The sequence below is a fragment of the Halorientalis salina genome (assembly GCF_005049285.1).
In the GTDB taxonomy this organism is placed as follows: Archaea; Halobacteriota; Halobacteria; order Halobacteriales; family Haloarculaceae; genus Halorientalis; species Halorientalis salina.
The window spans coordinates 333594-390090 of sequence record NZ_SOSC01000003.1 but is presented as its reverse complement, the minus strand read 5'-3'; the positions used below and the strand labels follow the sequence as shown (position 1 = coordinate 390090).

59 protein-coding genes and 3 pseudogenes (2 of these 62 only partly in view) are annotated in these 56497 nt (G+C 63.6%); 41 read left to right on the top strand and 21 right to left on the bottom strand.

The genetic code is table 11. The features are described 5' to 3' along the window. From E2481_RS09110 to E2481_RS09080, 9 genes and pseudogenes are all read left to right on the top strand, one after another. A protein-coding gene (locus tag E2481_RS09110) for a DUF7282 domain-containing protein (RefSeq protein ID WP_136716820.1) crosses the window boundary here: on the top strand, positions 1-1235 show its 3' portion. It extends 694 nt beyond the left edge of the window; only the last 1235 of its 1929 coding nucleotides appear in the window; its start codon lies off the left edge, out of view; the stop codon is at positions 1233-1235. Positions 1236-1342: 107 nt separating this feature from the next. Continuing rightward, on the top strand, positions 1343-3145 hold the full coding sequence (locus tag E2481_RS09105) for a vWA domain-containing protein (RefSeq protein ID WP_136716819.1): 1803 nt from the start codon (positions 1343-1345) through the stop codon (positions 3143-3145). Beyond that, a complete protein-coding gene (locus E2481_RS09100) occupies positions 3145-5475 on the top strand; it encodes a vWA domain-containing protein (RefSeq protein ID WP_136716818.1) in 2331 nt (776 codons plus the stop codon). The genes E2481_RS09105 and E2481_RS09100 overlap by 1 nt, the downstream gene beginning before the upstream one ends. Continuing rightward, entirely contained in the window at positions 5472-6134 is a 663-nt protein-coding gene (locus E2481_RS09095) for a hypothetical protein (protein WP_136716817.1), read from the top strand. Before E2481_RS09100 ends, E2481_RS09095 begins: the two co-directional genes overlap by 4 nt. Continuing rightward, entirely contained in the window at positions 6131-6970 is an 840-nt protein-coding gene (locus tag E2481_RS09090; protein ID WP_136716816.1) for a DUF7502 family protein, read from the top strand. Before E2481_RS09095 ends, E2481_RS09090 begins: the two co-directional genes overlap by 4 nt. Beyond that, positions 6963-7460 (top strand): annotated as a pseudogene (locus tag E2481_RS19205) (AAA family ATPase); the annotation flags it as partial. The gene E2481_RS09090 and the pseudogene E2481_RS19205, both read left to right, overlap by 8 nt. Positions 7461-7478: 18 nt before the next feature. Continuing rightward, positions 7479-9221: pseudogene (locus E2481_RS09085) on the top strand (LAGLIDADG family homing endonuclease); the annotation flags it as partial. A gap of 12 nt (positions 9222-9233) precedes the next feature. After that, positions 9234-9689 (top strand): annotated as a pseudogene (locus tag E2481_RS19200) (AAA family ATPase); the annotation flags it as partial. After that, positions 9686-10558, top strand: coding sequence for a DUF58 domain-containing protein (locus tag E2481_RS09080; RefSeq protein WP_136716814.1), 873 nt, complete (start codon positions 9686-9688; stop codon positions 10556-10558). The pseudogene E2481_RS19200 and the gene E2481_RS09080, both read left to right, overlap by 4 nt. Before the next feature lie 6 nt (positions 10559-10564). Here the strand turns inward: E2481_RS09080 and E2481_RS09075 are convergent, their stop codons facing one another. The 5 genes from E2481_RS09075 to E2481_RS09055 form a co-directional block, all read right to left on the bottom strand. After that, positions 10565-10906 (bottom strand): hypothetical protein, encoded by a 342-nt coding sequence (locus tag E2481_RS09075; RefSeq protein ID WP_136716813.1) that lies wholly within the window; start codon positions 10904-10906, stop codon positions 10565-10567. Beyond that, on the bottom strand, positions 10896-11264 hold the full coding sequence (locus E2481_RS09070) for a MarR family transcriptional regulator (RefSeq protein ID WP_169302407.1): 369 nt from the start codon (positions 11262-11264) through the stop codon (positions 10896-10898). Before E2481_RS09070 ends, E2481_RS09075 begins: the two co-directional genes overlap by 11 nt. A gap of 40 nt (positions 11265-11304) precedes the next feature. Beyond that, complete coding sequence (locus E2481_RS09065; protein ID WP_136716811.1) at positions 11305-13113, bottom strand: ABC1 kinase family protein; 1809 nt, start codon at positions 13111-13113, stop codon at positions 11305-11307. Positions 13114-13164: 51 nt separating this feature from the next. Continuing rightward, a complete protein-coding gene (locus E2481_RS09060; RefSeq protein ID WP_136716810.1) occupies positions 13165-13446 on the bottom strand; it encodes a hypothetical protein in 282 nt (93 codons plus the stop codon). A 69-nt stretch (positions 13447-13515) separates the two neighbouring features. Further along, on the bottom strand, positions 13516-15309 hold the full coding sequence (locus tag E2481_RS09055) for an alpha/beta hydrolase family protein (RefSeq protein ID WP_136716809.1): 1794 nt from the start codon (positions 15307-15309) through the stop codon (positions 13516-13518). Between the two features lie 204 nt (positions 15310-15513). On the opposite strand from E2481_RS09055, the gene E2481_RS09050 reads away from it, so the two are divergent. Together E2481_RS09050 and E2481_RS09045 are read left to right on the top strand one after the other, a co-directional pair. Beyond that, the gene (locus tag E2481_RS09050) at positions 15514-15903 is read left to right on the top strand and encodes a 30S ribosomal protein S6e (protein WP_136716808.1); all 390 of its coding nucleotides are present in this window, start codon (positions 15514-15516) and stop codon (positions 15901-15903) included. Further along, a complete protein-coding gene (locus E2481_RS09045; protein ID WP_136716807.1) occupies positions 15903-16340 on the top strand; it encodes a DUF7112 family protein in 438 nt (145 codons plus the stop codon). Before E2481_RS09050 ends, E2481_RS09045 begins: the two co-directional genes overlap by 1 nt. A gap of 44 nt (positions 16341-16384) precedes the next feature. On the opposite strand, the gene E2481_RS09040 is transcribed toward E2481_RS09045, so the two are convergent. Then, a complete protein-coding gene (locus E2481_RS09040; protein WP_136716806.1) occupies positions 16385-17716 on the bottom strand; it encodes an RNA-guided endonuclease InsQ/TnpB family protein in 1332 nt (443 codons plus the stop codon). Positions 17717-17835: 119 nt separating this feature from the next. Here E2481_RS09040 and E2481_RS09035 point away from each other — a divergent pair, with 119 nt between their 5' ends. Together E2481_RS09035 and E2481_RS09030 are read left to right on the top strand one after the other, a co-directional pair. After that, positions 17836-19002 (top strand): transposase, encoded by a 1167-nt coding sequence (locus E2481_RS09035; RefSeq protein WP_250137769.1) that lies wholly within the window; start codon positions 17836-17838, stop codon positions 19000-19002. A gap of 372 nt (positions 19003-19374) precedes the next feature. Further along, positions 19375-20244, top strand: a complete 870-nt coding sequence (locus E2481_RS09030; RefSeq protein ID WP_136716805.1) for a CheF family chemotaxis protein — start codon at positions 19375-19377, stop codon at positions 20242-20244. On the opposite strand, the gene E2481_RS09025 is transcribed toward E2481_RS09030, so the two are convergent. From E2481_RS09025 to E2481_RS09005, 5 genes are all read right to left on the bottom strand, one after another. Continuing rightward, positions 20245-21111, bottom strand: a complete 867-nt coding sequence (locus tag E2481_RS09025) for a CheF family chemotaxis protein (RefSeq protein ID WP_136716804.1) — start codon at positions 21109-21111, stop codon at positions 20245-20247. A 97-nt stretch (positions 21112-21208) separates the two neighbouring features. Then, positions 21209-22456 carry a HEAT repeat domain-containing protein gene (locus E2481_RS09020; protein ID WP_136716803.1) on the bottom strand — a complete coding sequence of 416 codons (1248 nt, stop codon included), beginning with the start codon at positions 22454-22456 and terminating at the stop codon, positions 21209-21211. Beyond that, positions 22456-23274: a CheR family methyltransferase gene (locus E2481_RS09015; protein ID WP_136716802.1), complete on the bottom strand. Its 819-nt coding sequence runs from the start codon at positions 23272-23274 to the stop codon at positions 22456-22458. The genes E2481_RS09020 and E2481_RS09015 overlap by 1 nt, the downstream gene beginning before the upstream one ends. Positions 23275-23352: 78 nt before the next feature. Further along, positions 23353-25359: a chemotaxis protein CheA gene (gene cheA / locus E2481_RS09010; RefSeq protein ID WP_136716801.1), complete on the bottom strand. Its 2007-nt coding sequence runs from the start codon at positions 25357-25359 to the stop codon at positions 23353-23355. 2 nt (positions 25360-25361) lie between these two features. Next, complete coding sequence (locus tag E2481_RS09005; RefSeq protein ID WP_136716800.1) at positions 25362-26501, bottom strand: protein-glutamate methylesterase/protein-glutamine glutaminase; 1140 nt, start codon at positions 26499-26501, stop codon at positions 25362-25364. Between the two features lie 278 nt (positions 26502-26779). Between E2481_RS09005 and E2481_RS09000 the strand changes: the two genes are divergently transcribed. The 20 genes from E2481_RS09000 (at position 26780) to E2481_RS08905 (ending at position 44492) form a co-directional block, all read left to right on the top strand. Then, positions 26780-27244 (top strand): chemotaxis protein CheW, encoded by a 465-nt coding sequence (locus E2481_RS09000; protein ID WP_136716799.1) that lies wholly within the window; start codon positions 26780-26782, stop codon positions 27242-27244. A gap of 97 nt (positions 27245-27341) precedes the next feature. Beyond that, positions 27342-28067: an RAD55 family ATPase gene (locus E2481_RS08995; RefSeq protein WP_136716798.1), complete on the top strand. Its 726-nt coding sequence runs from the start codon at positions 27342-27344 to the stop codon at positions 28065-28067. 162 nt (positions 28068-28229) lie between these two features. Continuing rightward, a complete protein-coding gene (locus E2481_RS08990) occupies positions 28230-28565 on the top strand; it encodes an ArsR/SmtB family transcription factor (RefSeq protein ID WP_136716797.1) in 336 nt (111 codons plus the stop codon). 138 nt (positions 28566-28703) lie between these two features. Further along, the gene (locus E2481_RS08985) at positions 28704-28988 is read left to right on the top strand and encodes a DUF7521 family protein (RefSeq protein WP_136716796.1); all 285 of its coding nucleotides are present in this window, start codon (positions 28704-28706) and stop codon (positions 28986-28988) included. A gap of 283 nt (positions 28989-29271) precedes the next feature. Next, positions 29272-30021 (top strand): archaellin/type IV pilin N-terminal domain-containing protein, encoded by a 750-nt coding sequence (locus E2481_RS08980; RefSeq protein WP_256867891.1) that lies wholly within the window; start codon positions 29272-29274, stop codon positions 30019-30021. Positions 30022-30230: 209 nt separating this feature from the next. Next, positions 30231-30953, top strand: a complete 723-nt coding sequence (locus E2481_RS08975) for an archaellin/type IV pilin N-terminal domain-containing protein (RefSeq protein WP_136716794.1) — start codon at positions 30231-30233, stop codon at positions 30951-30953. Positions 30954-31214: 261 nt separating this feature from the next. Continuing rightward, positions 31215-31913: an archaellin/type IV pilin N-terminal domain-containing protein gene (locus E2481_RS08970; protein WP_136716793.1), complete on the top strand. Its 699-nt coding sequence runs from the start codon at positions 31215-31217 to the stop codon at positions 31911-31913. 92 nt (positions 31914-32005) lie between these two features. After that, positions 32006-32698 (top strand): DUF7500 family protein, encoded by a 693-nt coding sequence (locus E2481_RS08965; RefSeq protein WP_136716792.1) that lies wholly within the window; start codon positions 32006-32008, stop codon positions 32696-32698. Between the two features lie 701 nt (positions 32699-33399). Further along, positions 33400-33894: a hypothetical protein gene (locus tag E2481_RS08960; RefSeq protein ID WP_136716791.1), complete on the top strand. Its 495-nt coding sequence runs from the start codon at positions 33400-33402 to the stop codon at positions 33892-33894. A 165-nt stretch (positions 33895-34059) separates the two neighbouring features. After that, positions 34060-34419: a chemotaxis protein CheY gene (cheY, locus tag E2481_RS08955; RefSeq protein ID WP_136716790.1), complete on the top strand. Its 360-nt coding sequence runs from the start codon at positions 34060-34062 to the stop codon at positions 34417-34419. A gap of 8 nt (positions 34420-34427) precedes the next feature. Further along, positions 34428-35636, top strand: coding sequence for a chemotaxis protein CheC (locus E2481_RS08950; RefSeq protein ID WP_136716789.1), 1209 nt, complete (start codon positions 34428-34430; stop codon positions 35634-35636). Positions 35637-35641: 5 nt separating this feature from the next. Continuing rightward, positions 35642-36160: a chemotaxis protein CheD gene (locus E2481_RS08945; RefSeq protein ID WP_136716788.1), complete on the top strand. Its 519-nt coding sequence runs from the start codon at positions 35642-35644 to the stop codon at positions 36158-36160. Positions 36161-36398: 238 nt separating this feature from the next. Further along, entirely contained in the window at positions 36399-38078 is a 1680-nt protein-coding gene (locus tag E2481_RS08940) for a FlaD/FlaE family flagellar protein (protein WP_250137768.1), read from the top strand. Then, positions 38062-38511, top strand: a complete 450-nt coding sequence (locus tag E2481_RS08935; protein ID WP_136716787.1) for a flagellin — start codon at positions 38062-38064, stop codon at positions 38509-38511. The genes E2481_RS08940 and E2481_RS08935 overlap by 17 nt, the downstream gene beginning before the upstream one ends. 45 nt (positions 38512-38556) lie before the next feature. Then, complete coding sequence (locus E2481_RS08930) at positions 38557-39021, top strand: hypothetical protein (protein WP_136716786.1); 465 nt, start codon at positions 38557-38559, stop codon at positions 39019-39021. A 55-nt stretch (positions 39022-39076) separates the two neighbouring features. Beyond that, on the top strand, positions 39077-39535 hold the full coding sequence (locus E2481_RS08925; protein ID WP_136716785.1) for a CARDB domain-containing protein: 459 nt from the start codon (positions 39077-39079) through the stop codon (positions 39533-39535). After that, positions 39532-40293: an ATPase domain-containing protein gene (locus tag E2481_RS08920; RefSeq protein WP_136716784.1), complete on the top strand. Its 762-nt coding sequence runs from the start codon at positions 39532-39534 to the stop codon at positions 40291-40293. The genes E2481_RS08925 and E2481_RS08920 overlap by 4 nt, the downstream gene beginning before the upstream one ends. A 12-nt stretch (positions 40294-40305) precedes the next feature. Continuing rightward, positions 40306-41976: a type II/IV secretion system ATPase subunit gene (locus tag E2481_RS08915; RefSeq protein WP_136716783.1), complete on the top strand. Its 1671-nt coding sequence runs from the start codon at positions 40306-40308 to the stop codon at positions 41974-41976. A 5-nt stretch (positions 41977-41981) separates the two neighbouring features. Continuing rightward, positions 41982-43739: an archaellar assembly protein FlaJ gene (gene flaJ, locus E2481_RS08910; RefSeq protein ID WP_136716782.1), complete on the top strand. Its 1758-nt coding sequence runs from the start codon at positions 41982-41984 to the stop codon at positions 43737-43739. A gap of 261 nt (positions 43740-44000) precedes the next feature. Beyond that, positions 44001-44492 (top strand): DUF5807 family protein, encoded by a 492-nt coding sequence (locus E2481_RS08905; protein ID WP_136716781.1) that lies wholly within the window; start codon positions 44001-44003, stop codon positions 44490-44492. 1 nt (position 44493) lies between these two features. On the opposite strand, the gene E2481_RS08900 is transcribed toward E2481_RS08905, so the two are convergent. The 3 genes from E2481_RS08900 to E2481_RS08890 form a co-directional block, all read right to left on the bottom strand. After that, positions 44494-44709 (bottom strand): hypothetical protein, encoded by a 216-nt coding sequence (locus tag E2481_RS08900; protein ID WP_136716780.1) that lies wholly within the window; start codon positions 44707-44709, stop codon positions 44494-44496. A gap of 133 nt (positions 44710-44842) precedes the next feature. Continuing rightward, a complete protein-coding gene (locus E2481_RS08895; RefSeq protein ID WP_136716779.1) occupies positions 44843-45952 on the bottom strand; it encodes a DHH family phosphoesterase in 1110 nt (369 codons plus the stop codon). 54 nt (positions 45953-46006) lie between these two features. After that, positions 46007-46459: a universal stress protein gene (locus tag E2481_RS08890; protein WP_136716778.1), complete on the bottom strand. Its 453-nt coding sequence runs from the start codon at positions 46457-46459 to the stop codon at positions 46007-46009. A 95-nt stretch (positions 46460-46554) separates the two neighbouring features. On the opposite strand from E2481_RS08890, the gene E2481_RS08885 reads away from it, so the two are divergent. The 3 genes from E2481_RS08885 to E2481_RS08875 all read left to right on the top strand — a co-directional run bounded on the left by E2481_RS08885 (position 46555) and on the right by E2481_RS08875 (position 48073). Further along, positions 46555-47004 carry a universal stress protein gene (locus E2481_RS08885; protein WP_136716777.1) on the top strand — a complete coding sequence of 150 codons (450 nt, stop codon included), beginning with the start codon at positions 46555-46557 and terminating at the stop codon, positions 47002-47004. A gap of 228 nt (positions 47005-47232) precedes the next feature. Then, positions 47233-47886: a DUF4382 domain-containing protein gene (locus tag E2481_RS08880; protein WP_136716776.1), complete on the top strand. Its 654-nt coding sequence runs from the start codon at positions 47233-47235 to the stop codon at positions 47884-47886. Continuing rightward, a complete protein-coding gene (locus E2481_RS08875) occupies positions 47879-48073 on the top strand; it encodes a hypothetical protein (protein WP_136716775.1) in 195 nt (64 codons plus the stop codon). The genes E2481_RS08880 and E2481_RS08875 overlap by 8 nt, the downstream gene beginning before the upstream one ends. 7 nt (positions 48074-48080) lie before the next feature. On the opposite strand, the gene E2481_RS08870 is transcribed toward E2481_RS08875, so the two are convergent. Further along, positions 48081-48602, bottom strand: a complete 522-nt coding sequence (locus tag E2481_RS08870) for a GNAT family N-acetyltransferase (protein ID WP_136716774.1) — start codon at positions 48600-48602, stop codon at positions 48081-48083. Continuing rightward, complete coding sequence (locus tag E2481_RS08865; RefSeq protein ID WP_136716773.1) at positions 48599-48967, bottom strand: universal stress protein; 369 nt, start codon at positions 48965-48967, stop codon at positions 48599-48601. The genes E2481_RS08870 and E2481_RS08865 overlap by 4 nt, the downstream gene beginning before the upstream one ends. A 104-nt stretch (positions 48968-49071) precedes the next feature. Between E2481_RS08865 and E2481_RS08860 the strand changes: the two genes are divergently transcribed. Beyond that, a complete protein-coding gene (locus E2481_RS08860) occupies positions 49072-49749 on the top strand; it encodes a DUF5806 family protein (protein WP_250137767.1) in 678 nt (225 codons plus the stop codon). A gap of 66 nt (positions 49750-49815) precedes the next feature. Further along, complete coding sequence (locus E2481_RS08855) at positions 49816-50205, top strand: hypothetical protein (RefSeq protein ID WP_136716772.1); 390 nt, start codon at positions 49816-49818, stop codon at positions 50203-50205. 4 nt (positions 50206-50209) lie between these two features. On the opposite strand, the gene E2481_RS08850 is transcribed toward E2481_RS08855, so the two are convergent. The 3 genes from E2481_RS08850 to E2481_RS08840 form a co-directional block, all read right to left on the bottom strand. Then, positions 50210-51004: an AAC(3) family N-acetyltransferase gene (locus tag E2481_RS08850; protein ID WP_136716771.1), complete on the bottom strand. Its 795-nt coding sequence runs from the start codon at positions 51002-51004 to the stop codon at positions 50210-50212. Positions 51005-51093: 89 nt separating this feature from the next. After that, entirely contained in the window at positions 51094-52506 is a 1413-nt protein-coding gene (locus E2481_RS08845) for a dihydroorotase (RefSeq protein WP_136716770.1), read from the bottom strand. A 60-nt stretch (positions 52507-52566) separates the two neighbouring features. Next, positions 52567-53277, bottom strand: a complete 711-nt coding sequence (locus E2481_RS08840) for a lipoyl protein ligase domain-containing protein (protein ID WP_136716769.1) — start codon at positions 53275-53277, stop codon at positions 52567-52569. A 111-nt stretch (positions 53278-53388) separates the two neighbouring features. Between E2481_RS08840 and E2481_RS08835 the strand changes: the two genes are divergently transcribed. Further along, complete coding sequence (locus tag E2481_RS08835; protein WP_136716768.1) at positions 53389-54207, top strand: hypothetical protein; 819 nt, start codon at positions 53389-53391, stop codon at positions 54205-54207. A gap of 4 nt (positions 54208-54211) precedes the next feature. Here E2481_RS08835 and E2481_RS08830 read toward each other — a convergent pair whose 3' ends face one another. Continuing rightward, positions 54212-54748, bottom strand: coding sequence for a hypothetical protein (locus tag E2481_RS08830; RefSeq protein WP_136716767.1), 537 nt, complete (start codon positions 54746-54748; stop codon positions 54212-54214). A gap of 206 nt (positions 54749-54954) precedes the next feature. Here E2481_RS08830 and E2481_RS08825 point away from each other — a divergent pair, with 206 nt between their 5' ends. Further along, on the top strand, positions 54955-55401 hold the full coding sequence (locus tag E2481_RS08825; protein ID WP_136716766.1) for a PaaI family thioesterase: 447 nt from the start codon (positions 54955-54957) through the stop codon (positions 55399-55401). A gap of 6 nt (positions 55402-55407) precedes the next feature. Here the strand turns inward: E2481_RS08825 and E2481_RS08820 are convergent, their stop codons facing one another. Continuing rightward, a complete protein-coding gene (locus tag E2481_RS08820; RefSeq protein ID WP_136716765.1) occupies positions 55408-55980 on the bottom strand; it encodes a cysteine hydrolase family protein in 573 nt (190 codons plus the stop codon). Between the two features lie 107 nt (positions 55981-56087). Here E2481_RS08820 and E2481_RS08815 point away from each other — a divergent pair, with 107 nt between their 5' ends. Beyond that, positions 56088-56497, top strand: the start of a protein-coding gene (locus E2481_RS08815; RefSeq protein WP_136716764.1) for an Hvo_1808 family surface protein. The gene runs 991 nt beyond the window's last position; only the first 410 of its 1401 coding nucleotides appear in the window; the start codon lies at positions 56088-56090; the stop codon falls past the right edge of the window.

Genomic DNA, 56497 nt, shown 5'->3' with positions numbered 1-56497 from the left:
TGGACCAAACGCTCGACGAGAACACGACGCTGGTCGCAATGGCACACCAGGACACGGACGGCGACGAGACCTACGAGTTCCAGTTCGGTTCCTCGGTGGATGCTCCCTATTCGGAAGACGGCTCCGCCGTGACCGATTCCGCCGATATCACAGTGACCGGTCAGTCGGAGACGCCGACAGCGACGGTGGACACGGACGCGGACTTCGACGAAGACGGGGTCGAAGAGATAGAGGTGCAGAAAGCCGCCGAGCAGGAGATTTTGGGGACGACCACCGCAGAGAACGGCACCGAACTCGTCGTCCGGGTGACGGGGACAGACTCGGGGTCGCCGTTCGTCAAGGAACTCTCGGCGGTCGTCCAGTCCGACGGCACCTGGTCGGTGGACGCCGACTTCAGCGACAACGCACAGGGCGCGAACTTCACGGTCGACGTTCGCCTGAACGATACCTCGCTGCTGGAGGAGCCGGTGGACGGTCGCATTGCCGCAGCACCGAGTGCGGAGGTCTATTTCGCCGACCAGGAATCGGACGGGAGCGTCGTCACCGTCGAGTCGGTTACGATGTCCGACGGCGGGTTCGTCGTCATCCACGAAGATAGCGCCAGCGGTGACGTCATCGGTCACAGTTCGTATCTGGAGGCTGGCTCGCACTCCGACGTCGAGGTCGAGCTAGACGACACGCTCGACGAAGATACGACCCTGTACGCGATGCCACACCAGGACACGGACGGTGACCAGACCTACGAGTTCGAGTTCGGCTCCTCGGTGGACGCTCCGTATTCGGAAGACGGCTCTGCCGTGAGTGATCCTGCTACCGTCACCGTGACCGGTCAGTCGGAGACACCGACGCCGACTGCCACGCCCACGCCGACAGCGACCCCAACGCCGACAGCGACGCCCAGGCCGACTGCGACGCCAGCGCCGACACCGACCCCAACGCCGACGGCGACTGCCACACCGACACCGACGCCAGCGACGTCGACGGATACCGAGACGGTGACGCGGCGGACGGTGATGTCGCCGCCGGAATCGACGGCGTCGACGCCCCGGAACGACACGACCACGGATCCCTCGGCGCCGTCGCCCACGCAGGCGACGAATCGGTCCAACACGACGGCCAACGAGTCTGCTACGACCGACGAGCGTTCGACGACGGCCCAGGGTCCCGGTATGACTGCGCTCGGAGCACTCGTCGCCGTGGCGCTCGCGGCGCTGGGCCTGGCCCGGCGACGCTGACAGGTTGGCAGGAGTCCACAAACGCGACGGAGTGTTGCACCCTCCCCGGGGATTATGGTGTCGGCGGTCGAACAGCCGTGTGACCCGACTGGTCCCCCGCCAAATATATGCAGCTCGCTGATGTCTTCGCCGCCCCGCTCGGGCTCGCAGCACTGGCCGGTGTGATACCACTTATCGTGCTGTATCTCATCCAGCCGGACCCGCGGGAGCTGTCGCTGCCGACGGTGCAGTTCCTGCGGGAAGACCCCGACGAGGGCGGCTCGAACCCGGTCCTCGAACGGCTGCGGCGGAACCTCCTCCTGCTCTTGCAGATCCTGGCGGTCTGTCTGCTCGCCGTCGCGCTGGCCTCGCCGTACGTGATGGACACGCGGGCCGCCACCGAGGAGCCGACGGTGCTCGTCGTCGACGCATCCGCGAGTATGGGCACCGACACCGGCGACGGGACGCGCTTTGCCGAGGCCGTCGCGGCGGCCAAGCGCTCGGTCGGGACGCCGACCACCGTCGTCGTCGCCGGCGCGTCGACGCGGGTGCCCGCCGAGGGAGTCGATCCGACCGACGCCGAAACGACGCTCGACGGCCTCGCCGTCACCGACGCTCCGGGCGACCTCCGCGGTGCCGTCAGCCGCGCCACGGAGCTCGCGGGGTCGGAGAGCCGCGTCGTCGTGTTCAGTGACTTCGCCGGCGACGGCGGGGACTGGCAGGGTGCCGTCCAGACCGCACGCGCCCAGGGACTCGACGTCTCCCTGCGCCAGTTCGGCGACGGTGGCACGGACAACATCGGTATCGTCGACCGCAGTTTCGGGTCCCAGCGGGTCACGCTCTCGGTGAAAAACACCGGAACGAGCACCGCCGAGCGCACACTGACGATGGCCGGCCGCTCCCGGTCGCTGACGCTCGAACCCGGGGACGTGCAGTCGGTGACCGTCCCGTTGCCCGCCGAGAGCACCACCGCGCGGCTCTCGCCCGGTGATTCGTTCCCGACCGACGACGTGGCACACGTGACCGTCCCGGAGGACCGGGCCGTCGACACCTTGCTCGTGACCAACGGGAACAACCGCAATCTCCGGACCGCCCTCGACGTGATTCCGACGGTGAACCTGACGGTGGCGAACCCGCCGGCCTCCACGGGCGGGCGCTACGACGTGGTGGTGTTTGCCGACGTCGATTCCGACCGTGTGCTCGGCTCGACCATGGAACTGACCCGGGAGACCGTCGCCGACGGCGGCGGGGTCGTCATCCAGGCCCAGGGCGACGTGGACACGGTCGGCTACGGCCCCCTGCTTCCGGTGGAACCGGGCTCGGTACAGAACACGAGCGACGTGGGCGACGTGGCCGAACACGAACTGACCCGCGGGTTCGACTTCCCCGCGCCGGAGCGACACCTGACGGCCAGAACCACCCGTGGGACCGCGCTCGTAACGGCCGCCGACGGGTCGCCGCTGCTCTCGACCGCCCGGCAGGACGGGGGTCGCGTGCTGTACTACGGCTACCTCCCGAACCAGACCGCGTTCCGCTACGGCTACCGGTACCCGGTGTTCTGGCAGCGAGCCGCCCACTGGGCCGCCGACCGACCCGCGCCAGGGGACCTGAACTACCGGACCGGCGAGACGTTCCAGCTATCGAATCAGACGACCGTCGAGACGCCCACCGGCCAGCAAACGACGGCGAGCGTTGCGCTCGACGCCGTCGGGACCTACCGGACGAGCGAGCAGCGCGCCAGCGCCAGCCTGCTGTCGACGAGCGAGTCGAACCTGACCGCACGGAGCATCGACGTGGCCGGCGGGAACGCCACCGGCGGGGGCGACGGGGGCGAGCGCGTCCCGCGGGACCTGACGCCGCTGGCGCTGCTCGGCGTCCTCGCCCTCGTGGTCGGCGAACTCGGCTTCCTGCGCTACCGGGGTGATCTCTGATGGCGGTCGAAACTTCCCTCGCGGGCGTGACCGCCGGCCTCCAGCGGCCGCTCGTCCTGCTCGCGTTCCCCGTGATCGCGCTCCTGTTCGGCGTCCTCTATCGGCGTCGTCGCGAGGGGACGACCTTCTCGCGGCGCGGCCGGGCACTGGTTTTCGTGTCCAGATTGCTCGTCGTCGCGCTGCTGGTGGTCGGTGCCGCCGGTCCCTACACCCTGGCGACGGCCGAGGTGAGTGGCGACCCGCAGGTGAGGATGCTCGTCGACCGCTCGGCGAGCATGGCGGCGACCGACGCCGCACCCGGCGACCTCGCCTCGGCGATCGAGTCGGAAGGCGTCGCGGTCCGGACTCGAAGCGTCGGCTCGGACCGGGGCTCGCCGGTCGGCGACGCCGTCGCGGGGTCGCTGTCGACGAACGGGAGCGTGCTGGTGGTCTCGGACGGCCGGGTCACCGACGGCCGCTCGCTCGACGCGGCGGCCGGCATCGCCCAGGACGTCAACGCCTCCATCCACGCCGTCAACGTCTCGACGACGGCGACCGAGCGGGTCGTCACCGTCGCCGGGCCGGCCAAGACCAGCACCGGCGTCGAGAACTCGTTCCGCGTCGGCGTCACCGGCGTCGAACTGGACGATTCCGTCGATCTGACTGTCACCGTCGACGGCGAGGAAGTCGTCAGCGAGCGGGTCGAGGGGCAGGGCGGCGTCGAGTTCGCCTACAACTTCTCGGAGACGGGGAGCCACCGCGTGACCGCTCGCATCGACGGCGCGGACGTGCACGACCGCAACGACGTCTTCCGGAAGACAGTCCGAGTCGTCGAACCGCCGAAGATCCTCTACGTCTCCCGGGGTGAGTACCCGCTTGCCGGCTTCCTCGACTCGGTGTACGAGGTCGACCGCACCGACTCGATCCCGGACGACCTCTCGGAGTACTACGCCGTCGTCGTCCAGGACATGGCAGCCGACGACCTCGGCAACGTGACCGCGCTCCAGCGAGCGGTCATCGACGGAACCGGTCTCGTGACGGTCGGCGGTGAGAACGCCTTCGAGTACGGGAACTACCGCCAGTCGCTGCTGACCGAGATGCTTCCGGTCACCATCGGCGAGGGCGGGCGCACCTCCCGGGTCGTCATCGCCGTCGACATCTCGGGCAGCACCCAGGGCACGCTGTCGGTCCAGCAGGCGCTCGCGCTGGACGTGCTGGACCAACTCGGCGACCGTAACCAGGTCGGCGTCGTCGCGTTCAACCGCAACGTCTACCGGATCGCCGACGTCGCCGTTCTCGGGAACTCGCGGGACTCGCTCTCGCGACAGATCCGCCGGCTCGAAAGTGACGGCGGCACCGACGTCAGCGCCGGTATCGAGGGGGCCACGCAGATGCTGGGCGGTGGCGGCGGCACCGTCATCCTGCTGACCGACGGTCGGGCGCAGGTCGGCGACGCGCCTGGGGCCGCCGCCGAGGCGTCCCGAGACGGCGTCCAGGTCATCCCCGTCGGCGTCGGGAGCGACGTTGCCCACGACCACCTCGAACGGGTCGCCGACGCCGGGGACGGCACCTACCTTCGGGCCGACGAGACCGACCGACTCCGCATCCTCTTCGGCGGCGAGACCCGCGAGTACCGGGGCGGCGGCCTCACCGTCGTCGACGGCTCCCACTTCATCACGAGCGGGGTCCGGTTCGAGGCGACGCCCGGCCGGACCCACGCCGTCGCCGCCGCGGACCGCGCGGACTTCCTCGTCGCTGGGCCCTCGGGCAACCCCGCGATCTCGGCCTGGCGGTACGGCCTCGGTCGAACCGTCGCGATCACTGCCTACGACCAGGGCGGCACCCTGGGTGACCTGCTCTCCTCGCCCGACTCGGTCGGCGTGACCAAATCCGTCAACTGGGCCATCGGCGACCCCGAACGGCTGGAGACCGGCGTCACGGACATCTCGGACGCCCGCGTCGGGTCGCCCGTCACGGTTACCTACGAAGGACCCGCTCGGCCGTCGGCCGGCGGCGTCCGGTTCACACAGGCCGGCGAGGGGCAGTACGAGGCGACCGTCGTCCCCGAACAGGCGGGCTACGAGTCGGTCCTCGGCGCGACGTACGCGGTGAATTACCCGCAGGAGTACGCCGCCTACGGCCAGTCGCCGGCACTCGGCGACGCCGTCGAGACGACGGGCGGGCAGTTCTTCGAACCGGACCAGGCGGCCGCGATCGCCGAGCAGGTGCGTCGGGACGCACGAACCGTCCGCACGGTCACCCGCGAGTGGACGTGGCTTCTCGTCGTCGTCGCACTGCTCACCTACCTCGCGGAGGTCAGCGCTCGCAGATACTACCGCATCAAATCATGACGCTCATCGGAACCAGACTCAACGCGCTGCTCGTCGTCCTCGTCGGCCTGACGGTCGTCGGGACCGCCGGTGCGACCGTCTTCTACGAGTCGTCGGTCGGCGACGTCAGCGAGCGAAACGAGGCGCTCAGTCAGGACAAACGACAGCTCCAGGAGCAACTCTCGACGACCCGCTCGGAGCTAAACGAGACCGAGAACCGACTCCAGCGGATCAACGACAGCCTGACGACCCGCCAGACGGACATCCGGGACCTCACCCTCCGGCTCAACCGGACCGAGACCGAACTGGCGGCGACCGAACGCCGACTCAACTGGACGGCGGAGAACCTCTCGCAGGCCCGTACTCAACTCGATACCCTCGAAGGCGAGAACGAGGACTTCGAACGGACCATCGAGAACCAGGAAGACACCATCGACGACCTGGAGCGTACCATCCAGGATCGGGAGGCGACGATCAGCGACCGCGAGGACACCATCGCGAGCCTTCGGAACACGCTCGACGACAAAAACGGAACTATCGACACTCTGGAGGAGGAGAACCAGCAACTGGAAGGCGAGAACCGGCAACTGGAAGACGAAAACGCCGACCTGCGTGACGACATCGAGTCGCTCTGTCGCGACGAAAACGTGAGCGACTCGCCGGAGTGTGATGGCGTGTGACTGATCAGCCAGACACCATCCGACAGGCGGTCCGGGAGATCGAGCGTGAGGGGTACAAGGCCGCCGGACTCCACGCCGTCGTCGACGCCGTGGCCGTCTTCCTCGTGGTCAACCTCGGGGTCCTCCTCTTCGCGATCCCGCTGCCGCCCGCCGGCCCGTTCGACGGGTCGACGGTCCTGGCCGCCGGCGTCGGTGGCCTCGCCTTCGCCGTCGAGTTCGGCCTTCGCGTCCACTTCTACACGGTCGAGGCGTTCGAGTCGGTCAACCCGGAAGTCCGGGAGGCGCTGCGAACGGCCCGCGACGCGGCCGACGACGATGACGTCTCCCCGATGGCTCGGCGACTCTACGACGACGTCAGTACGAAACTCCAGCGGACCAGCGCGGCGGGGTTCGTCGACACCCGCTGGCTCGGCGGGAGCGTCGTCGTCGTGTTGCTGGTGAGCGTCGTCACCGTCCAGGCGGCGGTCGCCGGCCTCACGATCGCACCGGTCGCCGGACCGGCATCGAACGCCACGGGCGACGGGAACGCAGCGCCCGGGGGCGGCCCGGTCAGCGAGGAGGACAACGGCAACTCCCGGCTCCGGGACGGCGACAGCGTGCTGGGCGACCCCAAGGAGGTCGACCGCGGGTCCGACGACCTGGAGACGAACATCTCGGCGGGCCGGGGCGGTGAGGAAGGCGACGAGGAACACTCCTACGACGACAGCGGGTTCTCGGTCGACGACGACCCCGTCGCGGCCGAGCGGGCCGGCTTCGACGCCGAGCGGAACCTCGGCGACGCCGACCTCGTCCGCGACTACAACCTGCGTCTCAACGCGCGTGATTCAGATGACTGATGACATCGATACCGACGAAGTGGACCGGCTGCAGGACCGACTCGGGAACGCTCGCAACCAGATCCGGCGGCGACTCGTCGGCCAGGAGGCGGTCTTAGATCAGGTGCTCGCCTGTCTGCTGGCCGACGGGAACGTCCTGCTCGAAAGCACCCCCGGACTGGGCAAGACGCTGCTCGTCCGGACCATCGCGGAGGTGACGGACTGTTCCTTCTCCCGGGTCCAGAACACCCCGGACCTGATGCCGTCGGACATCACCGGCACGGAAATCATTCGCGACACCCGCGAGGGCCGGGAGTTCACGTTCCAGCCTGGTCCGATCTTCGCGAACGTCGTCCTGGCCGACGAGATCAACCGCGCGACGCCCAAGACCCAGGCCGCGCTCCTGGAGGCGATGCAGGAGCGACAGGTGACCGCCGGCGGCGAGTCGCGGAAACTTCCCGATCCGTTCTTCGTGCTGGCGACGCAGAATCCAGTCGAACAGGAGGGGAGTCTCCATCCAGACGAGACGCTCTACATGAACGGGCGGCTCTGGACTGCTTCAGATGCCCTCGAATATGCGAAAACGAACGGTACACTCGTCGAAAATGGTGAGACGAAAGTCTACGATGTCGATGCCACGACACAGACGCTAACATCAGACGGTGACATGGTCGAGACGGAGTGTCTGGTCTACGAGACTGCGTACGAAGGCGAGATGTACACGTTCGAGACGAAGACTGGTCGACGAATTCGAGTCAGCGACAATCATCCGTTTCTCGTCAACCGAGACGGGTTCGTTCGATGGGTGAAAGCACGAGAGATCGAGCGAGGGGATGCACTGGTTTCTCCAGCCGAGCTTTCACTCCCGGAGACGCCGTTCCCCAGCCACGAGACCGCGCTTGACCGTCTCGAAGAATGCGGGCACGATGTCGTCAGAGCAGTGCAAATACGCGACCTCAAAAACACGCTCGGGGCGGGTGAGACGCTCACGGCGGCTGACCTCGATGCGCTCAGAATCGCTGCAGACTACTCGAAAAAAGAACTCGCTGCACGGATTGACGCGAGCTACGATCAGGTCTGCAATTTCTTCCAGGGTGCAGAGAACGGTATCGAAGGACAGCTAGAATCAGTGCTTCGCCGTGCGGACGTTCAGCCCGGTGATTACGTAGAGGACTACGCTCGACATCGCATCGACGATGAACTCACCGACGAGGAAGCCGGGTTTTTCCTCGGATTTATCATTGCAGAAGGGAGCGTCACTGATACACACGTCACGGTTACGCAAAAGAACCTCTCGGCGAAACTCGACAGGTGGATCGCTATCGCAGAGCGCATCGGGTTAGATGTCGAAGTGAGGGCTGAACCGACGGGTCGGGAAGTTCAAATTAGCTCCAAACCGTTCGTCACGTATCTCGACGAACGATACTCACTCAAAACGCCGGAGCGTCTGCTATCAGCACCCGAAGACTTTCGGCGGGCTTTCCTCGAAATCTTCCTGCTAACCGAATCTCATTTCGACGCCGACCGTCGACGGATCTCGTTCTCTCAGAAAAGCCGGTCCTTGACGAATCTTGTCGCACATCTCCTCCTCGACATCGGTATTATCCCCTGGCTCTACGAGCGCGACGAGCAGTACGTGCTCCGGATTCAGGGCGAAGACATCGTCACGTATCTCCGTCACTTCGAGTGGCGAGGCGAAGCGCCGACGGTCGAGGGGTTCGATTCTGCACATCGAACGATTCCGCTGCCGGACGAGAAAGTGGAACGCCTCGTAGACATTCTCGGGATGAAACACGAGGGCGGATTCTCCGACCGTGTCTGGTACAACTCGTATTATCAGCTCCAGACCGAACGGAATCGGATGGCAACCCCGTATTTCGAGTCCCTCCTCGACGATGTCGAACAGACGCTAGAAAGACGGAAAGCGACCGAGATAGAGCACGCTATCGACGACGATCTCGGCCAGGCGGCAAAGCTCTGTGGACTCTCGATAACCGACCTCGTCGAGGGAACCTCGCTTACCAAACATCGTCTCTGGCAGGCGTACCAGTCTGAAGACCGTCCAACCGAGGCGATTGAGTACGTTGCCGACGAATACACGAGTCGTGTCGCCGAAGCCGAAGAACTGACCGACTACTTCGGTGATCTCGTCAGTGGTGACGTGTTCTTCGACCGTGTCACGTCGATAGAATCGGAATCGTATTCCGGACCCGTTATCGGTCTCTCGGTCCCACAAACTCACAACTACATCGCGGGCCTCGGTAGTTGTGGGATCAATCATAACACGTACCCCCTGCCAGAAGCCCAGAAAGACCGATTCATGGCGAAGGTGCTGGTCGATTACCCCGACCGCGATGCCGAGCGCGAGATCGTCGACCGCTTCACCGGACAGGTCGACGATTCCATTCCCGTGGAGAAAGCCATCTCCACCGAGGACCTGCTGTTGGCCCAGGAACTGGTCCGTCAGATCCCCATCGCCGAGGACCTCCGGGACCGCGTCGTCGACCTCGTGCGCTCGACCCGGGACTCGGACCTGCTCGACTACGGGGCCAGCCCGCGGGCCAGCATGGGACTGGTCGTGCTGGCGAAGGCCCGCGCGTTCATGATCGGGCGCACGCACGTCGCCAGCGAGGACATCGAGGCGATGGCCAAGCCGGTGCTTCGCCACCGCGTCGTCGTGGACTTCCGGGCCGAGCGCGACGGGGTGACCCCCGACGACGCCATCGAGCAACTGTTATGATCGAACCGGCCTTCCTGGACGAACTCGCGCGGTACGACGCCTCCCTCCAGCGCCGCGTCGAGACCGTCCAGCAGGGGCAACAGCGCTCGACCGAGGTCGGCGAGGGGCTGACCTTCAGCGACCACCGCAACTACACGCCCGGCGACGACACCCGACTCGTCGACTGGCGGGTGTACGCCCGCACCGAGGAGCTGTATATCAAGCAGTTCGAGGCCGAACGGGACCTGACCGTCCACGTGCTGGTCGACGCCAGCGCGTCGATGGACTTCGGGGGCGACCGGGCCGAGTCGAACACGCCCCACAAGTTCGAGTACGCGGCGAAACTCGGCCTGGGCTTCGCGTCGCTGGCCGCCGCCGAACACAACGACTTCCGGGTGTCGCTGCTTTCGGAAACCTTCGACCGCCTGGACCGCGCCCGTTCCTCACAGGGCGAAGTCCTCCGGCTGGTCGACGTGTTCAACGAGACCGATCCCGACGCCGAGACGTACTTCCAGCGCGCCTGCGAGGACTACGCCGCGACCATCGACTCCAAATCCCTGGTCCTGGTCGTCAGCGACTTCCTCGAAGATCCGACGGAGATCGAGGCCGGACTGGGCGCGCTCGCGCGCAACGACCTGATCCTGGCCCACGTCGTCGCGCCCGAGGAGCGGGACCCGCCGGCCCGGGGTGACACCATCTTCCGGGACCCCGAACGCGGGAGCAGGCTTCGAACGTACTTCGGCGCTCGCGTCGAGCGCGAGTACCGCGACCGGTTCGAGGACCACCGCGAGGAGATCGAAGCCGTCGCCGACCGCCTGGCCGCCCGCTACGTCACCGTCGATACCGGAACTGACTTTTTCGATTCCTTCGGCGAGGTCTGGGTGGAGTAACGATGTTCAGAGGCCGAGAAACGTTGCCGTCTCGTTCGCGATTCTGTCGGTTGCTCGTTCGGTGAGGCTCCCCTGTGCATTCACGATATCAGCGTGCTTGATCGTGAAGACGTACCACGGTGAGGCGTAGCTATCACCGGACGGCCCACCGAAGCGCCAGTCCGACGCGTCGAGTTTGATCGCCTCCGGTCTCTCTTTCGACGTGAGTGCTGCGACGGCGTATTCTTCACCGTGAAACGGATGGGTGGAATCGCTGAGAACGACGAAAAAGCGGTGCTTCGGTGACTGCTTGAACGGTGCCGGGTGTTTCACGACGTCGGCTCGCTGGAACGGCTTGCTACTCGTCACGCATCTCACGCGGATCGACAGCGTTCTCGTCCCAACCCTCGAACTCGTCGTCGCCGTACCGGTCGCCAATCGCTTTGAGGCTCAACATCGTCCCGGACAGCGCAGCCAGCCTGTCGTCGTCGCCAAACGACCAGTACGGTTCGGCGTGCTCGACGAGTCCGCGGTCTTTCAGCCGTTTGAGTGTCCCACGGACACTACCGGGTTTGATATCCGTCTCCGCTGCGATTTCGGCGGGTTTGTAGCCCCGGTCGGGATGTTTGCCGAGAAATCCCAGGATGTGGTACGCGTGTGTGTCCGGGTCGAACGGCAGTTCTGTCTCTTCCTGTCGTGTCCGATACTCGTCGAAATTCACTGGCACGCTTGTAACGCTCCGTAACGGATGTAACGCACTCATCCATTTAACTGTTCTCCGTCGCCGGTGGCTGACTGCGCTCGCCGTCACTGACCTCGCCGTAGGCCTGCGCGTAGCCGCCGGTCCCCTCCTCGTCCTCGCGCTGGCGGAGGTTCTGCCGCGTGAACTGCGGTTCGGCCCTGATGCCCGACCGCTCGCGAAGCGACCAGGCCAGCAGGCCGAGACAGAGAAGGGCTGCGCCCCCGGCGACGCCCGCCTCGGGTCGGTCGCCGCCGACGAACAGGACCAGCGCGGCGAACACCGACCCGACGAACCCGAACCCGAGGACAACCTGCCTCGCCAACTGGTCGACCACGTCGTTCTCGTCGTGCAGGTCCGTGCGTACCGTGAGGTCGTCGCGGTTGGCCCTGTCGAGAACGCCGTCGAGTTTCGGGCCGGTCGTCACCAGCGCTCGGGCGAGGGCTTCGAACTCCTCGCGGGCCTGCCCGAGGGCCTGCTCGACCCCCTGCTGGGCGTATCCTTCCTCCTGGACGTACTCGGTGATGAGTTCGATGAGGTCGAACTCGGGGTCCAGCGTCCGGCAGACGCCCTCCAGGACGGTGGTGACGCGGACGATGAGCGCCAGTTCCTGGGGGAGTCGCAGGGGGAACTCGTACAGTTCTTTCTGGAAGTCCGCGACGAGTTGCTGGACGCGGTACTGGTCGACGTCCTGCCCGCGGAAGCTCTCCAGGACGATCTCGAACATCTCGCCCATCAGTTCGCGGTCGACTGTTGGGTCGAGCGCGCCCATGCCGACGAACGCATCGATGATCCCGTCGATGTCGTCGCGGGCGATGGCGATGTAGAACTCGAAGATCTGTTCCTGTAAGCGTGGGCTGACGCTGCCGGTGATCCCGAAGTCGTAGAAGACGATGGTGCCGTCGTCCTGCACCGCGAGGTTGCCGGGGTGCGGGTCGGCGTGGAAGATCCCGTGTTCGAGGACCATCTCGATGTAGGCCTCCTCCAGCCGGACGACCAGCGCCTCGCGGTCGATCCCCTTCGCGTCCAGCGTCTCCACGTCGGTGATCTTCGTCCCCTCGACGTACTCCATCGTGAGGACGCGGTCGCCCGAACGTGAGTCGATGGCCCGGGGAATCCGAATCCCGGGCTCGTCGGCGAAGTTCTCGCGGACGGTCTCTAACATCCGCGCCTCGTGACGGTAGTCCATCTCCTCGCGGATGGTCGCCGCGAACTCCTCGGCCAGGTTCTCCAGCGTAAATGCCTGGCCGGGTTCGGCACCGCGGATCAACAGGGGCGTGAGCGTATCGATCACCCGCAGGTCCGCCTCGACGCGCCGACGGATCCCCGGTCGGAGCACCTTCACCGCCACGCGCTCGCCGTCGAGCCGAGCGGTGTAGACCTGCCCGAGACTCGCGCCGCTGATCGGCTCGGTGTCGAACGCGTCGAAGACCTCCTCGACCGGGCCGAGGTCCGATTCGACGACGGGTCGCACGTCCGCCCAGTCAGCCGGCGGCACGCGGTCCTGAAGCTGTGAGAGGACGGCGATGTAGGGGCCGGGCAGTACGTCGGGCCGCGTCGAGAGGATCTGGCCGACCTTGATGAACGTCGGGCCGAGCGCGACCAGCGTGTCGAGCAACTGCTGGGCGCGCGCGACCTGGGTTTCGGGTGTGACGGTGCGACCGCTCCCGAAGAGGAGATATCTGCGTCTGTCGCGGGCGTACGCGAGGCCGAGCGGGAGGAACCGCCAGACGACGACGAGCAGCCGCCAGGCAACGCGCAGCCGAATCCAGCGTTCGGCCCCGTCGCTCCCGGTGGTCTCGTCGGTCCCAGCCGCGGCCCTGGACGGTTCCGCCATCCGTGATTGGATCGGCTAGGGCGGGCGGACGGAAGGCCGTGGTGGTTCCGGTCAGTCCTGCACGGCGTCGGGACGGACGCGGAACCGGTTGTAGCCGCCGTGGGAGAGTTCCAGCGAGTCGAGCCACCAGTTCCACCGCTCGACCAGGTCGTGGTCCTCCGGGGCGTCGTTCAGGTTCGAGACGATCTGCTCTGGAGTCAACTCGAACCCGAGTTCCGCCTCGATCTTCCCGGCGTCGGCCAGGTCGCGGGCCTGTCTGGCGACGACGCGTCGGGCCGACTCGCTCCCCTCGAAGGCCTCGGCCAGCGCACGATCTAGCTCTTTGCTGTCCACATTCCGACTGTGGGCCGAACGCACTTGACCCTCTCGAAGCGTTCGCGCTCCCGAAAGCGTGCAGACGGCCTACAACGCCGCGTGCGTCGCGGTGCCCGCCACCAGGAACCAGGTGACCAGCAGGGCGTTGACGAACGCGCCCGTCCAGACGCGCCCGGTCCGGCGATAGAAGTACGTCGAGATGACAGCGGCGACGCCCAGCACCGGCACGAACGACAGCGAGACGATGGCGTACAGCGCCAACTGCGGGAGCAAGAGCGCGTTATCGAGCGCGAGCGGCACGTACTGCACGGCCACCAGGAGCAGGAAGCCGCCGGCGACGACGAGCGTGTTCGTGGCCATCGCCCGCCGGAGCGACGCCGTCGTCGCCGGCGTCCGCAGTCGACCGTGCAGGAGGACGCCCAGCGCCACGAAAAAGAGGACGAAGATCGGCAGATACGCCAGGAACGCCGGCACGTGCCAGGTCGACATCGGCGTGAGCGCGACGAACCAGATCCGGAAGTCGACGGTGAACACCGCGTCGACGACCAGGACCAGGAGGTAGACCGCACCGACGAGCGCGGCCGCGACGCCGAACGCCTCGCCGACCGACCGCCAGCCGTCACCCCGGTCCAGCCCGTAGCGCGCCAGCGGGTCTCCCTCGGCGTCCCGGCGGTAGTGCCAGATACCCACGAGGGCAGCGGTGATGAGCGTGTTCACGAGCGCCCAGATGGCCACGCCGTTCGTGAGTTGCTGGGGGAAGACCGGCGTGGCCGGAACCATCGTGTCACCGACGACCATCGCGGGGTAGTACGTCACCACCGGCAGCAGGGCCGCCAGCAGGGCGTTGGCGTACCACCCGAGACCCGACTCGGCCGCGGGTTCGGCGCGGTCACCCGTTGTGTCCTCGAACGCGTCCCGACCCAGCAGGAGACTGCCGGCCGGGAACAGGAAGAGGATTCCACCGACGAGCGCGAGGGCGGTCCCGACCTCCTTCCAGTACCACACCTGGTTCGAGGGCGCCATCGAGGTCCCGCCCGGCACCGTCCGCTGGATCCAGTCGACGGAGTCACCGACGGCGGCCGTCGAGATGTGGTCGCCGGGGTGGGTCGTCGCGGGCGTGTACAGCTTGCGGGCCGAGCCCGCCGAGACGTTCCCGTAGACGCGGTCTTCCTCGACCGTCTCGTTCGTGCCGAACATCGTCTGCATCTTCTCGGTGTCCGAGACGGCATCGGCGGCCGGCGACCCGGGCCACATCAGCCAGTGGAACTCGTCGTACTCGCTGAAGACGACCCCCATGTTCCGGGGGTAGGTGTAACTCCCGTTCGGTGCCGTGCCGTTCGGAACCGCCGGCTGCCCCGGAAGCGGTCCCGGGGCCGACCCCTGGTAAAGCGACGCGGTGTATTTCTCCGGGTGGACTCCCGCGGCGGCCGTGATCGCCCAGCCGCCCATCGAGTGCCCCGTGATGGCGACCGAGTCGTTCCGGACGATCTCCCGGGAGTGGAGATACGCCAGCCCGTCCGGGCCGCCGAACGCGTTGGCGAAGGCCGGCGGTGCCGAGCCGCCGTGACCGGTCTGGTCAATCGCCAGGGTCACGTAGCCCCGCCGAGCGTACTCGGTCGCGAACGGTGTCTGTACCTGTTTCGTGTTGATGTATCCGTGAACCGCTAACACGCCAGGTGCGGGCTCTTCGGCTGAGACGCCCTCCGGGACGTAGAGGTGCCCGGACATCGTCGTCCCGTTGGTTCCCTCGAACTGGACGTCTTTGACCGTGATCTCGCCCCCTGCCGTGTGTCCCCAGTAGCCGAGTGCCCCGCCGGCGAGCACCAACAGCAGCGATACCGCCAGCAGTACGACTCGGCTGTCAGGTCCGCTATCGAACATTATTGCCATCGTATGGGTAATGTGTTATATTACTTTCCAACTTTCAACTCTGGGCCGTATTGTCGTTCGATGGTAGCCAGTCTGCGAGCGTTCGGGGTCGTGGGGCGGTCCCGCGGGACGGTGTGGGGCGCGGGTCCGAGGTGGTTCGAACGCGGACTGGCTTCGACAGGGTTTTTATCGCGGACGGACTGTTTTCGTCCACCAATGGCAGATTTCACCGTCGTCGTCGCGGACCCCGAGACCGGCGACAGTCACCAGCTCGACGCAGAGGGACAGGACGCGAACCGCTTTATCGGCCGCTCGCTCGGCGAGGAAGTCGACGGCGGCGCCGTCGGCCTCGACGGCTACACCCTGGAGCTGACCGGCGGCTCCGACACCGCGGGCCGACCGATGCGCAGCGACGTTCGCGGCCCGACCACCAAGGCCATCCTGATGGACGGCGGCACCGGCTACACCCCGAAGCGTGACGGCGAGCGCAAGCGCGTGACCGTCCGCGGCCGCGAGGTCAGCGAGGACACGCGCCAGATCAACGCCAAGATCGTCGAGCGCGGGTCCCAGTCCGTCGACGACCTGCTCGGCGGCGACGAGGAGTAGTGCCGGAGCGCCTCCCCAGCGACCACGACGCCATCGATACCTACCGGGCGACCGTCGAACGGGTCGGTCGGACCGACCGACGACAGGTCGTCGTTCCCGACGCCGCGGCCGATGCCGTCCCGACCGACGAGATCGTCGAACTCGTCTTCGACGAGGGAACTTACCACAGCCACGTCGATACCGATCTGGATGGCACGCCTGTCTTTAAGGGCGCCTACCGAACGCCGACGCTGGCCCGCTCGCCCGGCGACGGCGAGGACGCCCTCGGCGAGTGGCTCGGGTCGACCGGCGTCGCCGTCGGTGACTCGGTACTACTGGACGTCGTCACGTCGGGGTACACCGTCGGACTGCGCGCACCCGGCGAGCGAGCGATCTACGAGGCGACGGAACCGCCCAGCGAGAGCCTCTCGTCGATCGCCCGCGATCTGGACGGTTGACATCCACCCACGAGTGAACTCGTGGGATTCCTCTCGTGGGAGTCTCAGTCAGTCTGAGACGCGCCGAGAGCGATATTCCTTTCCGTGGTACTCTGGTTTGTGTATTCCTCGTTGGCTGTTGTCTCCACCGGAGAGGGCGGGCTATGATGGTCCCGCCATTCGTGATTGTTCCACTTGAGGTACACAGGCCGTGCCATCGACCCGACTTCATTCGTCTGCCGTCTCAGGAACGATGCCGACGCTACCAGGTCAGCATGCCCTTCAAATCCACATGGACACGTTAACGAATCCTCGTGGCGGATTGTATCTTCTCGCTCGCCACACGCCGGACACTCTTGACTTGTCCATGCCTCGGATTCTTCTGCAACCGTGATGCCGTACTCTTCGCACACGTCTTCGAGGCGGTCGATGAACCGTCTGAACGCCCAGAAATTGTGCGTTTTCGCGTTCACACGCGGTTTCCAGTGTGTATCGAGGACGCCCTTGATGTCGCCCACGTACAACGTTGAAACACCTTCATTGTACAGGCGTTCTACGAGGTCACGAACAAGACTGTCTTGGGCGTGGTTGCGCCAGTTCGTGCGTTTCCGGTATAACCGGTCGATGCGCTTGCTGGACTCGCGCTGGTTGTCGAGGAGTGACTGGTAGTCCGCGATTTGTTCCGTGGTTTCACGGAACTGTTCAAACAGGTCACGCCCTTCGTACAGGTATTGAGTGCCGGTCGAGACTGTGCAGGCGACGAGGTGGTTCGCGCCAACGTCCAGAGCGGCTTCTTCCGAAGCCAGTGGTGAATCCAGTCGAGAATCATCAACGGTGACTGGTTGGAAAGCCCTGAACGTGTCAGCGGTTTCGTCGTACACGAGTTCTAACCGGTTTTGCTCGCCATGCCATTTTGGGTCGCCAGCGATTTCAACACGAAGGCGCTCGTTCCGATTTAACCCAAGTTTGTCTTTCAACTCGGAACCAATCGGGATTTCAAGTCGGGAACGCTCCCCGAACTCGATGGTGTACTGGTCTTTTCGGACGTATGAACGGAGGACACGTCCGTCTTCTTCGTTACCCCAGTAACCGGGTGGGCTGGGTTTGTCTTCGAGTTTTCCAGCATGGTATTTTTCGTTGCTGGAGAAGAACGAGCGCCACGCTTCCGAGTTTTTCCGGATGATTTGCTGGGCGACACTACTGCTGAGAACGTTTTTGTATTTGCCTTCGAGTTTGCCGGTGTCAACGTCCCAGACGCTTTTGTCTTCGAGGAAGGCTTGGCGGCGAGCGTAGTTTGTCTCGTTCCAGAGACTTGCAGAAGCGTCCAACCAGTGTTTGAACACCTCCCGCTCTTTCTTAGAGCAGAGGCGAACGTTGAACTGGTTGGCTCGCTTCATACGTTATATGTATTATTTGAGAATATCTAAGTGTTTGGTTTTACGTGGGAGACTCAGGTTGGCTGGTTCGTGTGGTTTGATTGTCGGAGTGGCGGATTCATCCCACGAGTAAACAGTAGTTGCTGAAGCGGGAGAGAATCGATTGTCGTCGCGGTCATTGTCTCGATATGGTCGAGACAGCCGAAGCAAAACAGGTGAGTCGTGCCGCCTCGTCGATGCTGTTTCCGGATCTTGATTTCGATGTTGCGGACAACGGCACCTATCCGAGCGAGGACTTCCAGCGAGTCCTCGCTCGGATTGCCTTCGACAATGAGTTTGCCAACGCTGGCGCGAAAGCCTACCAACTCGCTCGTGGTAACGACGTAGACGTTGGAGTCGAGTCACGGAATCCGCTGGCGAGAGCACTATTATACCATCTTCGTGGACTTGACGCGGACGCGGTCGACAACCAGTTCGACCGCGTCCGCGATGCTGTCCTCGCCGAAGCAGCCCGCAACCGGCTGTTCACAAAGCCAGTCGACGTCGCAATCGACGTTCACGACTGGCTGTACTACAGTGACAGCGACACACCGCATATTTCCCGGATTGATCCCGACCGAGGAACAGACTCCGCATACAAGTTCGCCACCATCTGTATCGTTGATCCGAGCGTCCGATTCACGCTTGGTTGGGTCGCACTGGATGGAAACGGCACCGACGAGTTGGCGGAGGCGATCCGCCAACTCGTCTCTCAAGCACGGGAATACGTCGAGATAAACCGTGTCTACCTCGATCGTGGCTTCTATCGCGTCCATCTCGCGTTGACGCTGGAGAAGTTGGACGTTGAGTTCGTGATGCGTGCGCCACAGACACGGAAAGTACAGCGATTCATCGCCGACCACGACGAAGACACGTTCGTCGCAGAGTACGAGATGGCGCGATCAAACCCACCGACGGGCCGGACGACAGTCCGGCTCGTCGTCGTCCCACATCGTTCCCGTGAGGACGATCATTTTTGTCTGGTGACTAACCGCGACGTCACAGGTGACGTCGCTCAGCCACTCGCAGAAGCCTATCGCCGCCGTTGGGGCATCGAAACGTCTTACCGGAAAGTCACAGAGTTTCTTCCGAAAACATCGTCACCGACGTTCTCTGTGCGGTTGTTCTACTTTCTGTTTGCTGTGGCGCTGTACAATCTGTGGGTGTTGACGAACCTGCTACTCGCGCCAGATCGGGCGGTCGGGAGAACATCAGTCCTCCCGACCGCCCTGTTCCGGCACTTTCTCGGTCCCATCCCGGACGGGTAGGGTTGCACCCGGCGATTGACTCGGGCCGTCCGCCCGAGTCAGACGCCCCGGGCTACTGGCAAGACTGTCAGAACAGTCCTCGTCGGAGGTTCTTGGCCGGCAGTCAGCTACCGTTCTCCCAGACGGTGACGTCGATCTTGAACAGAGCCGAGAACGCAACTCCTCTTCAGCAATTCTCGCAGTCGAATCAGCAACTACTGTAAACTCGTGGGCTTTCTCCTCGAACTTCTGTAACTGTCTCTCGGGAGTTCGGCCCGCAATATCCGCCGAACGCTTTTAACTGTTGCAGTACTGTCACCTGATACCGACCGGGGCACGTAACGCTCAATACTCGGCCAGACGAACGGTGCGTATCACCCGGTCTCGCACATCATGTCGGAATCAGTGATCGCGGATTTCGTCGGCAAATTCAACACCAGCACCGCTGGGCGGGCCGAACCGGTGCAGGGTCGGGTCCTCCTCAGCAAGAAGCGGCTGGTGCTGGCGACTGACGGCGACAAACTGACGGTCCCGCTCTCGAACGTGTTCGACGTCGCGGTCGGAAAGGTCCCACAGGACTTCGGGGCGTTCTTCGATTCGACGGTCACCATCGCCTTCAACACGAACGGGAACCGTCACATCGCGGCCGTCGAGGCCAGCGACGAGAAGATCGAGAAGTTCTCGACGGTCCTGTTCAAGGCGCTGTTGAACGGGACGACCATGATGGTCAAACACCCGGCCCAGGTCGGTGGCCGCGTCACCGGCGAGAATTTCTACAGCGCGAAACTGACGCTCAAGCGCCACAAAGTCGAGTTCACGGGCACCGACGCCGCCTTTACCGTCGACCTCTCGACGGTGACGAACTTCGAGGAGAAAAAGCGGGAGATCGCCGGCTCGACCCGGCAGGTCCTGTCCGTTCGGCACATGGACGGCGGGCAGGCGGTCACCTCGCTGGCCGCCATCGATTCGGCGCGGAAGATGAGCCTCCTCGGGCGGTACCTCCGACTGGAGTACAGCGACATCATCGAGGACCTCGAAGACGTCGACCTCTCGGAGGAGGAAACCGAACTGCTCGTCGCCGTCTACTCCTCGGACCCCGGCGTCTCGCTGGCGAGCGTTCTCGGCAAGGAGCCCAGTCAGGTGACGATGATGCTCAACGACCTGATCGAGAAGGACCTGATCCGCGACGGCGGGGAGACGACGCAACTCACTGCCAAAGGTCGGATCATCGTCAGCAGCAAACTCGAAGACGTCAACGCCTAGTTACCGCTCGTTGATCGCGTCGCTCGCGATGTTGCGACCGCGCGCTTTGAGCGCGACTTCCTTCCGCGTCCGGACTTCCTCTAGGATCTCCAGTTCGATGAGGCGGTCGTACACCTCCTCGACGCGGTCGACGTCCATGTCGACGAAGTTCGGGATCTCGAAGGGGGAGACGCCGGAGTACAGCGCCATCAACACCTCGTGTTCGCGCTCGCTGAGGTCGGCGTTGACCTCCGCGCGCTGTTCGCCCTCGCGGAGGAGACTGTGGAGAAAGGACATGTGCCGGCGTTTGCCCGAGAGGTGCGTCTGGACGCTCGTGTTCTCTCCTTCCGTGTGTTCGACCTCCAGCACGAGTCGCTCCTGGTCCATGACCGTCCGCTCGCCCTGTTCGACGCCGCCGATGTCGTCCAGGTCGACTTCGATGAACTTGCCGTCCGAGAGCGCGAGGTCGACTTCGCTGTCGTCGACTTTCAACCGCCCCTTCTGCCACTCGCTCTCCTGGATGACGCCGCCCTTGACGGCGGGGTGTTTCGCGAGAATGATGCTCTGGTCCAGCAGCGCCTTGAACAGCTTCGTTTTGAACGACTCGGTGTCGTTCGGGGCGACGAGCGTGACGTCTTTCCCCAACTGGAGCGAGAGGTAGCCCGAGACCTGTGCGATGGTCTGATTGACGTCGACGCGGCCTTTCAGGCCGTCGAGGTTCGAGAGCGGGATGGTCCGCTTGCCCTCGTTGCTCACGAGCACGATGCGTTTGTTCGTGAGCAGGATCCGACCGTTCTTCCAGTCGATGTCGTTGAGTTTGCGCCCGTTTTTCACTACCTGGGCGAATTTTCCCTGCGAATCGGCTAGTTTGTGCTCACCCTCGCTCATGCGTCTGTGCCGGGATTACCGGGATATATGCCCCGAACTGGTATTAACTTTCTTCTTACTCGAACGATCGAACCCCGGCCCCACTCGGTCGGTCCGCTCACTGGATCCCTCTCCCACCGAGTTTCGAGATGGCCGAGAAGGCCTTCTTGCGCATCTGCTCGTTGTCGGTCTTGTCGATGAGCCGGTCGAGTCGCTTCCGACTGCGGTCGCCACCGACCTTCCCGAGCGTGAACACGGCCTGGGCTCGCACGTTGTCGTCGTTCGTCGTGTCGTCGACGATTTCGAGCAGCCTGGTCTCGACCTCGGTCCCGCCGATCTCGGCGAGGCTCGTCGCGGCGAACTGGCTCGTCATCTGGTCCTCGTCGGTGAGCGTCTCGACCAGCGCGTCGACGACGCGCACGTACCCGTCGCTGTTCTCGCCCGCGACCCGCCCGAGCAACCAGGCGGTGTTCCGTCGCTGTCGGCTCTGCGTGCTCTCCTCTAAGATGTCGACCAGCGGGACGATGACGCTCTTGTCGTCGGTCTCGTTCAACTTCTCGACGACCGTCTCGCGGATCTGGTGACTCTGCTCGGTCGGCACGTTCGAGAGCAACTCGATGATGGAGTAGACGGCCGTCCGCCGGACAGAGGGGTTGTCGTCGGAGAGCGCCTCGATGAGGCCGTCGACCGGTTTCGCGTTGCCGAAGTTCCCCATCGCGCCGACGGCGATGCGCCGGATCACCGCCCGGTCGTCGTCGAACATGTTCAACAGGGCGTTCAGCGCCTGCCGGTTGCTGATCGCCCCCAGCGCCTCGGCGGCCTCCTGTCTGACCGCCGCCTTCGGGTCCCCGAGGCGCTCGATGAGCGCGTCACAGGCCCTGGCGTCCTCGATCCGACCGGCCGCCCGGGCGGCTCGGGCACGCACCCGCGGGTCCGGGTCGTCGAGCGTTTCCAGTAACTGCGGGAGCACGTCCTCTTTTCCGAGTTCGCCCAGGGCGTTGGCCGCCGCCATCCGGAGCTCTGGGATATCGGCGTCGAGCGCCTTCGAGAAGGCTTTGGCCTTCGCCCAGTCGGCCTGCTGGTCGTCGCCGAGGTCGATCCCGGCCAACTCGGAGATCAACTCCTCGATCGCGGGCTGGCCGATCTCGTTCAGGGCGTCGATGGAGGCGGCGGTGACCTTCTTGTTCTCGCTCTCCTCGACCATCTTGACCAGTCGCCCGATCACGTCGTGGCCCTCGCGTGTCTCCTCGTCGAAATCGCCCAGGATCCGCGCCGCTCGGGCCTTGACTTCGGCGTTGTCACTGGTCCTGGTGACGCTCAACAGTTTCTCGACGTCGCCTTCCCGCTCGAACTGGAACAGTGACATTATGCTTTCCGGTAGATCCGATGTCGTTTGTCTTCGGCCTCGAAGGTGTCCCGACACTCGTGGGGGAGCGTTTCGGTCATGCCGATGACGAGATAGCCGTCCTCGCGCAGCGACCCCTCGATGGTCTCGAAGATGGGTACCTTGAACTCCGTGTCGATGTAGATCAGCAGGTTCCGACAGAGCACCAGGTCGAAGTTCCGCTTGGACGCCCCGCGGATCAGGTCGTGTTTCTCGAAGGTGACGAGGTCCTTGACCGCCTGGCGCATCTCGAAGCGGTTGCCGTCCTGGTCGACGTACGGTTCGTAGTCGTCGAGCGGTGCCAGCTCTTCTGCGATGTCGGTCGTCTGGGACGTCTCGTAGACGCCGGCGCGGCCGACCGCCAGGGAGTCGTCGCTGATGTCCGTCCCGAGGATCGACACCCGTCGCTCGTCGATCTCCGGGTCGTCCAGCGACAGCATCGCCAGCGAGTACGGCTCGCGCCCGTCCGCACAGGGCGCGCTCCAGATCCGCACGTCGCGACGCTCCTCGGTCAGCGTTCGCAGGACCGACCGGATCCCCTCCCATGCCTCGGGGTTCCGGAAGAAACCGGTCACGTTGATCGACAGCGAGTCGAGCAACTGCTCCGGTTCCTCCTCGACCGTCTGCAACTGATCGAGGTACTCCGCGTAGCTGTCGGCCCCGGTCCGACGCATCCGCGCGGTGATCCGCCGGTCGAGATAGGCGTCGTTGTAAAACCCCGTCTCGAAACCGACGTCCGTCTCGATGTACGTCAGTAACCGCTCGAACGCGTCCGGCGAATCTTGTCTACTATCTGTCATTGGTGGGATGGGTTCGGGGGGTGCCTGGCTGTCGATCGGGGACGCAATTGCGCGGTGATCGACGGGTTCGAGCCGCCATCACAGCGACACCACGTCGAGGATGTGGACGATGTTGCCGTCGCCGAGGACGGCCGTCCCGGAGAGGCCGGGCGTCCCGCTGAGGATGCCTTCGAGCGGCTTGACGACGACCTCTTCCTGTTGGGTGACGGCGTCACACTGGAGTGCGACCTGGCGTTCGGACTCGCGGATGCGTACGAGCATCCCCTCGCCGTTCATCTTCGCGTCGGGCACGTCGAACGCCTCGGCGAGTTTGACGATGGGGTAGATCTCGTCGTTGTGTTCGATGACTTCCTCGCCGTTGACGACCTTGACGTCGTTTTTCTGGCTGATCTCGTCGATGTTCTTGATCGGGATGCCGTACTGCTCGTCGCCGACCTGGACGAAGAGGACTTTGACGATGGCCATCGTCACCGGCAGGCGCAGCGAGACGGTGGTCCCCTCGCCGGGTTCGCTGTCGACGCTGACGGAGCCGTCGAGTTGCGTGACGGTGTCGTGGACGACGTCCATCCCGACGCCGCGCCCGCTCGTGTCGGTGACCTCCTCTTTCGTCGAGAGGCCGGGGTGGAACGCCAGATCGTAGATGTCCGAGTCGTCCATCTCGTCGAGTTCTTCCTCGGTCTTGAAGTCGTGTTCGATGGCCTGTTCGCGGATGTCCTCGACGGCGAGGCCGGCCCCGTCGTCCTCGACTTCGATGATGACGTGGTCGCGCTCCCGCGTCGCGCGCAACTCGACTCGCCCCTCGCGCGGTTTGCCGAGTTGCTCGCGTTCCTCGGGCGGTTCGATACCGTGGTCGACGGCGTTGCGCAGAATGTGCATCAGCGGGTCCGAGATCTCGGTGAGGATGGTCCGGTCGAGTTCGATGTCCTCGCCCTCGATCTGGAAGTCGACCTCCTTGTCCAGTTCGCGCGCGAGGTCACGGACCAGTCGCGGGAACTTCCCGACGATCTTCTTCAGCGGGATGAGCCGCATGTCCATGACCGTGTCCTGCAGGCTCGCCGAGATCTTGTCGAGTTCGTTGATGTTCTCGCTGGCGCTGTCGACGTCCTCTTCCTCGATGGCCCGCCGGAGCTTGATCCGACTCGTGACGAGTTGCTCGACCTGGCCGTGTAACTCGTCTAACTGGTCGACGTCGACCCTGACGGACTTGATCTCGTCGACCGACGAGTCCGCCGACGAGGCGGACCGACTGCTCGTTCCGTCGCTGCCGCCACTGTCGTCGCTCTCGCTCGCACCGATGTCGTCGATCTCGACCACGCCGTACTCGTCTAGCTTGCTGGTGCTGTCGAGTTCGGACTCGACCGCCGCGGTGTCGTCTGCGTCGACGAGCAGGTCGAACCCCGTCTCGTACTCGCCGTTCTCGATGTCCGCGCGGTCGGGCGACGCCGCGAGCAACTCGAAGGTCTCGGCGACGGCCTCGACGACCAGCATGCCGTCGACGCCTTTCATGTCGCTGTCGCCCATCTCGACGCGAACGTGGTGGGCCGAATCGGCCTCGACGCCCGCCTCGGCGAACACCGACTCGTCGACGTCGACGTCGCTCCCGTCGGCCGCCGACGCCGCGTCGTCGGGACTGCCCGCGTCGGAACTGCCGCCCGCGTCTTCGTCGCCGCCATCGTCGGTGGCTGCCGATTCGCCGTCCGGCGCTCCGTTTTCGAGGACCCCTCGAATCTCCTCGACCATCGCCGAGGTATCGGTCGACGATTCGCCATCGGCTTCGATCTCGCCGACGATGACCTCGATCTGGTCGACGCCGTCGAAGATCATGTCCATGATCTCCGGCGTCACCTCCATGTCCCCCTCGCGCATCTCGTCCAAGAGGTCCTCCACGGCGTGGGCCAGATCGCTGGCGTCGTCGAACCCCATCGCCCCGAAGTTCCCCTTCAGCGTGTGGGCCGTCCGGAAGATGGAGTCCATCGCCTCCTGGTTGTCGGGATCGGATTCTAAATCCAGCAGTGAGTTGTTCAGTTCCGTGATCGCTTCCTCGCTTTCGCGAATGAACGCGTCGAGATATTGTTCGTCAACCATCGTTAGTGTGCCTCCGTGATCGTATCCAAAACCCCGTCGGTGATCTTCGACAGGGGCAGAACCTCGTCGACCATGCCCGTCTCGACGGCCCGCTGGGGCATCCCGTAGACGGCTGAGGTTTCCTCGTCCTGGGCGATCGTCCGCCCGCCCGCCGCCTTGACCGCGCGAATTCCGTCGGCGCCGTCGGCCCCCATCCCGGTGAGGATGACCGCCGTCATCGGCCCGTCGATGATCTCTGCGGCCGACTTCATCGTCACGTCGACGGCCGGGCGCACGCTGTTTACCGGCTCCTCTTCGTTCAGTTTGACTCGCAGCCGACCGCTCGCGTAGTTCGAGACCACCATGTGTTCGCCGCCCCGGGCGACCAGCGCCTCGCCGCCGCCGATCCGGTCGCCGTGGCTCGCCTCCCGCACGTCGTAGGCGCTTCGGTTGTCCAGCCGCTCCGCGAACCGGCCCGTGAACCCGTTGGGCATGTGCTGGACGATGAGGACGCGGAAGTCCGCCTCGAGCGGCAGTTCCGAGAGGACCTGCTCGACGACGGTCGGTCCGCCGGTCGAGGAACCGATGAGTAGCGTCGGGTTCTCGACGTAGGACCGGTCGGTCGTTTCGACGGCCGTCTCACCGCTGGCCGAACTCGTCTCCGTCTCGGTGCCCTGCTCGACGGTTTCGACGGCCTGTGCGTATGCTTCGTCCGGTGACGTCGTGTCGGTGGCCGACCCGACCGACACGTCGACGCTGGCGACCGAGGTGACCATGTCGACGAGTTGATCTTTCAGTCGGGACATCTCCATCGACACCTCGCCGCCGGGTTTCGTGAAGAAGTCCACGGCACCGCTCTCCAGTGCCTGGAAGGTCACGTCGGCGTTCTCGTCGGTGTGGGCCGACAGCATGAGCACCGGCGTCGGGTGCTCGGTCGTGATGCGCTCGACTGCCTCGATCCCGTTCATCTCCGGCATCTCGACGTCCATCGTCACGACGTCGGGGTCGTGTTGCTCGACGGCTTCGACCGCCTCCAGACCGTTTTTCGCCTGCGCCACGACCTCGACGCCGCCGTCTTCGAGGATGTCGGAGATGACGCTTCGCATGAAGTGTGAATCGTCGGTCACGACTGCCCGTGTCACGCCGGCTGACGCGTTCGCCATTACGCCGTCCCCGCGTGCCCGATCCAGTCGTTGTCCACGCCCTCCGAACCGACCGCCGGCCACACGACCGACTGTCGTTCGACGTGGTGACTCTGCCTCTCACGTGCCAGGGCTGACGCCATCCTTTAGTTCTGTTGCTATCGTACCCGCGAGCGACCAATAAAGACACCGCCCCCGTAATCAAATGTGATAGCCCAGGGGTCAGTCTTAAGTTCGGTTCGGCTCTCCGAATCGGTACGGAGAACGACCGCAAGCGGGCGCGGTCGAGGTGAACGGATATGTCACAGGCGACACCCACGAACACGGACGACGTCGATGCGACCGGGCAGGTACTGGAGTTCAAACTCGGCTCGGAGACGTACTGCGTCGATATCGACTACGTCACCGAGATCGTCGACGTCGGTGACCTGACCGACCTCCCGAACGCACCCGACTACGTCGACGGCGTGATGGATCTGCGCGGTCGAACGACGGCCATCGTCGATCCGAAAACCGTCTTCGACATCGACGAGACGTCGGCCGACAGCAAGCGCATCATCGTCTTCGACCCGGACATCATCGCCAACCGGAAGGCGGCCGGTTGGCTCGTCGACGAGGTGTACCAGGTCGTCAAACTCGACGACGAGACCGTCGAAGACGCGCCCGAAAGCGGTCGCGAAGCGGTTCGCGGCGTCATCAAACACGGCGACACCGACGACGACAGCTTCGTCATCTGGGTCGACCCCCAGGCCGTTCACAGCTAGCGCCGCCGCCAACCGTCGGCATCGATGCCCGTCGATTTTTCAGGTCGATGACGGATGCTTTTTTAATTTCCGACTCGTATACCCGTCCAACCAACCAATGGTAGAGCTAACCAAGACGGGTATCGATGGGCTCGACTCGATACTCAACGGTGGGATCGTGACGAACTCGACGACGCTCGTCAGCGGCAACCCGGGGGCGGGGAAGAGCATTCTGGGACTCCAGTACATCTACAACGGCGTCAAACACTTCGACGAGAAAGGGATCTATCTCTCCTTCGAGGAAAACGCCCAGGACATCCGCGAGGCCGCCGAGTCCATCGGCTTCGAGGACTGGGACGACTACGTCGAGAGCGGCGACATCAAGGTCTACGACAAACAGGTGTTGCTCCGGGAGAACGATTTCTCCTCCTCACTCGACATCCTGCTCGACGACATCCAGGGCGAGGACTACCAGCGCCTCGTCCTCGACTCGCTGACGATGTTCCAGCTCTTTTTCGAGAACGAAAAAGAAAAGCGGACCTACCTGCTGAAGTTCACGGACATCCTCCGGAAGAACGAACTGACGACGCTGATGACCAACGAACAGGGCGCGATGTTCCCCGACACCGACATCGGCCTGGAGAACTACCTCACCGACGGGAACATCTACCTGATCCAGACGCCGACCGAGTCCGGCGTCAACCGGTACGTCTGGGTCGCGAAGATGCGCAAACAGAACATCGAGACCGACATCTTCCCCATGGAGATCGAACAGGGCGGCATCACGGTCCACGAGAACGCCAGTGCCTTCTCGATGATGAGCGAAGAGGAATCGCCCATCTAACCCCTTTGACACACCGTTATTACCCTCGATAACGATCGTAACCGACCGATACGTCGTTTTTCGGTTCCGAAAACTCTCCTTACGACCCGGCGTATGGGTCCGTTATTCTGTCCGTCTGACCCGTCAATTTTATACTTTAGAAAATTCATTATCTGATAATAGATGCCACCAGCTGAGATACTCCGGACCCTCGGGAACAAGTACAGTGCAGAGATCCTGGAGGCGACAGACGAGCCCCAGTCGGCCCAGGGACTCAGCGAGGAACTCGACATTCCGATCGCCACGTGTTATCGGCGCATCGACGAACTGACCGAACACGACCTGCTGGAACTCCACGACAACATCCTCTCGGACGACCGTCGACGGATCAAGGTGTACCGCCGGAACGTCGAGGAGATCACCGTCGACTTCGCCAACGAGCTGTCGGTGACGGTCGAGGAGCGGTCGGAAGTGACCAACAAACTCGACGAGGCCTGGCGTACCCTCTCGGAGAGCTGAGGTTTCAACTGTGCCCGCCTGTACTGTTCCCGCGTTCCCTCCGGCGGTTTCTCTCTCGGTGTAACCAGGGATTATCAGCAGAGATATTTTCAAGCGTGGATTTAAGAGACGGCGGTCTCTACGGTGGTCTATTGAACGATGGTTGCACTTATCGAGGTCCTCTACGCCGTGTCGACCCTGGTTTTCGTCGTCGCCGGCCTGACCATGGTCGGGATGGCGATACGCGCGTACGTCCAAACGTCACGTAATGCGATGTTACACCTCTCGGTCGGGTTCTCGCTGGCAGTCGCCGGGGCCGCAGCGACGATGATCAGTGCCTTTCTCACCGAGTTCGACGGGACAAAGCGACTCCTGCTCGTCAACAGCGGACTGACGACCTTCGGGTATCTGTTCGTGATGTACAGTCTGGTCACGTACGAGTGAGCCGACAGCCACTTTCCCGCGTCGGTGAGTGCCAGTTTTCTCCCTGATAGCGGATTCGATTCCTGATACTGTCGAAAAACACCTTCTGGTTATCAGTCGAGCTTATCACGGGATCTGTACTATTCCTCCTCCTGGATGGCTCTCTGACCCATCGTCCGATTCTCATTAATTCTGTTTTCAGTTATGATATTTAGAAAGGTGATTTTATCATCACGCTCTCGAACCGTCAAGTAGAGTCCGGGTTCATAGCGGTTTCCCGCTCACTCGGGCGCATGTGATACCCATGTTCGACATAGACGACGAAACGAAAGAGGAGCTCCGGGGGCAGGTCGGTATCGGGACGCTCATCGTGTTCATCGCGATGGTGCTGGTCGCGGCGATCGCGGCCGGTGTCCTGATCAATACGGCCGGCTTCCTGCAGAGTAAGTCCGAAGAGACAGGTCAACAGAGCGGCGAACAGGTGACGAATCGGTTGCAAGTCCTTCAAACGACTGGTATGAAAACTGGTCAGGATGACTCTACCGTGATCGGTGGGGTTGAGATGGTCGCAACGAAATCACCGGGTGCTGAGGATATTGCGATAGAAGGGATTACGATGCAATGGGTTGATAATACTGGGTCCTACGATCTCGTCCATGAAAACGTCTATACAGGAAACGTTGACGGGGCGTTCGCTCAGTCAGTGGTCAAAGATACTGACGGTTCGATAGGCGAAGACTCTCCTGTGATCAACAGTAACGATGATCGCGTCCGGCTCGTTATCGACGTCGGGGACTCGGACTATGATGAATCTAGTACTGTTGAGCAAACAAAGAGAATTGCTGATGCATACAATGAATTAGATGATTATTCTTACCCTGATGATCTGGATGTGGACAAGGGAGTTGCCAAACGAATAATCCGCGATAGCGAAGACGGACTTGAAGAGGGATCGACAGCCTCGATTCGAATCACAACGCAGTCGGGAACCGCGACTACCCTCCAACTTACAGTTCCCGAATCTCTGAGCGGTAAGACGGCAGCGCGGTTGTAATCGTCTGACTATCTTTGCGGGACACCGGATGGAGTTGCACTCTGGTATTGTTTTTTGCTGATCTATTTGGGATAGACGGTGATCTGTGTCTAAAATCTCTGTTTTCATCGGTGATAATGTCTGGGTCAATTTTATACCCTTTGTCTGGCTCCCTATAGATAGAGTCCGGGTCGACAATGCGGTTGTCCTCCCGGGCGCACGTGATACCCATGTTCGACATAGACGACGAAACGAAAGAGAAGCTCCGTGCCCAGGTCGGAATTGGGACACTCATCGTGTTTATCGCGATGGTGCTGGTCGCCGCAATCGCTGCGGGCGTCCTGATTAATACGGCCGGGTTCCTGCAAAGTAAGTCAGAAGAGACAGGACAACAGAGCGGCGAACAGGTGACGAACCGCCTGCAAGTCCTTCAGGCCAGCGGTGAGAAAACGTCGGCTTCGTTTGACTCCAGTCCAAGACTCGGCGCTGTGAACTTGGTCGTGACGAAGGCCCCGGGTGCTGAAGACATCGCACTGCGAGGTATTACGATGCAGTGGGTTGATGACACTGGGACATACGACCTCGTCCACGAACACGAGTATGAGGGTAACGTCGATGGGGCCTTCGCACAAACGGCTATCAAAGACGAGGACGGATCGATTCGGGACGCGACTGGCGAGGATGGATCGCCGGTTATCAACAGTGGCGACGACCGCGTCAACATCGTTATTGACGTTGGTGCGAAAGACGTTGGTGGGTCGGGATCCGATCTGAGCGCATATGAAACCGATCCTACTACTGAAACTGACGGAACAATCCTCCGTGAGAATTCTGGCGGTCTTGAGGAAGGCGAGACAGCCTCGATCCGCATCACAACTGCGTCCAGCACGGCATCGACTGTCCAGTTGGTCGTGCCCGAATCGCTGAGCGGGAAGACGGCAGTTCGCCTGTAAACGTCTGATACTGCTTTTTTCGCAGATCTGTCATTCGAGAGTGGCTACTGAGGGCAGATTTGTCACTGAAGATTCGCGTAGATTAGTTTTCCCCCGAGTGTTCGATCAAAAAGGTCTGAGAAATCGAAAAAGTGACAACACAAAGGAATTCACTATTCAGATCGCGATAATTTGCGGGTTACACTTATCATCGCTACCCTTTATTAAGACTATAGAGTCCGATTCGGTGGCTCTTCGCCGTTCGGACGGTTGAGACATACTATGTTTGATATAGACGACGAAACGAAAGAGAGGCTCAGAGGCCAGGTCGGGATCGGGACACTGATCGTGTTTATTGCGATGGTACTGGTCGCAGCGATTGCGGCCGGCGTGCTGATCAACACGGCAGGCTTCCTGCAGAGCAAGTCAGAGGAGACTGGACAACAGAGCGGTGATCAGGTGACGAATCGACTGCAGGTTCTCCAAGCTAGTGGGGTAAAGACAACTACTGACGGTGATACTTCGATCGGTGGTGTCATCCTCGTCGCGACGAAGGGGCCTGGTGCTCAAGATATCGATCTGACTGGCCTCACCATGCAGTGGGTCGATGATTCTGGCACGTACGACCTAGTTCACGAAGACAACTTCGATGGAAATGGAAACGTTGACGGGGCGTTCGCCCACAATGCAATAAAGGATGAAGACGACTCGCTCTCTGGTAGTAGCGGTTCACCGGTCATTAACAGTGGTGACGACCGTGTTAACATCGTGATCGATGTTGGTGACTCCGAGGATGGTGTGGATAACGCCATTGGCAACGCATACGGCGAATCAATCACCGACGATAATACTATTCGGGGCAGTGGCCTCAACGAGGGCAGTACGACTTCGCTCCGCATTACGACGTCATCTGGGACCGCATCGACCGTCCAGTTGACTGTGCCCGAATCGTTGAGCGGAAAGACGGCAGTTCGGCTGTAACCGTACGCGACGCTTTCCCTTTTAGTACCAAGATGCTACCTATGTAGCTCCAACCAACGGAATTATATTCGCTCGTCACTGACTACCACACTATGCCCTCGGGCCTGGACGAGGATGCGGACATCGAAGAGGGGCCGGTTCTCTCCCCTGAAGAGCTCGACATCTCGAACGACGAGCGCGTCAAAGAGATCGACGACGGTCGCTACGTCGTTTCCTCGGGCGGCCCTGTCACCGACCAGCAAACCGATCCGGCCGGCGAGCTAGAGGCGGGACAGGCCGACACCCCGGCGAGCGACGAGTACAAGACCGGACCGAACCCGGCGATCGACAACGACGATCCGACGCCCCTCGAATCGGCTCCCAACACGGAGGCCGACCAGCCGTCCGCATCACAGTCACCGTCTCAGTCGCAGCCACAACCACAGTCCCAGTCGCTCGACGCGCGCTCGGTTCACAACTGGCTGTCCGAGGATCTGCAGGCATCGAACTCCGACTACGCGTTCGATGTCACGGCGAATTTCGGGGGGAACGTCTCCCAGCAGCGGATGGTCTCGAACGACGTCGTTACGACCTTCGAGACGCTCGTGATGTGGTACGCCCAGCAGGTCGACCGCAACACGCCGGTGGGCCAAGTCCTGGGCATCCTGCTCATGGAGGCGAACGTGCCGATCCGCTACCCGACCAAGGCGCTTCGAAGTGCGCTCCAGTCGACGAACCTCTCGGCCGACGACACCATCGCGGACCTGCTGGCGGAAGTCAAGGAGAATCAGGGACTAGAGCTCTGATACTGCGTCACTGGGCCATTTTCACGGCAGCATCGAAACAGATTGAAGACTAACGCTGGGGCACGGACCGCTATAATTGTAATTACCTGTTTAAACAGAGCCTAGAGAACACGTCCCATCGACGACCCTTCGGTTCCCGTACTGAGAAGGACAGGGCCACGGAGAAACGGGTTTCTGGAGGGATGTACTTCGGACGAACTCACAACCTATATGGAATATGAGCATTCGTAAGGATGCCAGAAACCCATAGACCGGGCCATGGTTATTCCGTGATTGAACACAAAATATTGTGGATCTGAGTATATGCCGCTGAATCCGAATACTCCCATCTACTGAGCTCACACCCAGAGCCATCTGCTTTCGACCGCGTACAGTATCTCTCCAGATAGGCTTTGGCGCTGCTACTTCACGTATAAACCGATATCTCTCATTCCGTTCTTTCCACATAGCGGTGTGGCTGCGTAAGGTTACCAGCGGTGTCATTCATTCCTCGCTGAGCGATAAAACGGGCCGATTCTCCCCTCGATACTAATAAAAGCCTCTCTGTTTTGGCGTATCGCCTGTACGTGCCGGTCCCAAACCAGTGCCCTAGCTGTACGTTAGATGATTTTCCCATCCATCAACAGTCATTACCATGTCGAATATCAATCCAGTCGGCTGGCCGAGTATTTTAGGTAGTTGGCTTCTCAACCCCAAACGAGATGGATTTCGTGTGGCGCATCCGTGTCCTGACACTCGGGTTCATGCTGTTTGTCCTATTGATTTCGGGGCCGGCCGTGGGACTCGTCGATCTGACGCCCGAACAACGTGATCCCGACAGCCTCGGCGACGGTTCGGCCAACGTCAGCATGGCCTCGGACCCGGCGTCGGACCTCCGGATCGACCGCGGCCGGTTCGGAACTGGCGTGTACTACCTTCGGATGCCTCCGGCGGTCGTCGATGTCGCTGCGATCGACGGTCGTCCCAGGCTCACCTACCGGGTCACCGTTCCCGGACTCGACTACACGGATTCGACGTCAGAAATGCTCAGCCCGGATGATACGGGGCGGATGCGCGTGGCGCTCTCCGACCGTGCGTTCGCACCTGAAACGCTCACAAACGATTCCTACCGCGCCGAAATCGTGGTCCGCGTCCAGAGTTTCGAGACGGATACGGTCGTCTACCGACGCAACGCCACGGTCTCCGTCGGCCGGTGACGTGTCCCCGGGCCGATTTCGACGCTGAAACTCGCACTGTCGGACCGCTTTCGCCGCGTCAGACGTAGTGCTTGCCGTCGAAAACCCTCCGCCAGTGCTATCAATCGCGATAATCCGTGGGAAGCGTTTATTGGGATATTCGGGTAAGGAACTGACGAGCAGATTATGCCAGAGGTACTGATTGCGGACGATTCGGAGTTCATGCGGAACCTCCTGCGGGAGATCTTGGAGGAGGATCACCAAATCGTCGGCGAGGTCGAGAACGGTGTCGAAGCAGTCGAAGTGTACAAAGAAGAGTCGCCCGACTTGGTGATGATGGACATCGTGATGCCCATCCGCGATGGAATCGAGGCGACGGACGAGATCAAAAGCGGTGACCCGGACGCGACGGTCATCATGTGTACCAGCGTCGGGCAGGAAGAGAAGATGAAAGAGGCCGTCAAGGCCGGGGCGGACGGATACATCACGAAACCCTTCCAGAAACCGAGTGTTATCGAGGCAATCGAGGACGCCGTCGGGGCCTAGAGCTCGCGATGCAAGTCGATATCCAGTCGCTGGAGACGTTCAACCAGTTGGCCTACGAAGGTGCCGAACAGGCAACGGCGATGATGGCGCAGATGACCGGCATCGACGCCGCCGTCGACGTCACCAAGATCACCCTCATGGACCGGGCCGACGTCGGTGAGGAACTCGCCGGCCAGCCATTCGTCGGGATCCAGTTCGGCATGGAGGGCGTGCTGAACGGGGATACGACGCTCGTCTTCGAAGAGCGTTGCCGGGACCCGATCGTCGAGGCGCTTCCGGGCGGTTCGTCCGACGGTGACATGGCCGAAAGCAGCGTCAAGGAGATCGGCAACATCATGATGAGCGGGTTCATCGACGGCTGGGCCGACTACCTCGAAACGACGATCGAACACTCGCCGCCGGAGTACATCGAGGCGACGGGCGCGGACGTGTTACCCAGTGCCGATGGTGTGGGCTCCGAACAGGTGTTCGTCTTCAAGAGCCACATCGACTGGCCCGGGGAGGACCTGAACTTCTACATCTACATGTTACCGGAGTACACGGAGATGGCCGAGGTGATGGCCGCCAACGCCGACACCCAATCCGACGCGATCCCGGTCGACAAACTCTCCGTGTTCAACCAGATGACCAGGGAAGGCACGCAGAAGGCCGCCGAGAACGTCACTGCGATGACTGGAATCGAGACGGATGCGGAGGTGACCCAGATCAGCTTCGCACCCATCGAGGACGTGCCCAAACAGGTCGACAGCAAGTCCTACGTGGGGACCGTCGTCGAGTTCGACGGGACGCCGTCGGGATACCTGTCGATCCTGTTCGACGAGACGTCGGCGATGAACGTCGCCGAGGCGCTGATGCCGATGGAACCCGACGGCGAGGGGTTCACCTCGATGCACGAGAGCGCGATCGAGGAGATGGGCAACATCATGACCAGCGGGTTCGTCGACGGGTGGGCGAACGTCCTGCAGACTTCCGTCGAACACACGCCTCCCGAAGTCGTCCACGACATGGGCCAGGCGATCATGGACCCGCTGGCGGCCCAGGTTGGACAGCACCAGACTCACGCCTTCATCATCGAGTCGCGGATGCAGACCGACGACCTGGACTTCAGCTGTGAGATCCACGCTCTGCCCGACGACGCGGAACTGAAACAGGCACTGGACGACCTGGAGATCGAACGAAAGGACGAGACCGAGGCCGACGTCGAGAAGATCTTCTGACAACAATGAAGGTCTACGATGGGTCGAGCGGGACGAGTACGGAATCCCAACAGGAGCGTCTCAAGGTCGGGATCGCCGAGTACGAGGTGACCACCTCGGGGGCCAACCTCACGACGAGCGGTCTCGGCTCCTGTCTGGGGATCGCGATGTACGACGAGGCGGCCGGCGTCGCCGGCCTGGTTCACGTCATGCTGCCCTCGGCAGACGAAGTCGACGACACGAACGAAGCGAAGTTCGCCGACACCGGCATCGAACTGCTGGTCTCCGAGATGGAACGGGCCGGGGCGTCCACTCGACACATCGAGGCGAAGGTCGCCGGCGGCAGCGACATGCTCGACTTCTCGCAGAACGGTTCGGGGATCGGCGTCCGGAACGTCGAACAGGTCGAGGAGACGCTCGACTCCCTGAACATCCCCATCGTCAGCCAGGACGTGGGGGGAGACCACGGCCGCTCGCTCAAACTCGACGGGAACTCGGGGGACCTGACCGTCAAGAGCGCGAACAAGGGCAGCCAGATCATCTGACGGGCGACCGCCGCGTGACAGCCACCCGTCTGACGGAGTCAATAGATGGCTACGGTCTCCGTAATCGCCGACTACAATCAATATGATATCGCCTGCAAATAGCGTTTCTAATGATGATAATAGACACGTTCTCTGCAGCCAATTACGGCGTAAATCTCCACATGAAACGCTCAGACAGTATCATTTGTGAAGCTAGCGGCGTTAAGTTGAAGTTACTCAAGTTAGTATACGTACAGTGATGAGCAGTCTCGCCGCGAGCCACGTCGTCGTGCTCGTCCTTCAGACCGTCAGCGAAACGGCCTCCCCGGTACCGGAGAGTCTGGTACCCGTCCTGGTTGCATTCGCCAGCGGCGCTGTGGGAATGAGTATCAAAAACGTCTTCGACTCGATCATGTCCGACGAGAACGAAGGCGACGGGGACGAACTCGGCGGAGACGACCTCGGTGGCGGCGGCGACGGAGGTGGTCTCATGTCCGAGGAAGGAGACGACGACCTGGACGACCTCGGCGGGCTCGGCGGCGGCGACGACGACTTCGGCGGGTTCGACGACGACGGCGACGACCTCGGTGACATGGGTGGCGGCGGTGGCGGCGGCGCGGCCACCGACGAGCTCGAGAACCGTCTCGACGAACTCGAAAACGAGGTCGGAAGCCTCCAGTCGACCGTCAACACCGTCCGGAACGAGAACGAACAGATCGGCGAACAGGTGACCGACATCGAGGAGAACGTGCGAAAGCTGCTCGACATCTACGAGATGGTCACGCGCGGGGTCAACCCGTTCGCCGACGACATCCAGCCGGGTGCCGGCGGCGGTGGCGGTGCCGGCGGTTCGATGGACGCCGGCGGCTTCGGCCTCTTCGACGACGACGAGGGCGAGGAGGAAGAAGAGCAGATCGACGACGACATCGCCAACGCCGACGCTGAAGGGTTCTTCGACGACGACCTGACCGAACCCGACGACGACGAGGGCGACCTCGACGGCGGCTTCGACGAGGACCTCGACGACGGCGGCGACGACCCGCTCGACGACGACGGTGGCTTCGAGGAGGACATCGACGGCGGGGACGACCCGCTCGACGACGGCGGGCTCGACGGCGATGGACTCGACGACGGCGACGAGAGCGGCGGCGAGGGTGCCAAATCCTTCCAGGAGTTGAAAGAGGAGTACGAGGACGGCGACGCGGAGTGGGCTGACGAGGAAGGCGCTGCCGATCTCGATGCCGACGGGATGGAGGAGATGGACGACGGAATCGACGATCTCGGCGATGACCTCGACGACGACGGAGACGAGATGTTCGAGTCCGGCGACGCCGACGACGTCCTCCCGTCCGCAGACGAGGACGACGACGATGAAGTCGTCACGTCCGGTGACGTCGACGACGTCCTCCCCGGCGACGACGCGGCGGAAGCCGAAGACGTCGTGCCGGCAGACGAGACCCCGGATACCGAGGAGGAACTGTCCGGCGTCGAGGACGTCGGCGAGACGCAAGCGCCGGCGGCGGCCGAGAACGGAACGACCAGCGACGAAACCGAGATGACCGAGACTGAGACGACCGAGACCGAGACGACCGACAGCGGGCCGGGCAAACCGTACCTCGATACGCTGCCGGAGGGATACGCGACCGATCTGGTCATCGTCGAGTGGCTCGATTTCCTCATCCAGGAGTCGAACGTCCGCGAGGCCTCACAGGCAATCAACTACTACGACCGGATCGACTGGATCGACGACGAGGTCGCCGACGACCTCCGCTCGTTCATGGTCGCGTTCGACGAGACGACCGGTACCAGTGACGCTACCCTGACTATCGATCACCACACCAAGAGTCTCCGTTTCATCAGCCAGCTCAACGGTGACGGGGCTGACACGACGGCGATGCAGCTCATGCAGCGTGGTGGTGGTGATGGGCTTCAGCATTAGCGGATCGGCGGCCATCGTCTTCGCCGGGATGTTCATCAGTTTCGGCATTTTTTACGGCGCAACGTCGAATAGCTTCGAGCGTGTCACCGATGCCCAGACCGACCAGACCGACGTGATCGTCGACGAAAAAAACGTCGCCGTCGAGATCGTGGCCTACGAGCGAATCGACTCGACCGACCGACTCACGATCCTGGTCAACAACACCGGTGCCAGGGCGCTCGCCGTCGACGAGACGGATCTGTTCGTCGACAACGAGTACTTCGCCGACGCGGAGACGGCGGTAAACGGCGACCGCGACACGACGCTGTGGGCACCGGGCGAGCAACTCAACGTCACGGTCCGGGTCGAGAACCCGAGTCGCGCCAAGATCGTCGCGGAGCACGGTATCGGCGATACCGCGATCGTAAGCGGTGACTCACTGGTGGTGTTCTGATCGTGCGACCGACCCAGTGCCCGCGCCGTTCCGGAGGTGCTCGCGATGGGATTTAGCGTTAGCACGTCGATGGCCATCGTCGTCTTCGGGACGCTCGTGGCATTCGGTGGCGTCTACACCGCGACCTCGAACACCGTCGAACAGGTCCAGACGGCCACCGGCGAGGAGGACGAGCGGCTGTATTCGACCCAAGAAACAGCCATCAACGTTACATCTACCGAGCTACTGGGTTCCGATGACGGCTGTGGTGTCAATGTCACCGTCACCAACAACGGATCGACGACGCTGTCGTTCGCAGAGACCGACATCCTGGTCGACGGCGTCTACCAGACCGGCTGGGCGGACGCTGCGACGGTCGACGATGACGGCGATACTGATATCTGGCTGCCGGGACAACCGCTGTCCGTCCAGCTGACGGACGGTATCGACACCGTCCCCACCCGGGTCAAAGTCGTAACCGGCTCGGGCGTCGCGGCGACTGCGTTCCCCACAGGTGATGTCTCGTGCTAGGCGACTCGCTCACCGTTCGACACCGCTCGCCCCGGCCGCCGGAGGTGCACCTGTAATGGCGAGTGTCTCCGTCTCACACATGATCCTGTTTATCGCCTCGATCGTCGTCGCGGCGAGCGTCGTCGGCGTGTTCACCGACAGCATCTCGCAGGTGAGCGAGGCCATCGACGACAGAGGCGTCTCGGTGAGCGAGAACGTCCGCACGGACATCGAGATCATCAGCGACAGCGGGTCGACGAACGTCTACGACGAGAACGACAACCGCATCACGATCCACGTCAAGAACACCGGTTCGGAGACGTTGGCGGCGGAGCCTACTCAGATAGACCTGTTTGTCAATGGGAGGTATCAATCGGTAGAAAACATGGACGTGAGTCTGGTCAGCGATTCGTCCACGTGGGGCCCTGGTGAGGTCGCGAGGATAAACATCTCGAACCAGGACCTCGGCGGCGGTGACCACCGCGTGAAGGTAATCATCAATCAGGACGAAGAGGTGTTCGAATTCCACATATGAGTGTCGGCACACAGAACCTGTATTCGCTAGGCATGGAAGATCACGACCGGCTCAACAAGGAACTCGGTGGCGGGATTCCACCGGGCAGCATCGTCCTCATCGAGGGCGACTACGGGGCCGGGAAGAGCGCGATGAGCCAGCGGTTCACCTACGGCCTCTGTGAGGAGGGGTACTCCGTGACGATGCTGTCGACCGAACTGGAGATCGGCGGGTTCTTAGATCAGATGAACTCGCTGTCCTACGACATGGTCGACCACATCCTCCAGGAGCGGTGCCTGTTCCTGCACGCCGACATCGGCGACACGAACACGCTCACCGGCGGCGAGGACGACAGCGACCGGAAGGACCTGCTCAAGCGGCTGATGGAGGCCGAAGTCATGTGGTCGACCGACGTCATCATCGTCGACACGTTCGACTCCATCCTCCGGAACGACCCGAAGTTCGAGGCGCTGGTCCGACAGAACGAGGAACGGCAGGCCGCCCTGGAGATCATCGGCTTCTTCCGCGATCTGATCTCCCAGGGGAAAGTCATCGTTCTCACCGTCGACCCGTCGACGCTGGACGAGTCGGCCATCGGCCCGTTCCGGTCGATCGCCGACGTGTTCCTCGAACTGGAGATGGTCGAGGTCGGGAACGACGTTCGCCGCCAGATCTCCGTGAAACGGTTCGCGGGGATGGGCGAACAGGTCGGTGACACCGTCGGGTACTCCGTCCGGTCGGACACCGGGATCGTCATCGAGAGCCGTAGCGTCGCCTGACAGGAGCCCAGTATGACCGAACAAGGAACCGCCAAACCGTCGGACGAACTCAGGCAGTACGCAGCGAGGCGTCCACACCTGCAGGAGCACCTGCGGAAGATCAAACAGATCACTGGCGAGTTCCCGATGTTCATCGAGGAGGCCGACGACGAGTACGAAACCGATCGGCCGAACGTCCTCTATCCGGTCGGCGGCCCCATCTTCTGTCACATCTACGGCGACGTCGGGCAGGACACCAAGTACTACACCGTCGAGCCGGAACTCGACGAGACCGAACAGGTCGTCTACGAGAAGGTCCGGGACAAACTCCTCCAGAAGTCGGTCACCAAGCCCGCCCCGCAGAACGAGGCCGAGTACGACGACCGGATCGAGGAACTGCTCCAGGAGACGACCCGCATCAAAGACAGCGAGGGGGGGAGCGTCTTCGACCGCATCCCCTCGGTGCTCGACATGGGGAAAGTAGAGGTCTCCCAGGAGACCTACGAGGACATCCGGTACGTCCTCAACCGCGACATCGTCGGGCTCGGTCCACTGGAGCCGATCATGCGCGACCCGGCCAACGAGGACATTCACGTCATCGGCCCCCACGAGTGTTACGTCGACCACGGGGTCTACGGGATGCTCAACACGACCGTCGACTTCGGGACCCCCGAGGAGTTCGACCAGTGGCTCCGGAACATGGGCGAACGCATCGGCGACCCCGTCTCCGACTCGGACCCCATCGTCGACTCGACGCTGCCCGACGGGTCGCGTCTCTCGCTCATCTACTCCGACGACGTCTCGGTCAAGGGCCCCAGTCTCACCATCCGTCAGAAGGAAGGCGTCCCGCTTTCCATCTTCCAGATTACCAAGTGGGGGACGCTGTCCCCGCGGCTGTCCGCGTATCTCTGGCTCTGTCTGGAGAACGAGCAGACGGTGTTCGTCGTCGGCGAGACGGCGTCGGGGAAGACCACGACCCTGAACTCCATCATGGCGTTCATCCCCCGGGACGAGAAGATCTACACTGCCGAGGACACCGCCGAGGTGCTCCCGCCACACGACACCTGGCAGCAACTCCTGACGCGCGAAGGCGAGGACGAGGGGACCAGCGTCGACATGTTCGACCTGGTCGCGGCCGCACTGCGTTCCCGCCCCGACTACATCATCGTGGGCGAGGTTCGTGGTGAAGAGGGTCGGATGGCGTTCCAGGCCGCACAGACCGGTCACCCGGTCATGCTAACCTTCCACGCTTCGGACATCGTCTCGATGATCCAGCGCTTTACTGGTGACCCGATCAACGTTCCGGAGACGTTCATGGACAACGCCGACGTGGCGCTGTTCCAGAACCGGGTCAAGCAGGGCGACCAGGTCCTGCGTCGGGTGACCTCCGTCCAGGAGATCGAAGGCTACTCCAAGGAGATGGACGGGGTCGTCACCCGACAGGCCTTCTACTGGGACCCCGTCGAGGACGAGATCGTCTTCCAGGGCATGAACAACTCCTTCGTCTTAGAAGAGCAGATCGCGACGCTGCTGGGGTACGAGGACACCCGCGACATCTACGACGACCTCGATTTCCGTGCGAAGATCATCGAACGCGCGATCCAGGAAGACATCCTCGGCTACCACGAGGTCGACGATCTGATCGCGAACTTCCAGCGCGACGGTATCGAAGGACTTCCGTTCGACATCCACCGCGATATCTGACTCCGATGGCTTCCCAGGAATCCGACGCCACGTCCGAGCAAATCAGGGAGTCCGTTGGAGACCTCTTCAGCGACCTTCTCGATTCCTACCAGCGGATGAACATGCCGATGCGGCGGTACGTTCTCATGATCCTGCTGCCGTCGATCGGCTTTCTCGTGCTCACCGTCGTTGTCGCCCTCCTCCTCGACGATCTGGCCTTCATGATTCGGGCCCCGATACCGCTGCTCGGACTGCTGGCGCTCGGGACTGCGATCTTCTACCCGAAAGTGCTGCTCTCCCAGGAACGGAAGGCGCTGAACAACCGACTCCACCTGCTGATCACGCACATGACCGTGCTGTCGACTACTCGAATCGACCGCATGGAGGTGTTCCGCGCGCTCTCGAAGGAAGACGAGTACGGAGCGCTCACCATCGAGATGCGCCGCATCGTCCAACTGGTCGACACCTGGAACCAGAGCTTAGACGACGCGCTCCGCCGTCGGGCGAAACAGGTCCCGAGCGAGGCCTTATCGGACGTGTTCGACCGCCTGGCCTACACCCTCGGTGCCGGCCAGTCGCTCAAGGAGTTCCTGATCTCCGAGCAGGAACAGGTGATGCAGAACTACGAGACGGTCTACTCCGGCGCGCTCGACAACATCGACGTGATGAAAGACCTCTACATGTCGATGATCCTCTCGATGACGTTCGCGCTCGTGTTCGCGGTCGTGCTCCCCGTCCTCACTGGGACTGACCCGACCATGACCGTCGCGGCCGTCATCGCGATGTTCGTCTTCGTCCAGACTGGGTTTTACATCGCCATCCGTGCGATGGCCCCGTACGACCCCCTGTGGTACAACCCGGAGGGCATCACGACCGACCTCGACAAGTGGATGATCGCCACCTTCGCGACCGGGGTCGCACTGACGATGTTCCTCTCGGTCATCTCCATCGGCGGCTTCTTCGGTGTCAGTCCGATCTCCCTCGAGATGCTCCTCCCGCTCTCGCCGGTCCCGCTCCCGCTGTACGTCGCGATCCCGATCACGCCGCTCATCATCCCCGGCATCTATATGCGCCGCGCCGAGAACCGGATCAAGGCCAAAGACGAGGAGTTCCCCAGTTTCATCCGCGCGCTCGGTGCCGCGGAGGGGGCCAAGCAGGCGACCTCCTCGATGGTGCTCCAGAGCCTCCGGAAGAAGGACTTCGGGGAACTGACCGGCGACATCGACGACCTCTACAAGCGGCTGAACATGCGCATCGAACCGACCTCCGCCTGGCGGTACTTCACCGCCGACTGCCGGTCCTACCTCATCCAGAAGTTCTCCGAGATGTACCTCATCGGCCGCGAGATGGGTGGGAGCCCCAAGCAACTTGGGGAGATCATCGCTACGAACATGAACGTCGTCATGCAGTTGCGACAGAAGCGCTCCCAGGCGACGACGACCCTCATCGGTCTGCTGTACGGGATCTCGGCCGCCTCGACCTTCGCCTTCTTCATCGGCCTGCAGGTCGTCAACATCCTGGCCAACATGACCCTCGACATCAACTCCACGGGCCAGTTCGACGTCGGCTCGCTCATCAACACCCAGGTCTACAACATCCCGCTCATCGAGTTCCTGCTCATCATCGTCATCGTGTTCAACGCCCTCCTCTCCTCGCTGATGATCCGCGAGACCGATGGGGGCCACAAGATGAACTCCTACATGCACTTCGTGCTCATCACGTGGCTCGGCTCGATCATCTCCATCGTCACGAAGAACATGGTCAGCTCGTTCCTCTCTATCTAAACCACTTTTTTACTTCGCGGGGTCGCGATGCGACCCCGCTTGTAAAAACCTGGACTAAAAACTGCTGCTCCTCGCGCCAGCGGCGCTCGGAGCAGTGAACCGCGCGCCGACGGCGCGCGGATGCTGGACCAAACCACCGTGACTGTACCCCAAACCCATGGCTCGCGTTTGTACCGCTCGCCGTTCCGAGGCACTCCCGATGGTCGTGCCTCGCTCACCCCGTGTCGCGTCCCTTTTGTGCCCGCAACGGCGAATGCGGGCATGAACGAGAAACGCGAGCAGTTCCTCGCCGGCGAACGCCCCGACGACGTGTTGCTCTTCTTCAACGAGGAGGCCGTCGACGGCCTCGACCGCCTGGCCGAGGTCGGCGAGGCCGTCGAGAACGGCGTCGTCATCGTCCTCCCCGGCGAGGAGGGGCGGACGGCGTTCCAGCGAGCCACCGGCGTCGACCCCATGCAACTGGCCGGGTCGGCGATGCACAACGAGTCCGAGATCGCCCGCGACTGCACGGACGGTGAGTGTCCGGACAGCGCGGAACGGAGTTCCGCGAATCGGTCGAGCGGTGAGGGAACCGAACCGCGAGACGCTGACGAAGACGGCGACCACTGGCCACGGTTCGTCTTCGGCTTCGCCGAGGAGGAAAACGAGGAGGTCGGCGGCCGCTACGCCGACGGCGACGTCATCCACGCCTACGCGCTCTGTGACTGTGGCACCGCTTACTCCCAGAAGTGGATCGCCGGCGAACGCGCCTGACCTAGTTCTCTCCCGTCGCGTCGTCGTGTGTCGACCCGACGTAGACTGCGGCGACCAGTGCCATCGCGACGAACACGCCGGCCTGGGCCGCCCCGCTGTCCGGGACGTACTCCGCCAGTACCTGCATGATCAGCCCACCGACTCCGACGACCCCCACGAGCGCGAGGAACGCACGCGGATTGTTCGCGACCGTTCGAGTGAATGATGCACCACTCATCTGCCGACTGTGTCGACTGGATGGTAAAAGCGGTTTCGACACCAAAATCGCAGTACAGTAATCGAATCTTACCCGAACGAAAGCGGGTATGTCCCCGCAAGTATTGGGAACCGAACCTGTCTGTTCCGCCGTCCTACTGCTCCGTCTCCAGTCCTTCCTCGTCCTCGGCTTCGGCTCTGGCTTCTCGTTTCACGTCGTGGAAGGCCTCGATGATCACTTGTTTGGCCACCGCACCCCGAGTCGTCCAGTGGTGGGCGTAGTCGAGCATGTCGTCGTAGATGTCGGGCTTACAGCCTGCGGCCTTCGGGTGGCCGCCGCCGTTGACTTTTCCGGCGACCTCGTGGGCGCGCTCGAACTCGTCGGTCCCCCGGATCGAGGCGCTGCCGGCGGGTTTGACGATGACGGCGGCGTCGGTCCCCTCCTCGCGGAGGGCCTCGGCCACCTCGTTTTGCGAACAGCGGCCGTAGGTGACACCCACAGACCAGTCGCCGATCTCGCGGATCTCCGCGCGGTCGATGGCCTTCTCGATGAGCGCCTCCTTCTCGACGCGCATCTCTGCCAGGAACTCCTCGACGTCCGCGGGGAGGTCTGGGCCGTGTTCGACGACGACGTCGATGTACTCCTCGGGTTCGGCCCAGTAGGAGAAATCGGCCAGGTCGTCGCTGCGGGGGTCCTCGCGGAGCCAGAGGTCGTGGTCGCGAGTGACGACCGCGAGTTCTTCGAGGTGGGCCGGGACCTCGCCGTCGAGCGAGCGGGCGACCACGTCGGCCGTACACTCCTCGTCGGACTCGCCGACGACGCGGTCGGTGACGGACTCGTCGACGAGCGCCCCCAGCTCCTCGTCCCACTGGTGATGATCGTACCAGTAGATATCGCCCGCGCGCTCGGCGAGCGTGTCGAGGAACTCGACGTCGTCCTCGGAGTCGGGACAGAGGTCACAGACGAACACTGGTACGTCGGGGTCGACGTACTCGGAGACGCGCTCGATCGCATCGCCCATGTCGTGGGGACCGGCCGGCACCAGTGCGGCGTCGGCGACGACGGCCCGGACGAGCGCCACGCAGGCCAGTCCGTCGGCGTCGGGGTCGGCGATGACGACCGCCGGCGTGTCCGTCACTGCCTCTTTGGTTTCGCGCTCTTCCTGTACTTCCTCGAATGAGTCGGGGTGGAAAAACCCCTCCCCGGGGAGTACCGATTTCCGGGCGAGTGAGAGTCGCTCGTCGTCGATGAGCCAGTCGTCCATACGGCTCCCAGCGGGCGGGGCTCAATGAAGGGCTCGGTTGTGGGCGACTCGCGACTACACTGCGTCGGGTTTCGACTCCTCGCTGTCGTCGAGTTGACGGACGGTCAGGACCGGAACCGGGCAGCGACGGACGATTCCCTCGGCGACGCTGCCGAGCAGGAAGGAGTGTTCCCCGTGGCGGCCACGGGTGCCCGTGGCGATCACGTCGGCGTCGACCTCGTCGACGTACTGGGTGATTTCGCTGGCCGGCTGGCCCTCGCGAACGGCGGTGACGACCTCGCGGTCGCTTCGCTCGGTGATCCCGGCCAGCGCGTCCTCGCCCGCCTCCGTCAGTGCGGTCTCCATCTCGTCGCGGAGGGATTCGGGCGATCCGTCGATGTCGCCGGTGTCGACGACGTACAGTGCGTGGACCGCCGCGTCGAACCGCTCGGCGAGGTCGAGCGCGACGGTGATGGCCCGCTCGGCGCTCTCGGAGCCGTCCGTCGCGATGACCACCGTGTCGAACATGGCTGGGGCTACCGGTCGCGTCGGTATAAATGTCGCCGTCGATTCGGACGTGGGCCGCTCGGTGGCTTTTTCTCCCTGCCCGCGCGAGGGCGTGTATGCCCGCTGTCGACATCGACCGCGTTCTCGTCCCGCTCGACGGGAGCGACGAGTCCCTCGAGGCCGCCGAGTACGCGGTTGCCATCGCCAGGCGATACGACGCTGCCGTCCACGCGCTGTACGTACTCGACGAAGCCGTCGCGCGGAGCCTCCACGCCGGCGAGATCGAGACCGACACCGTCGCCGCCGAGACCGCCGAGTTCATGCAGATCGTCGAAGGGCTGAGCGCCGACGACGGGGTCCCGATGACCCACTCGGAGGCGCTCGGGTTCATGCCCTCGCAGCTCACACACCATCCCGGGAGCGTCGTCCTCGACACTGCTGAGGAGATCGATGCCGACTTCCTCGTCGTCCCGCGGGAGCCCGTCTCGGGCGACCCCGAGGACGTCCTCGGGAAGGCCGCCGAGTACGTCCTCATGTACGCCAGCCAGCCCGTCCTGTCGGTGTAGTGACAGAGGTGCTTCCGACAGCCCGTCTCGGCCGGTGCCCCCGTTCGGCAATTCGCCTTAATCCGGTTGCATTGGGGTTAATTGGCATTTACACGGCTGTATCTGGCGTTATCGAGTCCCGGGGTTAAGTGCCTGCCAGCTGAGACCCAACTGTGATGCACGCACCGAGAGCGCATTTACGACAGCCGAATGAACTGATCGCATACCAACATGCAGTAATTCGAAACAATGACTGAGTATAACAGACGGACGTATCTGAAAGCGACAGGTATCGCAGCAGCGGGAACGGTCGGACTGGCGGGGTGTTCCAGCGCCGACGCGGCGACCGGAACGCTCGCCACCCAGGTCACCGACCAACCCGGCGACATTTCCGACTTCGAGTCGTGTGTCGTCACGATTCGAGGGATCTGGCTCAAACCAGGCGGTGATGAGGAGACGACGGAGTCGACGACCGAGGGGACGGCCGACACGGACGGGGAAGACGAGGTCGAACAACAGGACGAAGGCGACGTCGACGAGAGCGACGGCCGGGAGTACCACGAGTTCGAGGACCCACAGGAAGCCGACCTCGTGGAACTGCAGGACGGGAACACGAAGCTCGTCGACGAGCGCGAACTCGAAGCCCGGACGTACGAGTTCCTGCAACTCGACGTCACCGGTGTCGAGGGCGTGCTGGCCGACGGTGGCGAGGCCACGGTCGAGACGCCCGGGAACGCACCGCTACAGTTCAAGACTCGCTTCGAGATCCGCGAGGACCAGACGACCACCTTCGTCGGGGACTTCACGCCGGTTCGTCGCGGACGTACCGGGCGGTACCTCCTCCAACCCGTCGCGAAGGGGACTCGCGTCGAGTACGAGGACACGAACGGGGACGATGCCTAGTCCATCGGTACTCGCCCTCGGGGCGCTGATGGCCCCGCCGATGGTTCTCGTGACGCTGGCCGTCGTGGTGCTCGCGCTGGTAGTCGGTCGCGTCGTGCTGGCGCTGGCGTGGCGCATCACCATCGCGGTCGCTGTCGTCGTGCTCGCACTCTGGCTGCTGGGTGCAGTCGGTCTGGGACCGATCTAGGCAGTGATCACAGTCTGATCCCCATCTCCAACTCGAAGCTCTCGGTACTGCTCATCTCGAAGCCGACTTTCTCGTAGAGCGCAATGGCGGGGTCGTTCCACCGCTCGACGGACAACCAGACCCGCTCGACGTCCTCGTCCTGTGCGTACCCGAGCAGTCGTTCGAGCAGTTCCGTCCCGATGCCCGCGCCCTGGTACTCCCCGAGGACGAAGATGGCCAGTTCGTAGCTGTCGTCGACGTCCGGGACGAGCGTCGCGTGGCCGATCGGTTCCCCGTCGTGGCGCGCTACGATATTCAGACAGTCCGGCTCGAACAGGTTGTCGAGCCAGGTCCGGATCTGGTCCTCGCGGACCGGCGGGATCCCCTGAGCGCGGTCGGCCGGGTCGAATTCGAGGTACATCTCGACCAGCGATTCGACCTCCTCGTCGTCGGCCGTACGGATCCGGAGTTCGCGGTCTTCCCTGTCGGTGACGGTCGCCGGCGGGCGGGGGAACTCCCCGGCCGTCTCGTCGGGGTATCGGTCCGTCATCTGACCAGTGTCACCGTGGTTTCGGCGTTGAGCAGGACGAACTCGATGGTCTCGTCCAGCTTGATCTTCCCGAGCGCGCTCCGTTTCCCGCCGGGGATGACGAGTCGATCGAACCCTTCGCTGTCGGCGACCTCGACCAGTCGACTGCCCGGGTGCCCGGCCAGCTGGCGGACCTGAGCGTCGATGTCTGCCTCGGTCAGGTGGTCGCGGACGGTCGCTTCGATCTCGTCGGGACGCAGGTCGATCTCGTCGCGGTCGACGATGGCGATGGTGAGGTCGTCGTCGGTCGCGGTCGACCGGGCGAGCGTGTCGTCGAGCGCCTCGAACGACACGTCGCTCCCGTCGATGCCCAGCAGGACGTTCATATCACAGTCCTGGCGCGCCCGGACCAAAAACCCACGCACCCGCGCGTCCGCCGCGCGTCAGACGCCGCCGATACGCTTTTTCGCCCGCGGGATAGATGCCCTGTATGCCCGATCCCCCGGTGTCGGAGACGGACGACCCTGCGGACGCGCCGGACGACGACGGCGACGGACCCGTCGACAGCGACGCCACCGCCGCCGACGACCCACAGGTCGGCGACGCCGACGTTCCGGAAGAGGTACGCAAGTACGACCGCTTCAAGAAGATCGAGGGCGGCACGTACGACCGCGCCAACGAGTTCCTCCGGGATCGCACCTACATCACCGCCCGCGAGTGGGCCATCGCCCGCCTCTGTGCCGATTTCCGCACCGAGACCGGCGTCGAGATGACCAAGATCGGCGAGAACCTGCCCGAACTCGTCCCCTTCATGACCGATACGTACTCGCCCCAGGCGGTCAACCAGGCCCGGGCCTCCTTCGAGGAGAAAGTCCGGCAGGCCGGGGCGACGTTCCTCTACGGCGCGATGTGCGATTTCTTCACCGCCGAGGAACTCGACGACGTGATGTACGAGGCCACCGAGGTCGCGAAGTTCCTCCTGGAGGTCGAGGGCGTCGAACTCTCCGTCGAGGAGGAACTCGACGCCGAGGACCGCATCTCTGAGGTCATGCGCGAGGTCCGGGAACACAGCGCCGCCCTGCGACACGACGAGTGTCCCCACTGCGGCGGCGAACTCGACGGTGAGGACGACCACGGGAGCAACACGACCGCCGAAGCCGACGACTAGCGCTTTTCTCTTCCCGATCGTCGAGGACCGAAACACCCGAGTCGGTGGCCCGTAGACTCTCGACCGATGACTCCCGAGCGGAAGGTACTGGTGGGCGATACGGTAATCGGTCTCTCACCGGTCGTTGTGGCCGGACTGTCCTTCGATGGGGCGGTCGGCTGGCTAGACGTGCTCCTCGCCCTCGTCAGCGGTCTCGTCGTTGCGTTGCTGCTGTACCTCTCCGAGCGGGACGCCTTCGCGGGCGTCGCGAGCGAACCGGTGATCATCGCCCTGCTCGTCGCCGTCCCCTTTACGCTCGTCTTCGTTCTCGTGCTCGCCGATCCCGGGACCGTGCCGTGGGTTCTGGCCGTCTTCGTCGGTGCCGGCCTCGGTCTGCTGGGGTACCGTTTCGTCTACGGCATCCTGAGACCCATTCCCGAGAAACGACTCCGCCAGGCGCGCGAGCGGGTAGTCTGAGACGTCACCGGACCATGTAGTAGGGGTCGTCTTCGATCCGGGACTCCAGTGCGGTCCGGAGGTCCCTGGCGGAGACGGCGATGACCGTCAGCCCGTTCAGGTCGTAGTGGTCGAGGACGCCGTCGGCCAGCAGGTCGCGCATGATCTTCAGCCGGTTCCAGTAGTAGACGTAGTTGTTCTTGTCGTAACTGGTCTGTGCGACGTACTCGCGGTCGCCGCCGCCGTGGTGGACCGTCCCCTCCACGTCGACGCGGTCGACGTAGGGAACGTCCGTGTGGCGCTCGACGTAGTGGAGTTGCGTGCTGACGAGCCAGCGCGTCCCGACGTTTATGATGCGGACGTCGTCGGCGTCGAGTTCGGCGTAACACCCCTCGGGGCCGAACGTGTCCCGGTGGTTGCAGTCCTCGAAGCGGTAGTCGCCGAGCACCTGGATGGAGTGGAGCGGGTCGGCCGTCCGGTAGTCGGCGTCCTCGAAAGCCAGGCTCGCGAAGGCCCCGAGTTCCGGTTCCGATTCCTGGCGGTGGAAGTACCCGGAGTCACGGAACGACTGGGTGAACGCCGGCGTGAGTATCGAGTCGAACCGCTCGTCCAGGTGATCGAGGACGAACTCGTAGGGATTGCCCTCGAAGGCCGAACTCACGTCGCTCAACCCGACGTGGACGAACGCCTCGTCCTCGTCGTACTCGTCGAGTATCTCCGCGAACGCGTCCTCGTTGGCGGGACCGGTCGGTCGCTCGCGCTGGCGCAGGACGTAGTGTTTGGCGCTACACCAGAGCGTCGCCGGCAAGTGTCGCACCATCAGTCCCAGTCCTCGCGCCGTCCCGTTAGTTATGGAGCGAAGAGGGCGACCTGTAAGGCGTAAGCGAACGTTTCGGTACCGCTCGGTGGCTACTCGTCGGCCTGGTCGGATTCGCCGGTCGCCGCAGACACGCCCGAGGCGGCGTCGTCAGTGTCGGCCTCACCGGGCGTGCGCTCGATGGTTCGGACGTTCGTCCCGACCGGATCGCCGAAGGTCTCGGACTCGGTCTCGCCGGTCTCGCTTTTCAGAATCAGCGTCTCGGGGCCGTATCGCTCGTAGACGACGGTCCCGCGGACCATCGTTAGCTCCGGGAACACCCCCTGTTTCCCCTCGAACGGCGTCCAGTCGCATTTCGAGTGGCTGTCCTCGCCGCGGATCGCCTGGCTGTCCTCGGGGTCGACGAGGACGAGGTCGGCGTCCATTCCCTCCTTGATGACCCCCTTCGTCGGCAGGTCGAAGATGTGGGCGGGGTTCGCGGCCGTCAGGTCCCGGACTCGCTCGTAGGTGATGTTGCCCTGGCGCGCCTCTTCGAGCAGGAGCGGGAGCGCGGTCTCGACGCCGGGCACGCCGGAGGGGGCGTCCCAGATGCTGGCGTCTTTCTCCTCGCGGGTGTGGGGCGCGTGGTCGGTCGCGACGATGTCGACGGTGCCGTCGACGACCCGGTCGTACACCTTCTGGCGGAGTCGCTCGCGGCGCAGCGGCGGGTTCATCCGGCCGTGGGTGCCCAACTCGTCGAGGTCCTTCCGCGAGAGGAACATGTGGTGGGGCGTCACCTCGCAGGTCAGGCCGTGGTCGGCGGCGGTGTCGATGCCCTCCGGTGTGGAGGTGTGGGCGATGTGTACGTCGGCGTCCAGGCGGTCGGCGACCTCGGCGGCCGCGCGGATCGCCGCGGGTTCGGCGCGGGCGGTGCGGAAGGCGCTCCAGGCGTCGGCGTCGTCCCGTTCTTTCGCGCCGGGTTCGAACTCGCTCGCGTCCTCGGCGTGGACGGTGACGACGGCGTCCTGTCGGGCGGCGGTCTTGACCGCGCTGGCGAACAGTTCGACGCTGATCCCCATGTCGCCGGTCGAGTCCGCGAGGAAGACCTCGCCTAGCGCGAACATCGGCCGTTCGAGCAGGGCGCTGGGTACCCACTGCTCGGTGACGCCGCCGTTGATACCGAAGTCGACGAGCGACTGCTCGGCCAGATCGGCCTTCTCGTCGAAGGCCGGCCCGTCGATGGTCGGCGGGTCGGTGTTGGGCTGGTCGACGACGGTCGTCACGCCGCCCGCCGCGGCGGCTTTGCTGCCGGTCTCCCAGGTTTCCTTATGGGAGTAGCCGGGTTCCCGGAAGTGGACGTGGGTGTCGATCATCCCGGGCATGAGGCGCTTCCCGTCGGCGTCGACGAACCGCTCGTCGGCCGAATCGGGCATCTCGATGTCCTCGCCGATTTTCGCGATGGTTTCCCCCTCGATGAGAATATCCCGCTCCCGTCCGTCCGGAAGCGTCGCGTTCCGAATGAGCATACGCCCCCTCCGGGCGGGTGGGTGGTAAATCTCGCGGACGGTGTTACTCGCCGAACAGTGTCACTCTCCAGACCACTCGACGGTCGCCAGATCGTCGACCCACTCCACGGTACCGAGGTGGTCGCCGACGAGGGCGTCTTCGAGGCGCATGATGATGGCGACGGGGTCGACCTTGCCGCCGGCGCGCTCGATACTGCCGACCGTCTCGGGTTCGAACGGCACGTCGAGCGCGTCGTACACCGGGTCCAGCACGTCGGCGATGGCCTCGTGGCCGTCGACGACGACGAGACCGGCCACCAGGACTGCGTCGTCGGTGACGCGCTGGGCGAGCCCCACGAGCTTGCCGTCCGCCGCCTGCAGGGAGTAACTGCCCGGACAGAACGAGTCGTCGGGTTCGCCGCGTTCGGCGTCGACGTCCAGTTCCTGCAGGGCGTCACGAACGTCGACGCGGACAGTGGCGTACCGCTCTTCGATGCCCTGCCGGCCGTCGTCGGTGGGTTCGATGCGGGCGAAGGCGATGGTGTCGCCGGTGTAGGCGACGGCGCGGCCGCCGACATCGCGCTCGTGGGGGACGTAGTCGTGGTCGGTGGCCGCCGCCCGGGCCCGCTCGTAGCCGTCGCTGTGGGCGTCGCGGGGACCGAACGCGACCTGTCGGTGGGGTCGCCAGACGCGGACCGCCGGCTCGCCGGCGGTGCCGGCCCACGCGAGCAGCCGTTTCGTGACTGCCCTGTCGGCCTGGATGTCGTCACCGCGACCCCGAACCACGCGCATACCCTCCTTCGGGGCCCGGAAAGTAAGGGTCTGACGGCTTTCACCCGTTGCCTGCCGTCTTACCAGCCGCGGCCGAGGGGTTCAAGCCGGTCCTCGCCCTCCCTCCGTTCGATGGCAGTCACGCTCGGCGCTGACGTGCTCGGTCGCTATCCCCGGTTCTCGCTCTATAACTCCCCGTACCCGGCCCACGACGCGGGCTGTGCGATCGATCTCTACCCCGACGGTGACGGGACCGCCCCGTCCCCGGTCGCCGGCGAGGTCATCGACACCCGGACCGTCGACGCACCGCCAAAGCCCTACGCCGGGCCCCACGACCACTTAATTCTCGTCGAGACCGATGCGTTCGTCGCGCGACTCCTCCACGTCGACCCGGCGGTCGAGGCCGGCGACAGCGTCGCCGTCGGCGATTCCCTCGGGACGCTCGTCCGCTCGGGCTTTTTTGCGCCCTGGGTCGACAACCACATCCACCTGGGCTTTCGCGAGGCCGAGGCCAACCCGTACCGCGCCTCGGGGTCGCTCCCGCTCGCGGTCGAGGCTGACGTGCGCCCCTGCTCGTGGGATGGCCGCGGAACGGTCGTCGAGACCGCCGAGACGTACGCCGTCCTCGACGCACCCGCCCATCCCGCGCCGGGCGAGTACTTCGTCGGCGTCGACGCCGGCAACGGCGTCCTCGACGGCGGCCTCCCACACTACGAGGGCGGCGGCGCGCTCGGCGGTGCGGACGGGGCCGTCTCGGTCGCCGGCCAGCGCGTCGGCACCGTGGCGGACCGGACGGTGACCTGGGACGACGTGACGGTGTTCGCCGACGATCGCCCCATCACCGGGCTCTCGCTGTTCCTCGCCAGGGAGGGCTTCGGCGTGAAACTCGTCTGCCCGGACCGGGAGTTCGCCGTCGGGGAGACCGTGACGGTCCGGATCGACCCGGCCTGAGCGCTCACTCCGCGCTCGACGCGTCGCTCGCCTCCGCCCGGGCTTCGCGGTCGGCGAGCCAGGCGTCGAGGTGGTCGAGGTACGTTCGCGCCAGGTCGCTCGCCGGGGCCCGGTCGGCGTCTTCGGGAACCAACTCGTCCGGGACGCTCGCATCGTCGGCGAGACAGTACCGCAGGGTGCCCGAAGCGATGGGTTCACGCGTCGTCGTTCCGATCCTGTCCGTTTCCCCGGCCGATTCCTGCCGTGTCGTGGCCACCTCGACCACGTCGTGGCACCGGTCCTGGAAGAACGCGTGCAGGTCCCGGACGTCGTCGTCGTCGGCCCACGACTCGAAGGAGGGGTCGTCCTCGCTCGCCTGCCCGACCTGTCTGTGGAGGTCGCCGACGGCACTACAGAACGCGCTGAAGTAAAAGCGGAACTCGTCTTTGTCGGTGTGGCTGCGCACGTGGCCCAGCCCGTCGTCGGATCGTTCGAGTTTCCGGCAGAAGAACTGTGCCTCCCGGTACTTCTCTCGGGCCGGCGAACGTGTCTCGGACTCCATCGTACCGATTGCTACGGTCGCCGTCGCCTTCGGTATTTCTGTGGTTCGCCGTCAGTTGCCCACGCCGACGTGCCGACTGGTCGCGTTTGCCGGCCCGATCTCTGTCGGATGAACTCGGCTACTCTGGCCGCACGGCCACACCTATCAGATTGGATATGGAAACCAGTGACTAAAAGTTAGATGACATCGTAGCGGTTCGGTACGCCATGGCAAAGGACCTTCCCGAGGGTGCGCCGGTGATGCTGCGGATGTCCGTCGAGCGCGAGAACGGCTACCTCTCGTGGCTCGGGGTGCAGATGCAGAACATCCAGTACGGCAAATCGAAGCTGACGATCCCCTTCGACGAGAAGTTCACCGACCAGGAGGCCGAGCCGCCGACGATCCACAACGGCATCGTCGCGACGCTGATGGAACAGACCGGCGAACTGGCCATCCGGACGACGCTCGACGACCCGGTCAACGACCTCGTGGAACCGCTGAACATCAACACCAACTTCCTCCACGATGGGGCCCACGACCTGACGGGCTACGCCGAGGTCGTCGAGAAACGCGAAACCTCCGCCATCGCCACTATCACGGTCGAGAGTCGCACCCCGCAGGGAAACATGGAGTCCATCGCGACCGGGCAGGGCGTCTTCCGCGTCGACGACTGATCCTGTCTAGACGAACTCGACGTCCGCACGCGGCGCGACCTCGCCGAACAGCCAGTCGGCGTGTTCGAGCGCGTACTCCCGGTGGTCGTCCTCGATCGCCCCGATGGCGTCCTCGATCAGTACCGGCCGGTAGTCGCGGAGACCGGCACTGCCCGCCGTGTGGAGGACACAGACGTTGGCTAGCGTCCCGCAGAAAAGTAGGTCGTTGATGCCGCGTGCGGAGAGCCACCCGTCCAGTTCCGTCTCGTGGAACGCGTCGTAGGTGTGTTTCTCGACGACGTGGTCGTCCTCGTGGACGTCGAGCTCCGCGACGAGTTCGGCCTCCCACGAGCCCTCGACGACGTGTTCGCCCCACTGTTCGAACTCGTCGTAGTAGTGGTTGCCCTCGAACTGCTCGGGCGGGTGGACGTCCCGGGTGTAGACGACCTGCGCGCCCGCCTCTCGTGCCTGTTCGACGACCTCGGCGACGGGGTCGATGGCGTCCTCGCTGTCGGGGGCGTAGAGACTCCCGTCGGGGTGACAGAACCCGTTTTGCATGTCGACCACGACCACCGCTGTCGAATCAGTGTCGAACTCCATGCGTGATGGTACGAACGCCCCAGAAAAAACCGTTACCCGGGATGCGGTCACGAGGGAGACCGGTCGGCGTGCGGACGACTTTTGTCGTCGGCCTCCCTGGCTGGGGTATGCGCAAGGCCGCCTGGGTGGCGCTCGCCGTCCTCGTCGTTCTCGCGGGCTGTAACTTCCTCGGGGGTTCCTCCGCCCCCTCGGATCCCGAGGCCGACGCGATCGGCTGGGAGAACGGCTACTGGCACAACGAGACGCTCGACGTGTCGAACGAGGACGGCCTCAACGAGAGCGAACGGGAGGCCGTCGTCTCGCGGGCGATGGCTCGCGTCGAGTACGTCCGCGACACCGAGTTCGAGGAGTCGGTGCGCGTCGAGATCATCAGCCGCGAGGAGTATCGGAACGAACAGACGGCCAACTACACCGACCGGTTCCGGACCTTCGACAACGCGAAGTTCGAGGCCATGTTCTTCGTCGGGGAGGACCGCGACTCCCTGACCGTCCAGCGCGAGACCATGGGCTCGAACGT

Coding starts and splice junctions, on each gene's coding strand:
- E2481_RS08945 (WP_136716788.1), top strand. CDS start 35,642: ATGAAGGTCTACGATGGGTCGAGCGGGACGAGTACGGAATCCCAACAG.
- E2481_RS09050 (WP_136716808.1), top strand. CDS start 15,514: ATGGCAGATTTCACCGTCGTCGTCGCGGACCCCGAGACCGGCGACAGT.
- E2481_RS08820 (WP_136716765.1), bottom strand. CDS start 55,980: ATGGAGTTCGACACTGATTCGACAGCGGTGGTCGTGGTCGACATGCAA.
- E2481_RS08845 (WP_136716770.1), bottom strand. CDS start 52,506: ATGCTCATTCGGAACGCGACGCTTCCGGACGGACGGGAGCGGGATATT.
- E2481_RS09025 (WP_136716804.1), bottom strand. CDS start 21,111: ATGAGCGAGGGTGAGCACAAACTAGCCGATTCGCAGGGAAAATTCGCC.
- E2481_RS09030 (WP_136716805.1), top strand. CDS start 19,375: ATGTCGGAATCAGTGATCGCGGATTTCGTCGGCAAATTCAACACCAGC.
- cheY (WP_136716790.1), top strand. CDS start 34,060: ATGCCAGAGGTACTGATTGCGGACGATTCGGAGTTCATGCGGAACCTC.
- E2481_RS09095 (WP_136716817.1), top strand. CDS start 5,472: ATGACGCTCATCGGAACCAGACTCAACGCGCTGCTCGTCGTCCTCGTC.
- E2481_RS08895 (WP_136716779.1), bottom strand. CDS start 45,952: ATGGACGACTGGCTCATCGACGACGAGCGACTCTCACTCGCCCGGAAA.
- E2481_RS08885 (WP_136716777.1), top strand. CDS start 46,555: ATGCCCGCTGTCGACATCGACCGCGTTCTCGTCCCGCTCGACGGGAGC.
- E2481_RS08890 (WP_136716778.1), bottom strand. CDS start 46,459: ATGTTCGACACGGTGGTCATCGCGACGGACGGCTCCGAGAGCGCCGAG.
- E2481_RS09040 (WP_136716806.1), bottom strand. CDS start 17,716: ATGAAGCGAGCCAACCAGTTCAACGTTCGCCTCTGCTCTAAGAAAGAG.
- E2481_RS08935 (WP_136716787.1), top strand. CDS start 38,062: ATGGGCTTCAGCATTAGCGGATCGGCGGCCATCGTCTTCGCCGGGATG.
- E2481_RS08840 (WP_136716769.1), bottom strand. CDS start 53,277: ATGCGCGTGGTTCGGGGTCGCGGTGACGACATCCAGGCCGACAGGGCA.
- flaJ (WP_136716782.1), top strand. CDS start 41,982: ATGGCTTCCCAGGAATCCGACGCCACGTCCGAGCAAATCAGGGAGTCC.
- E2481_RS08970 (WP_136716793.1), top strand. CDS start 31,215: ATGTTTGATATAGACGACGAAACGAAAGAGAGGCTCAGAGGCCAGGTC.
- E2481_RS09055 (WP_136716809.1), bottom strand. CDS start 15,309: ATGTTCGATAGCGGACCTGACAGCCGAGTCGTACTGCTGGCGGTATCG.
- E2481_RS08990 (WP_136716797.1), top strand. CDS start 28,230: ATGCCACCAGCTGAGATACTCCGGACCCTCGGGAACAAGTACAGTGCA.
- E2481_RS08825 (WP_136716766.1), top strand. CDS start 54,955: ATGGCAAAGGACCTTCCCGAGGGTGCGCCGGTGATGCTGCGGATGTCC.
- E2481_RS08905 (WP_136716781.1), top strand. CDS start 44,001: ATGAACGAGAAACGCGAGCAGTTCCTCGCCGGCGAACGCCCCGACGAC.
- E2481_RS09000 (WP_136716799.1), top strand. CDS start 26,780: ATGTCACAGGCGACACCCACGAACACGGACGACGTCGATGCGACCGGG.
- E2481_RS09100 (WP_136716818.1), top strand. CDS start 3,145: ATGGCGGTCGAAACTTCCCTCGCGGGCGTGACCGCCGGCCTCCAGCGG.
- E2481_RS08995 (WP_136716798.1), top strand. CDS start 27,342: ATGGTAGAGCTAACCAAGACGGGTATCGATGGGCTCGACTCGATACTC.
- cheA (WP_136716801.1), bottom strand. CDS start 25,359: ATGGTTGACGAACAATATCTCGACGCGTTCATTCGCGAAAGCGAGGAA.
- E2481_RS08830 (WP_136716767.1), bottom strand. CDS start 54,748: ATGGAGTCCGAGACACGTTCGCCGGCCCGAGAGAAGTACCGGGAGGCA.
- E2481_RS09080 (WP_136716814.1), top strand. CDS start 9,686: ATGATCGAACCGGCCTTCCTGGACGAACTCGCGCGGTACGACGCCTCC.
- E2481_RS08865 (WP_136716773.1), bottom strand. CDS start 48,967: ATGAACGTCCTGCTGGGCATCGACGGGAGCGACGTGTCGTTCGAGGCG.
- E2481_RS09005 (WP_136716800.1), bottom strand. CDS start 26,501: ATGGCGAACGCGTCAGCCGGCGTGACACGGGCAGTCGTGACCGACGAT.
- E2481_RS08850 (WP_136716771.1), bottom strand. CDS start 51,004: ATGGTGCGACACTTGCCGGCGACGCTCTGGTGTAGCGCCAAACACTAC.
- E2481_RS09065 (WP_136716811.1), bottom strand. CDS start 13,113: ATGGCGGAACCGTCCAGGGCCGCGGCTGGGACCGACGAGACCACCGGG.
- E2481_RS08965 (WP_136716792.1), top strand. CDS start 32,006: ATGCCCTCGGGCCTGGACGAGGATGCGGACATCGAAGAGGGGCCGGTT.
- E2481_RS09020 (WP_136716803.1), bottom strand. CDS start 22,456: ATGTCACTGTTCCAGTTCGAGCGGGAAGGCGACGTCGAGAAACTGTTG.
- E2481_RS08975 (WP_136716794.1), top strand. CDS start 30,231: ATGTTCGACATAGACGACGAAACGAAAGAGAAGCTCCGTGCCCAGGTC.
- E2481_RS08950 (WP_136716789.1), top strand. CDS start 34,428: ATGCAAGTCGATATCCAGTCGCTGGAGACGTTCAACCAGTTGGCCTAC.
- E2481_RS08870 (WP_136716774.1), bottom strand. CDS start 48,602: ATGACGGACCGATACCCCGACGAGACGGCCGGGGAGTTCCCCCGCCCG.
- E2481_RS08875 (WP_136716775.1), top strand. CDS start 47,879: ATGCCTAGTCCATCGGTACTCGCCCTCGGGGCGCTGATGGCCCCGCCG.
- E2481_RS08930 (WP_136716786.1), top strand. CDS start 38,557: ATGGGATTTAGCGTTAGCACGTCGATGGCCATCGTCGTCTTCGGGACG.
- E2481_RS08860 (WP_250137767.1), top strand. CDS start 49,072: ATGCCCGATCCCCCGGTGTCGGAGACGGACGACCCTGCGGACGCGCCG.
- E2481_RS08880 (WP_136716776.1), top strand. CDS start 47,233: ATGACTGAGTATAACAGACGGACGTATCTGAAAGCGACAGGTATCGCA.
- E2481_RS08835 (WP_136716768.1), top strand. CDS start 53,389: ATGGCAGTCACGCTCGGCGCTGACGTGCTCGGTCGCTATCCCCGGTTC.
- E2481_RS09105 (WP_136716819.1), top strand. CDS start 1,343: ATGCAGCTCGCTGATGTCTTCGCCGCCCCGCTCGGGCTCGCAGCACTG.
- E2481_RS08940 (WP_250137768.1), top strand. CDS start 36,399: ATGAGCAGTCTCGCCGCGAGCCACGTCGTCGTGCTCGTCCTTCAGACC.
- E2481_RS08985 (WP_136716796.1), top strand. CDS start 28,704: ATGGTTGCACTTATCGAGGTCCTCTACGCCGTGTCGACCCTGGTTTTC.
- E2481_RS09015 (WP_136716802.1), bottom strand. CDS start 23,274: ATGACAGATAGTAGACAAGATTCGCCGGACGCGTTCGAGCGGTTACTG.
- E2481_RS08855 (WP_136716772.1), top strand. CDS start 49,816: ATGACTCCCGAGCGGAAGGTACTGGTGGGCGATACGGTAATCGGTCTC.
- E2481_RS08900 (WP_136716780.1), bottom strand. CDS start 44,709: ATGAGTGGTGCATCATTCACTCGAACGGTCGCGAACAATCCGCGTGCG.
- E2481_RS08920 (WP_136716784.1), top strand. CDS start 39,532: ATGAGTGTCGGCACACAGAACCTGTATTCGCTAGGCATGGAAGATCAC.
- E2481_RS08915 (WP_136716783.1), top strand. CDS start 40,306: ATGACCGAACAAGGAACCGCCAAACCGTCGGACGAACTCAGGCAGTAC.
- E2481_RS08925 (WP_136716785.1), top strand. CDS start 39,077: ATGGCGAGTGTCTCCGTCTCACACATGATCCTGTTTATCGCCTCGATC.
- E2481_RS08960 (WP_136716791.1), top strand. CDS start 33,400: ATGGATTTCGTGTGGCGCATCCGTGTCCTGACACTCGGGTTCATGCTG.
- E2481_RS08980 (WP_256867891.1), top strand. CDS start 29,272: ATGTTCGACATAGACGACGAAACGAAAGAGGAGCTCCGGGGGCAGGTC.